Source organism: Neobacillus ginsengisoli (genome assembly GCF_030813055.1).
In genome coordinates this window covers 1-57356 of record NZ_JAUSTW010000016.1, presented here as the reverse complement: position 1 = coordinate 57356, position 57356 = coordinate 1, and the positions used below count along the sequence as shown (strand labels likewise).

The window sequence follows — 57356 nt, the reverse complement described above, 5'->3', positions numbered from 1 at the left end:
TCGACTTGCATGTATTAGGCACGCCGCCAGCGTTCGTCCTGAGCCAGGATCAAACTCTCCAAGAAAGTTGATTAGCTCATAAAAGTTACGTTGGCAAAAGTGAACTTTCTTGCGAAAGATTCACTGATAGTTATTGTTTGTTTGCACGATTTTGTTTGTTTAGTTTTCAAAGAACAAATCTATCATTTAAAATAGCGACAAGAAATATCTTATCACGTTGTTTCATAAATATCAACTAAAAATTAATTTCTTTTAAAAGATTTCGTTTTCAATTGATACAATTTTTGAAGCAACCTACTAATCATAACTCTTTTACTGTTCAAGCGCAATATTTTTTTACTATTTTTCTATTTTTACTTTGGCAATTGTTGAAAGGCTAGCTTAATAGCTCTGTCTAACACTGAATATTCATTAGAAAGTGCCAACTGTGTAAAAAAAGAATATCTAGAGATTTTTTTATGAACCCCTCCTATAATTGCTTTTGTTTTGACACAAAAAAACATTCCAATATTAGCTAATGGAATATCTAATTAATACAAAGTAGCAGAACATCATTCCGCTACTTCATATTTAAAAATCCAGATCTATAACTTCTTTAATAGTCCCTGTTACTTGATCACTTTCGAGTAATTGTCCTTCTTTAATATCATTCACTTCTTCCGAATGTTCCAAAGCAGGGGTTGACTTATTTTGATTGGCAGGAACAACCGGGCGGAAGGCAAGTTCATTTTTAAGCAAGTTAATCTCATCTAAAAACTCGCTGCGAAGGGAGTTTAACAACGTTTGGAATTCTTCCTTATCTAATTTTTGCTCACCGAGTTTCGTTACAAAATCTTGCAACTCGTTTGCTTGGCCGTGCTCCATCCTGTTAGGATCAACAACAGGACGGGAGGCGAATTCTTGTTTAAGTAAGTTGATCTCACCTAAAAACTCGTCACGAAGTGTATCAAATAAGGTTCTTGTCTCTTCCTCTTTGTCCAATTTATCTAAATCCCGCTCAACAAGCTTCGTTATATAATCCTCCAGCTCATTTGCTTGTGCTTTTTGCTCAAGAATTGAATACACCTTTGGAGAGATTTTCGAAGTTCCTAAAGTAAACATTTCCCGTTCGTTTTTACTTCCTGATTCCTTATTCATTAATCTGACCACATCCGTTTGGAGATTACCAGCTGTTAGAAAAAAGTTCGATAGAACGTAAAATGGTGCAGCCATCTGAGCACCTAGATGCGAATACATATCGTTTAATCCGAAAGCGAACTTTTTACCAAGAAGATGATCTTGGTTGCTCATACGTTCTCCTCCTCTTCTTAGGCAAAAACTACGTTTGTTTCATGCCTGCTTATAATTTCTAGACCATATAAATTTAACTTTCTTGTATCTGGTAGGAATAGATGATTTTCCTCTCTAATTTCGACTCCATACCTTGTATCGATCAATTCTTGGATGAAGCGTTTAAGGATTCTGGCTATTCCACCGATATAAACATATTTATAGATCTTATCTTTAGGTGATGGAAATGTGTTTTCAATTTTCGTTATTAAAATTTGCGTGTACTCCCTCAATGACTCATGGATTTGCTCTGTGAGATCAACCTTTTTACCGCTATTTCCATCCCTTTGCTCCATTTTTGTTTTTTCAATGTTATTGATAATGAATTCCTCTAGGGAACGAACATCGTCAAAGTACTCGAGTAACTTTTCACTTCTTAGTTTTTCAATGTGTTTTAAGTACGAAATGTCTGCGAAACAGTTCAATGATTCTCTACTCTTAGGAGCTTGAAGTCCTGCTTGAAGCAATGCAAGATCAACGGTCCCTCCCCCTAAATCAACAATTAGGGTTTCAAAGTTTTGAAATGAATTTGCTTCCTCACGATCTTGTAAATCAAAATCTTTTTTAATTGCCCAACGAGCAACTTCACTTTCAATCCGGCATTTACTTGTTTCGACGTAAATGGTTACAACTCTTTCTAATCCTGGAGTTAAAATTGTTACTTGATGTTCCCCTTCAAATCGGCTGGCCATTTTATTTTGCATTTCACTGAACTTGTTCGTTTTCTTAAGCAACCAAATTGGAAGCATAGTTGAAAAATAATTAATGTTTACTCGTCTATCTTCTTTGCCGTTTCCTTTTAATACATTGTAATAAGCAACTGACGTCAGGAACATCACATAGGGAATCTCAGATTCCGTTTTATCATGAAGCTTGTTGATATGAATGTTTCCTAACACCTGTTTTTCTGCTGAATCGCCCACTAGATAATATTTCTCTACACCGTCTATCGTAGTTGAAATGAGCAAACTTTGAAGAAGGAATTGGGGATCATGTAAAGAAGACGGAAAGTGGCCGTCTGCCTTATCCTTTGTTATTTCTACTACATTTGTAGGAATCTCAAAATAATAACCGTCCACAAGTGTTTGAAAGATTGAATTACCAAAATCGACATTCTGACATTTTATATCCATTATTTCTCCTCTTTTCATGCTTTTTCCTGATAATAAGTATATATTCTTCTCCCCTATTTGTCTAAAAATGTTAATAATTAAGATTATTTTAAATTATTATTCTACATTATTTTTCCGATAAATATGATATTCTCTGCTCCTTTTCTATATGTTCCAGGTATAACATCGTTAAAAGTGAAATGGTGTTACAAAATGCCATCTTATATTCCACTAAAGCACTCGTGTTGCTTTAAAATAAAGTTGATCATTTAAGTGATCCTTATTCCATTAGAGAGCCCAATACACGAAAAAGACGCGTTCTTAAATAAACGCGCCCTTTAGTGGAATAGCATAAGTTTTACAACATTGGCAAATGAAAGAAAAAAAGTCCCGTAACGATTTTGATCAAACTGGATTCAATAACCACAAAATTGTAAGATGACAATAAAGTTATTAGATTTACTTTAACTGCTAATACTTCATACTTAGCCAGATTTAAGTTTATTTCTCTTAAAATGATCACATAGGGTTTTCCCTTGGACAAATGATTAATTCGATGCAAAAAATCATCTTTACAAAGCTATCGATTTGTAACACAAATGGTAAATGAGGAACTCAGGTTTAAGATAGAAGATATAGTAGGTGAAGGAGCATACTATTCTCCTAAACTCTAATATAATCTGTATAAATAGGCTGCAAGCCTTTGCTAAGAATCACCTGATGAACTTCATTTACAGTTCGTTCATCTGAAATTTCAAACTGTTGATCTCCCTTTTGTTCTTCATTGTGGCCTCCAACACCCACATTAACACCAGCTGACATTTTCGTAGCTGCCATTCCGATCACATGATCACGAAATCCTGCTCTTTCTCTTGTAGAAATAGTAACTCCGGCATATGGCATAAACAAGCGATAAGCAAGCATTACCTGCAAAAGCTGTTTTTCATGCACATCTTTTGGATTATTATCCGCATTGTTAATATAAGGGCGTAAACGGGGTACAGAGAAACCAATCTCTGCATGCGGATATTTTTGCTGGATCAAAAGTGCATGTATGCCTGCCGCAAATGCATCCTTTCGAAAATCATCTAATCCAAGCAGTGCGCCAAAAGAAACTCCACGCATTCCCCCTAATAAAGCACGCTCTTGAGCATGAAAACGATATGGGAAAATTCGTTTTGACCCCCATAAATGAACCTGTTCATACTTATCGGTATTATAGGTTTCTTGGTAAACTGACACAAAATCTGCACCACAAGTATGTAAAAATGCATATTCTTCCGTGTTTAATGGATAGATTTCAATCCCGATTGTCGAAAAATATTTCGCCGCAACTTTAATTGTTTCTCCAATATACTCAACTCCGGATTTATGACGAGATTCTCCAGTGAGTAATAAAATCTCTTTCAAACCAGTGGCAGCAATTGCTTTAAGTTCATCTTCCACTTCTTGTAAAGAAAGAGTTGCCCGATGAATTTTATTTGTAGCACTAAATCCACAATAAACACATTCGTTTTCACAATAATTAGCAATATATAAGGGCGTAAAGAGAGAAATAGAATTCCCAAAATGCTTCCTAGTCTCTGCCATTGCTTTTCTTGCCATGTCTTCTAAGTAAGGCATTGCTGCAGGTGATAATATCGCTGCATAGTCCTCAATGGAAAGCTGTATTTTATTTAAGGCATCTTCTACATCTTTACTCGTATATTGATCATAATCATATTCTTTTACTAATGTTAAGACTTTTTCCATAAGATCAGACTCAATAACTTCCATCCCATCATTATATTGCATATGATCTACTTTTTTTAATTTCATCATTAATCCTCCAAAAATCCAGTCAAAGGACTAGAGGCCTCTGCCTTATAGTTTAATATTCTTCCTAAACCGGCAAGATATGCTGTACGACCTGCCTCAATAGCTTGTTTGAAAGCTTTTGCCATTAAAGCCACTTCCTTTGCCGTCGCAATTGCCGTATTGCACATAACAGCATCAACACCCAACTCCATTGCTTCACATGCCTGTGAAGGACGGCCAATACCGGCATCTACAATAATAGGTAATTCTATTTCGTCTACTAAGATTTGGATGAAATCCTTTGTACAAAGCCCCTTGTTGCTTCCAATTGGTGCACCTAAAGGCATGACGGCTGCTGCACCGGCATTAACTAATGATCTTGCCGCATATAAATCAGGATACATATAGGGCATGACAATAAATCCTTCCTTGGCAAGCATTTCAGTTGCTTTGATTGTTTCATAGTTATCAGGCAGTAAATATTTAGAATCATGAATGACCTCGAGTTTTACAAAATCACCGCAGCCAAGTTCCCTTGATAGACGGGCGATTCTCACTGCTTCCTCTGCATTTCTTGCCCCTGAAGTGTTTGGCAGCAATGTAATGTGCTTCGGAATATAATCCATTATATTTTCTTCTCCGCCTGTGTTTGCCCTCCTTAGAGCAAGGGTTACAATTTCTGCTTCACCTTGTTCAATAACTGCTTTCATTATTTTTAATGAAAATTTTCCGGAACCTAATATAAATCTTGATTGAAACTCATGCCCGCCAATTGTTAACTTATCATTCATTTTCAAAATCCCCTCTCTTATTCAAAATAACAATGTCCGTTTGATTTCCGATTTGTTCTCGTACTTCAAACGTCTAGTTCCATTTATTTCCCGTTTATTGTTATTTTCACAGATCAACCACCTCCCACAAATCTAACAATTTCCAAATTGTCTTCATTCTCGAGTAAAACATCCTTATATGCAGCTTTTGGAATAATATCTCCATTTCGTTCTACGGCAATTGTTGCCATATCAAATTTTTGCATGGTTAAAAAATCAAATAAAGTTTGCCTTTTCTCTAATACAACAGTGGTGCCATTTACTTTCATTTTTTCCCATCCTTTCTAAATTTTCACAAAAAAAAGCACAAAATGAGACTAACACCCTTTCGGTGGTGTACCCCATTTTGTGCTTCATTTTATTTAATCGAATTATATAAAAGTTGAGCATTAGAGTCAAGATAAGGATAGACTATTTGTAGGGATAGAACAGAAAATATGGGTGCCAGCTGAAAGAACCAAAGTTAGAAGGTAAGTATATTTTTGTGTTACTATTTTCATAATATGCTCTGAGTCATTTACCCATCTTTTAAAAGAGAATAGATTATTCTTCACTCTTTCTAGCCATATGATAAATAAGGCCATATCTTATTCAACAATCTGGCCCTTTACATAAAGAAAGAGCACATTTCTTATTCTGGAATTGCGCCCGATTGCTGAAGATCAATAAATAAAATTGTGTTTCCGAAAAGGACGTTCTTATTTAAGAAAGCACTCCGTTAGCCATCCATGAAGCAGAGCTGCACTACAGTTAATGGAATCTAAAATCGTTCTTGTATGGTAGTTGAATAAGTATTATTCCGAAATTTTATCAATCAAAGTAATTTTGATATTGAATACAGAACTAGTGTTCGTGTATATTATTATTAATATCATTGGTGCTAGTACCTAGCAGGTTAAGAGGCATTTGAAATAGAAGCATCAAGGGTAACCTATATTATTTGACGAAGGAGACTGTAAAATGATTAAACCCTATTTAATGTTTAACAGAGAATGCAAGGAGGCTTTTAATTTGTATCAAAAAGCTTTTGATGGAGAAATGATTGCTATTCAAAAATATGGTGATATGCCGCCAAATCCTGAATTTCCTGTTGTTGAAAGCGATAAAGACCTTGTTTTACATGCAGAATTGAAATTAACAGAATCAGGATATATTATGGGTTCGGATGGGAAAAAAGATTTTCAAGATGCTGAGAAAGTGTGCATCAGTGTGGAGCTTGACTCTGAGGAGCGTGCTAAAAACGCATGGAACGTACTTCAAGAAGGTGGAACCATTCATATGGATCTTCAACCAACATTCTTTTCTAAGCTTCATGGTTCTGTGAAGGACAAATATGGAGTTACTTGGATGTTTACAGTTATGTAGATACAGCTAATCCTATTTCAAAAATCCCTTTGCAAGGCTCTACCTTTTACATGTTTTAAAGATGACTTTCTTTATAAATTTCTTGGGGCTTTGTACGTGTCATCATCGGTGCTAAAATACCCAATATCAGCGGTATACCTAAGCACAAAGGTGTGTTTAAGTATAATATCTTTATCCGTGTAAATTTAAAGCCACTTCTTAAACGGAGTGGCTTTAAATCAAACTTCTCTTTTATATAATGTCTGTTTATAAATGGAGGATATCACAATTATTACGTGTGAGTTCCAAAAATCGTTCGTATTAAATCTGACAACATCTGATCATATACTACTCTCGCCGATTCATCATTCTTAAGATGGCCGCCTAAATAAAGGTGAATCACTCCATGTAGAGAAGCCCAGATCTTGAAGATGACAAGAGTCAGGTCCTTTACATCAATAAGTTCTTGCTGAACTGCTTCCTCTAGGACATTCATCACTTGCTGTAAAGCGGTTACGGTACCCTGTAAGCTTTCTTCATCCTGCTTGAAACTAATAGCTCCTCCGAACATCATCTTATAATAACTTGAGTAGTTCAATCCGAAACTCCAATAAGCATTGCCGAGTTCCCGTAAGTATTGTTGGGGATTCTCTTGCTTCGGAACCGCCTCAAAGGTTTGTGCTAGCAGCTTACAACCATCTAAATAAAGTTGTTTTGCCAATTCGTCCTTGCTTCCGAACAAGCTGTAGATAATTTTGGTGGAGCAGGCCATTTTGTCCGCGACCCGACGAACGGTCACTGCTTCCGGCCCACCTTCTTGTAAAAGAATGGCTGCGGCGTCGACAACGTTTTGTCTTAAATTTTCGGTATTTTGAAGTCTTGCTTCTTGATAAGTTTTTACAGTTCGAATTTCTTTAGAATGCAGTTCGGAATTATTACTCATTTTCACTTTCCTGTCATGTTTTCTCACAGAAACAACGTTTCCATTCCTGCCTGATTATTGTACTACTTGCATTGGTAAGAGTCAATTTGAGTAATATAGATCAAAATTATTGACATAAAATAAAGTTAATAATACTATGAGTCTCATAGGTAACGGTGTTACCTGATAAAAACATTAATTCTGAGAGGGTTGAAAAAATGATGCAATTGCGAAACAAATGGATACTTATTACAGGTGCTTCTTCAGGTATTGGTGAGGTATTTGCGTGGGAGCTTGCTAAACGGGGGAACCATTTGATTCTAGTCGCCCGATCGGAAAATAAGCTCGCAGATCTGGCTAAGAAGCTAAAGAAAGAGCACGGCGGTCAAGTCGAGGTTATCGTCAACGACTTATCCAAGGAAGGCGCCCCCGTTAAACTATATCAAGAATGTCAAGAACGCCAATTGGATGTTGATATGATCATCAATAATGCAGGTTTCGCTACTCACGGTTTTTTTGAGCAAGTTTCCGGTGAGCGGCAGCATGAAGAAGTGATGTTAAATGTAATGTCAATTGTTGATATCACACATCTGTTTTTGCCTGGTTTGTTGAAAAAAGGGAGTGGGGCGGTCATCAACGTTTCTTCCACAGCGGGTTTCCAACCGGATCCTTACATGGCCGTATATGGGGCTACGAAGGCTTTCGTATTGTCGTTTACACAGGCGCTTTGGGAAGAAAACAGAACACGCGGTGTACAATTCCTCGCGCTATGTCCCGGTGCAACGCAAACCAACTTTTTCAACGTCGTCGGCACAGATGACGCTTCTGTCGGAAAGCGGGATACTCCGGAACGTGTCGTGAAAGTGTCACTGCGGGCATTGGAGAGGGGACAATCATATGTCGTTCCCGGCTTTCAAAACTATATGAACGCACAAATATCTCGTCTGCTGTCGCGCAAACAAGTACTTCGTCTTGTGGGTGGATTGCTCCGCCCACGTAATAAATAGAAAGTTTCAGTGTAGGATCCTGAAATTCCTGTACATAAACAAATGTAGCTTTGAAATAAAGTTTAATTAAAAATATCACGCAAATCCCCGATTAACGGCAAATAAAAAGAATCCATTTTGAAAAAAATTGATCAAAATGGATTCCACATTTGAGATTAATTATTTAATTTTCATAAAAAAGTTTGATCATTTTCTCAATCAGTGAATGCACACGATCCATAGAGAAAGACACTTTCCTTACTCTGGAAAAGCTCCCTTTCGTATTATAAGGTCAACCAGTAATTTTTTACTGGCTAACCTTATAATACGATCGCACCCATTAGCTCAATAGCTACTTACAGTATTTGGTATTACTTCTTAATATACTGGGTCCCAATTTTTCAGTCTTTGAATTAGAAAGACGCACCTGTACTTCTACATTTTCCATTTTCGCTGTAATTTCATCAAATCTTCCAGCCCAAGTTGTTCATAATGTTTAATCCATTGGTGGAGTAAACTAGGATGTACACCGATAGAATTAGCAATGGTTTTTCCTCCATCATTACCATTTATATATTCTTTTACTGCTTGTATTTTTTCTTCTGGAGATTGGTTGAATTGTTCTGTCTGTTTTTTCATCTTTACTAGTTGCTCCTGAGTAAAGTATTTTTCTACGTTCATATTAATCACCTCAATTAAATTAATAAACTGTTCTACCTTCACTTGTTGTTGAGAATTAACCAGCGTATACAAATTTTCTAATTGACTGCGCAGTTCTTCCTGTATTCGAATGTGCTCATTTAATCGTTCTAAATATAACCGTATGACTTCACTTGGATTAAAACTCTGATTTTCGATTAGTTCTTTTATCTCCTCCAAAGAGAAACCTAAATGCTTAAATGACATAATTTGTTGTAGCTTGGCGATATCCTCTTCAGTATAGAGCCTATGGCCTGTATCTGTATGACGTGAAGGAGAAAATAATCCGATCTTATCGTAATGATGGAGAGTCCGTACTGTAAGTCCAGTCTGATTGGCTAATTCTCCTACTTTCCAATACTTATTTTGTATAATCATCCCCTCATTTCGCGCGAATTGTTTTTACCGGTAACTTTACTTTACAACCTGACGTAGCGTAGGGTTCAAGTACTCTTTTAAAACTTTTTTGGTTGTTTATATAAATAACAATTTTCATAAAAAAAAGACGCCTTCTAATTTAAGAATAGCGCCCGATTCTTGAATAATTAACAAATCTTCTATTAGCTGATATTGAGGAATAAGAAAAGCACAGTTATTTGTATGCCTATTTCACATAATCAAGTGTTAGAGGAAGTATATTATTTTCACATTCCTATGCTATTGTTTGATTAAAAGTTTGTAATTCTTTTAATTTAACTAGTTCGACATTTTTTGAGTCCTGGTTTACAATTTCACAGTAACCTGAGCTATATATGTATATTATTCTATATAGTTCTCCTTCATATAACACGACGGATCCATTTTCTAATTTCTCTAACAAGCAGATACTCCCCCTTTTAAATCCTCTCTCTTTAAACAATTATAGGAATATCTTTTTATATATGTAAACCTTATTTTTTAGTGGTTAACAAAATACTTTATTGTATACCATATACAAATCTAGTTTACATAATCGTAAAAGGAACCTACCTAAATGAAACCCCTTGGGGCCAAAGAGTTTCATTTTATCGACATTTATCATTTATGCTGGATTTTATACATCGTTGATAAATCAACTATTACGCTCTCTCAATTGTGCTTGATGCTGCATAAAAAAGTGGGGGTTAATGAACCTCTTACTCAATTAAATGGACCTAAACATAAAGAAAAAGCACAATTCTTGCTGCAGAATTGCGCCCTTTAATGGAATAACTAGATATGTCTCAATCCTAAATCCACTGAATTGTTCTTCCACTAACGCCACCTTTACTTTAAGTGTATCTAATCACAAAAAAGGCGATGCCCTCTTGTGGCATCGCCAACGTTTATTCAAATTGTTTATTTCTTGGTACATAGTTGAATAATTTCTGCTGTTTTCAAAACACATTGTACTGTGTAATTGAATTAAATATCCAGTTTACGGGTACCGATTGATTTCACCATTTCAGGATCCCTATGAGAAAAGAATAGGCTCTCTTTCGTGTCTAACGTAGCAATTCTTTCCATATCCTCTTGATTTAATTCAAAATCAAAGATATTGAAGTTCTCAATCATTCTTTCTTTGCGAACAGACTTTGGAATCACAACGACTCCTCTTTGCGTTAACCAACGTAAAACCACCTGGGCAACAGATTTATTATGCTTTTCGGCTATTGACACCAAAATTTCGTTATGGAACATGTTGTTTCTTCCTTCAGCAAAAGGTCCCCAGGATTCTATCTGAACATTGTGCTCTTTCATAAATTTAGCACTTTCGATTTGCTGGTTGAAAGGATGTGTTTCAACCTGGTTTACGGCAGGAGTTACTTCATTATGAATAATTAAATCAATCAGACGATCGTTCTGGAAGTTACTCACTCCGATTGCCCTGATTCTTCCCTCGCGGTACAATTCCTCCATCGCGCGCCAAGAACCATATACATCGCCAAATGGCTGATGAATTAAATACAAATCCAAATAATCCAGTTGCAGTCTTTCCAGCGATTTTTCAAATGCTTTCTTAGTACGTTCATATCCTGTATCCTGAACCCATAATTTCGTAGTAATAAACAATTCCTCTCTTGGCACACCGCTCCGTTTAATGGCTCTTCCGACCGCTTCTTCATTTAGATAAGAGGCGGCAGTATCAATCATTCGATAGCCTGACATAATCGCGTCGTAAACAGCTTGTTCACATTCATTTTCATCTCGGATTTGAAAAACTCCAAAGCCGAGTATCGGCATTTCAACACCATTGTTCAAAATAACTTTTTGCATAAAAAATTCCTCCTAATTTTTGAAAATAAAGTGTATGTTAATTTGCTCACTCTTTTTGCGTAATCAGAACCTGCAGGATATCGATCTCCCAAACTTTTATTTTCGAGAGCGCATTGTTCAAATCACTCAGTTCCTCAGTAGTCAGTTCAAAGTCTACTGCACCAATATTTTCTTCCAGTCTCTCCAATTTACGAGTACCAGGAATGCCGGTTATATCTTTCCCTACTGCAATCTTCTTTATCAGTTCTACCAAGACCTGATTTGCTTCGAGATTCTCCGGTTGGAAGCGAGGAATAAAACTATCTTAATAAAATGATGGCTTCGCCCAATCTGTATCTGGTTCGCCTACCCCAAGACTGGCTTGAAGATATTTAGCACTTTTTTCTTCGATAATATCCATTATTAATTGAGTTACTGCTTGACGAGTAACTTGTGCACCTTTAAAAAGTTCTCCTTTTTGGGTAATCAAATATTTAGTATTACCAGCTTGGTTGTAAAGCCATGTTAATCTTAATAATGTATAATCCAGATTAGAATTCTCAAGCATCCGTGCAGATTCAATCTGGGAATACATTCTGGGGCTTCCACCGATCATACGTTTATTCCATTCACCGAAAACTCCCGGCACTTCATCATAAATTCCAAGAACGGATGCCGCGATTACTCTTCTCACTCCTGCATCATGCATTGCATCAATTATTGTTTTTGTTGATTCTTCATCACCCATGTCATTGATATACACAAGATCTACATCTTTCATAGCATCGACCAGTTTATTTTTGTCTTTAAAATCACAGTCAAAAATAACTTCCCGGCTATCATCAATGATAGTTAATCGCTTATGACCGTTTCTTGCATAAAGAACGATAGTATGGTCAGTTTTATTGAGCAATTCATTTGTCAGCATACGGGCTATTTGACCTGCAGCACCTAAAATTAAAATTTTCATAATACGTACTCCTCGTAGAATAAATTTTTTCCCATAGTTGATGTCAACCTTGCGCCACGCTATGACTCAGTAACCCAAGACTTTTTATTTTAAAAATCATCCCCGTGCGCTTGATAACGAACGGGCAAGGCCGAATGAGAAGACTGCGACCACAGCTGCAATTACGGCCGAGACGGCACTGATCCATGTGATCTCCATTATCGACCAGCCTCCCACGACGATTCCTCCGATTCCGGCGCCGGCGGCAAATCCGAGCTGCACGAACGAACTGTTCAGACTAAGAACGATACCGGAGGCTTCCGGAGCAAGCGAGACTAGGTTGAAGTTTTGAGTCGGCCCAAACGTCCAGCAAGCGATCTCCCAGAGCATGAGCAACATGACGGTAATGAGTACCGATGATGCAGAGACGGTAGACACCAACGCTAGGGTAAGAGCTTGGACGGCCATGGAGCCTAAAAGCGTGCGGACTTTGCCGATCCGATCCGCCAAAAAGCCACCAAGCCTGGAGCCGATTAAGCTCCCTATACCCAAGGTCATGAGAATGATGCTTATTTCCCGTTCCATCGTCGGCATGACGGCTTTCAGAAAGGGGGTAATATACGTATCGACAATCGAAAAGCCGATAAACACGAAGAATGTTACACCAAGGGTAACCATGATTCTCGGCTGCTTCAAGAGAGCAAAACGCTTGCCTAGAGGAACTGCCCCTTCGCCTTCCATGGCCGGAATCGCCCGTGCGACGGCAAAGGTTGCTAGCAAGCTTAAAAGGCCGATGGCCCAAAAGATCATCTTCCACCCAAATGCCGCTGCCACCATACGGCCCAAAGGAACGCCAAATACTAGGGAGGAGCTAAAGCCCATTGCGACGTTGGACATCGCGCCGCCCTGACGTCCGGGAGGAGCCAACTTTGCAGCTATTCCATAAGCGGTGACGACGAAGACGCCTGTTCCGACCCCAAGTATAACGCGAGAGGCCATAAGGAAGCCGAAGCCTGGAAGGGCGAGCATCGTAACGATGCCGACTAATATGATTGCGAGAGCCATTAGTAATTGCTTGCGCTGATTCATCTTAGCCGTCGCCACCATTACAAGGGGCGTGCCGACTGCGTTACCGAGCGCAAATACGGTAACAAGCTGTCCCGCTGATGATACCGATACACCTGCGGAAGCTGCGACTTTATCCAGCATGCCCACGATGCTGAATTGTGATGTGCCAACAATGAAGCTGATAAGAGTCAGCATGTATATTTTCCATGTGTTATTCATGGTGATCTATCTACTCCCTTATCTATAATTTGATATTTTTTTGATGAAAATAAAGATGCGCAACAACTTGAGCATCCTTATTATGCAACAGATGAAATCACGACTGGTATCACAATCGTATCAAATGATTGCCTAATACTATCACAGCCATTTACGCAACAGGAGAATAAGAATTATAATTGGACCATCAATGATGAAGAAATAAAAGGAGAATTTTATGTTTGAACAATTATACAAACAAAGAGTTGAGCTCGCCAAAATCATAGAGGGTCATACAGGACTGGACGGTTCTCACATGACTGATATTCCGTCTTTATTTTTCTCCCGTTACTCCAATGATACTGGACCAAGTTACGGACTTCACAAGCCTTCCTTATGCATTGTCGTTCAAGGAATGAAAGAGGTATTGCTGTCACAGGAACGCTTTAGGTACGGCCCTGCCGATTATCTTGTTGCATCCGTCAACTTGCCTATTACCGGACAAGTCACGGAATCATCTTCCCAAGTTCCGTATTTGGCTCTCAAACTTGAATTTACGCCGACCCAAATCTTAGACGTTTTACGTGAATTTCAAATGGGAGTTGACAAGAAGGAAAATGCTAAGCGAGGAATGTATGTCAGCAAAATAGAGACATCTCTACTGGACGCGGTAACCAGATTAGCTCGTCTGTTAGATAATCCTAAGGACATCCCGGTACTTGCTCCTCTAATTATGAAAGAAATCATCTATAGGGTTCTGCAAGGAGAACATGGGGGGATGCTGAAACAAATAGCAATAGAAGGAAGTTCTACCCATCAAATCAGTGACGTGATTGAACATATCATGAATCACTATGAGAAGTCTTTTAAGATTGAGGAACTTGCGGAAATAGCAAATATGAGTGTTTCTTCACTTCATCGGCACTTTAAAGAGGTAACCGCGATGAGCCCTATTCAATTCCAAAAACAACTGAGACTTCAAGAAGCCCGGAGCCTATTATTATCCGAATCAGCGGATGCAGCAGATGTTGCATTCCGTGTTGGCTATGAAAGTCCATCACAATTCAGCCGTGAATATTCGCGCATGTTTGGTGAAACACTTCACAAACAATCTTTTTATCAGTATTCTTAATCTTTCTGTTTCCTCCACAATCTGGCCCGATTGTTGAATACTAAATAGCCTATGCTCCAGATGGTCTAGGCTATTTTTTACGAGTTTCTTCCATTATATCTAGAGTACGACGTAATTCCATTCGAATAACAAACCGTCCTAATTTATCTACTCCCCTGAAAATACCTGTAGATTTCATTCATGCACACTTGTGGCACCATAGAATCTTTTTTCTATCTACAATATTTGCACCAAAATTTGTCAAATAGACTCACTTTTTTGAAATTTTAAAATTATTTCAGTAGATTTTTGTAGTTTTTCGAATGATTATGTAGTTCCTATTATATTATAAATTAAAACTACGTTTTTGTTAGAGAGAAGAAATATGAAAACGCTTAACAATATTTGTAAGTTTCTAATTTCGAAACCTGCCTGTGATGGGGTTATCAGTAGAAGTGATTACAGTCTCGTTTCATTAACCATTGAAGGTGTTCATTAAGGCCCTTTCAAGAATTGCTTTCTGATGAAATTTATTCATCTACTGCTTTAACAAATACGTATGCGGCCATGAAAGGAGTGGTACAAGATCAATATAGCATAATAAAATTACATTTTTATGGTTTCTTACCAGAGCGACAAAGAAAGCATTATCTTCCGCTGTATTAGCATCCATGTCTATACGGATGATTAGCTAACTCTTCGAATGAAGCTGATATATTAAACCCTATTAACAAATGATCTTACATTAAAATCCCAGCAGCAGGCGGCACCAACGCCGGCACTGACTCTACTTCGACTCCAACCATCGTCTATCAAACTGATGTCCTAACTGCTTCAATATAAACTACTAAATTTTAATAAGAGGTGGTAAAATGCAACAATTACTACAAAATATAGTTGGCGTAACAAATGATTTCCTTTGGTCAAAATTATTAATTATTATGCTTGTTTCTTGCGGAATTTATTTCACATTTAAATCGAAATTTGTACAATTCCGCATGTTAAAGGAAATGGTCCGTGTTTTAATGGAAGGGAAAACTGGTTCTAAAGACAACATTTCCCCATTTCAAGCGTTCTGTATCGGTATGGCCGCTCGCGTTGGAACAGGTAATATCACAGGAATTGCGATTGCGATTGCATTAGGCGGTCCTGGAGCAGTATTCTGGATGTGGATTATTGCTATTATTAGCTCAGCATCCAGCTTTATCGAAAGTACGTTAGCGCAAGTATATAAAGTAAAAGATAAAAATGGTTTCCGCGGCGGTCCATCCTATTATATGGAAAAAGGATTAAACAAACGTTGGATGGGAGTATTATTCTCCATTTTAATTACGCTTGCTTTCGGTCTTGTATTCAATTCTGTACAATCAAATACCGTTACAATTGCTTTTGAGAACTCATTCGGTACAGATCGTTTAACTGTAGGGATTATCATGGCACTTGCTTTCGCTGCGATTATCTTTGGCGGTGTGACGCGTATTGCAAAAATGGCTGAATACAAGGTAATGATTCTAGCTGTGTTATACATCGGTGTTGCATTATTTGTTGTAGCTACGAACATAACAAAAATGCCGGAAATTCTTTCTCTTATTGTTCAAAACGCATTTGGCTTTAAACAAATAGCAGGCGGTTCAATCGGCGCAGCGCTCATGAATGGAGTTAAACGTGGTTTATTCTCGAATGAAGCTGGTATGGGGAGTGCGCCAAACGTTGCCGCAACAGCAACAACAAGCCATCCGGTGAAACAAGGACTTATTCAAGCATTTGGCGTATTAACGGATACACTGGTCGTCTGTACAAGCACAGCATTTATTATTTTGCTTTCTAATGCTTACAAACAACCAGGGCTAAGTGGTATTGCCCTTACACAAGCAGCATTAAGTGAACACATCGGTTCCTGGGCATCAGGCTGTCTTGCTATCTTTGTTTTCCTATTTGGATTCGGTGCGTTAATTGGTAACTATTATTATGGGGAAACAAATATTAGATTTTTACACACAAGTAAAGTATGGGTGATACTATACCGAATAAGCGTGTTAGCCATGATTATATTCGGTGCGGTTGCAAAGATCCAGCTTGTATGGGATTTAGCGGATTTATTTATGGGCCTTATGGTTATCGTAAACTTGATTGCTATTGCATTACTATCAAAAATAGCCTTTGCTGCGTTACATGATTACATGCAACAGAAAAAAGCTGGCAAAGATCCTGTTTTTTATAAAGACAGCATTAAAGGTCTTGAAAACATTGAAGGTTGGGAGCATTCTCAGGATGCTTCAACTTCAAAAAAGGAAAAAGCTATGTAAATAATACAAAAAGATGTTCAGATACAGTACGCAGTCTGAACATCTTTTTATTGGTTCTGGTATAAAAACATCTATGATTGTTCAATATCAGTAATATTAGATCCCAAAATTAAAATGATTTCAATCAAAAATAAAATCAAAATAACAGGTAAAATGATTTCTGCAAGCCGAGCTATAACCTCCATTCCACTATATAAAGCGTATGAAATGGCAATCATAAATACGCGAAGTATGATCCAAGTAGGGGTACCCGGTAAAAATGGAGCCGATGGTCCACCCATTTCTTAGCCTACCCATCCCAGATCGACTGCGTTTATTTTAATATACCCTTGATGAGCTCTTAAAGAATGTTGAATTTATTCCTTATCTAGAAAGTTGTTTTGTAGGACTATGCATGTAGTTTCTTAGTAAAATAAATACCACCCCTAATACTAACGATAATAATCCCACTAATACGACGTATTGTGTACCTAATTCTGAAATAAATAATCCACCTACAGCTGTACCAATTGTTGTTCCTAAGTTAACAGATGATAAAAATAATCCATTCGCGAAATCAGGAGCTTCTGGAGCTGCAGACGTAATCCAATATTGATTAATATTAGTTCCTATACCAGCCAATATTCCCCAAACTAAAGTTATGATTGCCATAGGTAAAGTAAATTGTCCTAATAAGAATAAAACAATGTAAACGGCTCCCAATGCAAAAGGAAAAGATACTACAGATTTGATGGCATCTTTAGTAAGTAACTTCCCTGCCACAATGTTTCCAATAATATTTGCCCCCCCGAATATGACTAACATTAAACTAATTGATTTACCAGAGGTATTCGTAACGGTTTTAAGATACTCAGCAAAATAACTATACACCCCAAATATGGCTGAATTTAGTAAAATGACAGCAACAATGGAAACCCAAGTAATTGGTTTTTTTAATACGCTTACCTGTGCTCCGTAAGAAAGTCTTTCTTTAACAGGCATAGAAGGGAAAAATACTAATGTAGCAATAAATACTATAGCGTTCACGATGGCGAAAAATGCCATTGATATTTGAAACGAAACTGTACTAGCAAGAAAACTTGCGATTGGTACACCAACTACCATACCCGCAGATACTCCAATAAAAACTTTTGAAACAGCTTTTGGAGCTTCTTCCTTGCGAACTGAGTTAGCAGCCATTGTAAAAGCTGCTGAAAAATAGATTGGATGAAAAATGGCTGGAATCACACGCGCAATTATTGCAATGGCATAGTTAGATGTAAATATAGAGACAATGTTACCTAGAACGAAAATACCAAGTACAAGTAACATTGCCTTCTTACGATTTATTCCCGAAAATAATAACGGCATAGTTGGGCCAGATATTGAAACAGTAAGTGCGAAGAGACTCACCAGCCACCCGGCCTTAGATACACTGATATGAAAGTGATCAGCAATGTAGGGTAATATCCCTATAACCCCCATTTCAGTATTTATGATGCCGAAAGCCCCTATGGTCAATATAAATATAAGTAAATTATTTCGTTTAGACAAAAAAGCAACTCCATCTTCAATTATTTACAATTAGGCAGGAACGTTTCTCCACATTCTTATGCAGGTTCAGACATTTGTATCAAAGCAAACTACTGAGACCTGAATTTCACCATATTCTACCTTCCGATAATTCAATATGATTCTCTTTTTCAATCATTTTTTTCAATTGTAACTTTATAATAGACATTTATACTTTTAAGTTTTTCTACCCCAGATAAGATCTTACCTAATTTGATCAATCCATTTGAAAACCCATGATCCAGATAAAATATAGCCAAATTTCCCTATGTGGAATAATAAGTGAAATCTCCAACTAATGGTATACAGCCTAATGGTACATCTTATTTTGATAATCTTTTAGGTAGATAACTAATTTTTTGTTTATCAATCACTGATGGCAAACGTAACCTGTACATTCCCCAACAAGCTACGGGGCAATTTTTTCATTAGGAGATTTTATAGAAGTCGACCTGTAGGACGAATATTATTTCCTAATCGCAACATCCATTAGATAACTTGTTTTGTTGGACGAATCAAGATTTCACTTACCGCAACAGTTTCAGGTGTGCTAATCGCATAAGCTACTGCATCTGCGATATCGCTTGGTTTCAAAGAAAGACCTTCTCCTGCAGCCATAAGATTTTTTACCCATTCCCGATCTTCAGGAGTATTAATAGTTGTATAAAGTTCAGTACTTACAGCACCTGGTGAAATGATCGTTGAACGAATATTGTTTTCTCTTTCTTCCTGCCGCAATCCCTCCATAATCGCTCTAACTGCAAACTTAGTCCCACAGTATACAGCAGACCCTGGATAAACAACATGTCCAGCTACGGAATCAGTTGAAATAATGTGACCGGACTGTTGTTGCTTCATAATAGGTAGTACAGCAGCAATTCCATTTAAAACACCCATAATGTTAATATCTAACATTTGACGCCATTCATCAAAGCGAGTTTCTGAAAGTGGCGCTGTCGGCATGACTCCAGCGTTGTTGTAGAGTACATCTACACGACCATATTTTTCGATTGCCAAATTTACAACTGCTTGAACTTCCTCTTTATTCGATACGTCGGCAACCGCGTATGAGATTTCAGTGTTTGGTAATGATTCAATAAGAGCTTTCAATCGATCTTCACGACGAGCAGCAATCACTAATTTTGCTCCTTCTTGTGCCAGTTTCTTGGTAGTTGCTTCACCAATCCCACTTGATGCACCCATAATAATAACAACTTTATCTTGAATATTAGACATAATTAATAACGCCCTTTCTTAATATTGTTTTGAAAATAAAAAAATCATCATTGATTGCTTAAACAACATACGTTTATTATTATAAAGAGAAACAGGATGCATACAATGGTTAAATTAACGCAATTCGTTGTTTATCCAACAAATGAATCAAAATTGTTGATTATCTATAAGAAAGTTTGGTGACCTACTATGTCCAAAGTGGATAGAAGAATAACCAGAAGCCAAGATTCTATTAAAAAAGCTCTAATCGGACTGATGTCCGAAAAAAGTTTTGATGACATTACCATTCAGGATATTTCTGACAGGGCAAATGTTAACCGAAGTACCGTCTATCTTCATTACTTGGATAAATTTGATCTATTAGATAAAGTCATGGAAGAACATATAAACAATATGGGTAATTTTTGTGAGTCGGCAACTGAAATGGATTTTATAGAGTCAACTGTACACTGTATGGAATACTTTGAGAGTAATTATTTATTTTTTTCGACGATGTTAGCGAGTGAAGGAGCTCCATATTTTCGTAGTCGGTTCCTTAAGTTTAATATCGAAGAGTTCAAGAAAGATGTGGACATAACTAAAGGAAAAGATTACGGACAAAGTGAAGATGTAGTTGTTCAATTTGTTGCAAATGCTTACGTAGGGGTAGTTGAATGGTGGTTAAAGAATGGAATGCCTTATCCACCTCGTGTAATGGCAGAAAAGGTGGGGGATTTGTTAGAGAGGATTGTATAGGTTCAAGAAAAAAGAAGAATATATCTAGTTAGAACCTTTACGGCGGTGTTTCAAATGTAGCAGGAAACTTCCAAGGTTTCCAAAACTTGCTCATCAAATTTTCGTTAGATTCCAAGCAAACCGATAAGTAATAGAGTGCTTACATTACAGTAAAAAGGCTATCTGAAATTCAGATAGCCTTTTATTTCTATTTTCTTGAACCAAACAACCTGAGAATATACAGAAACATATTGATAAAGTCGAGATATAAAATAAATGCACCAAGCACTGGATAAGTTGCATATTCTCTGTTTGTTGTTATTTTTTGCGTATCATATGCTGTTAGCCCAATGAATAAAACAACGCCGATGATACTAATGACAAAATCCATCGGACCGCTTCCGATAAAGAAATTTACAACAGATGAAAGGATAAGCCCGATCAACCCCATGAACAGATAACCACCCCAGCTGTTCAAGTTCCTTTTCGTTGTTACTGCATAAAAACTTGATAACCCAAACACTCCAGCAGTAGTTACAAATGCTGAGGTAACACTTGATTGAGTGTAAGCGAGCAAAATTAGACTAAGAACAACGCCAGTGGAGATTGAATATAAGATAAACAAACCGGTTGCCATGACTGGGTGAATTCTTGTAATGAAAAAGCTTAATACAACAACCAACCCTAATTGAAACAGGACAATAAGGAAAAATGAGTTTCTTGTTAATTCAAGTGCTGCCATGTTTTGTGATACTTCGTATGAAGTTAACGCAGTTATCAAAAGCCCAATGAACATGTAGGCATATACTTTCGCTAAAACACTTTGTTGCTTTTCTTTCGATAAAGAAATAGTACTCATTTCTTTCACCCCTTATCTAAAATTATTATCATTATATACCCTTTATATTGTATGTCAATTTCTTTTTGTCTCCTTTTTTATAAAAAGATGCCACCCAAATTGGGTAGCTTCCAGCGCGCTAAAAAATTAGGATATTCTTGCCCTTCTTTCTTTAATTCCGCCATTTAGTTAAATAAAATCATTCACAATCCTACATCAGAGGTTAATTATATTGTGACATTCCAAGCTATTGATACGAATGTAGGACAGGGATCGCGATTGATAGATTCAAACAGATCTTAGACTTTTAATAATCGTAAGGAATCCTATACTCCTTATTGTTGAGGGGTATAGTTTTTTTAAGTCTCTTAATCTATTGGATAATTGAAACATAAAATTGTTCTATCCTTATTCAACCTACTTCGTTAAGTGTAACTTTTCAGAAAGTATTCTTTCCCCTCCTGCTTCCTCCACAATCTAGCCCGCTTGTTAAATAAAACAAAAACTTAACCAACTAATCTTCACAAAACTAGCTTCAGTTCATTAAATAAATTTTTATCCTATTGATAAATAGTCTTTGCTCCCGATGCTTAAAGGCTACTTTTGACGAGTTTCTTCTATAATATACGCCATTTAACTAAATAAAGACCAAGAAAAATGGACTGCTGAAACAGTCCATCATTGTTCAATTCTTGCGCCCTTTAATGGAAGATTGATAATGAGAGTGTTGGGGATTATGATTTTCAGCTATCGTACCCGTTAGTTTAGTTTTCTTGTGGTCTTCTATCCATGAACCGTTCGGTATTTTTTTTAAAACAAACCAAATTTTTCGTAATGGCAATGATAATCTAATGGTCCAATTTAGCCTATAATATATACACTTTATCTTAGAAGTCCTTATAACTTTAATCCTTCATACCGACTGCATATCGCGCTGCGATGGTGTAAAATACTTCCTTGGGCTCCCAAGGCAGGTCGGGGTAAGTCGTGCCGTGGCTTTCTTGCAGCACTCGCACGATCCCGTAAGACGCTCGATCAAAATCGTAATTGGGGTCTTCGTCGTACGGCAGGTTGTGGGAAGCAAAGGTACACCAGAATGCTGTGTCGACTCCAGCTTCTTCGAAAACGTTGACGCTATCGATGAAGTATTGGCTCTGTTCGGACTCATCACGCTCGTAGCTGCCTGTCAGCCGAACTGCACGCGCACCGTCCCACTCGACGATGAACATTCCGCGTGCGCCCAGATTGAATGCACCCTTGAAGGTCGTGCATCCGAACTCGGAGATCACCAGAGGCTTATTTGAGCTGGCCAGCTTCTTGATTGAATCAGCATAGAGATGAGCAACCTCAACAGAGTTGTAGGCGTCGACGGCGATGAAGTCGAAAGGTTCCCAGTTCACAGGTTCGATAGGCAGGGACGCGTATGTAACACGACCCCCGAATCGGGCTCGCACGACGTCTACAGCACGTACTAGGAAGCCGTTGAGCAGAGTCGGTATTTTGGCGAACGCGGCACGGCTAACCGTCGGTTCGGACAAAGCAGCGAGGCGATCCGGCAGAGTCTCGCCGGGAAAGAAGCCGCGGGTAAAGAGCATGAGTTCGGCACCCGTTACCATGACCACCTCCGCCCCCGTAACCCGGAGGCGTTCGGCGCGTTCTGCACAGTCCGCGAGCAAGTCAAGCAACTCTTCTTGGTCAAGATCGTTTGTGAACGGTGAGAACCATACCTCGAGGCCTACTGCTGCTGCCGCTTGTGCAGCGATCTCCAGGCGAACGGGCTCGCCGCCTGTCACTCGTACGGCAGTGCAATGCAGGTCCCGCCGTATAATTTCCATCTCCCTGTACACTCTCGCCGCATCGAAATTGGGGTGTGTGCTTGTTCCTTCACTTAGGAATCCCGTGTCATAGGTCACTCCACGCATGCGCATAATGGACTAACTCCTTTCGTTTTCAAAAAACATAGAATGCCTAAAAGTTTGGTTACTAATTAAATAGGTATCCTAAGTATATGCAAATAAAAGTAGATATTTAACTAAATTGTTACTTGATACACTGCCTTAAACTGACAGTTAGTTTAAGTACATGTCTTCACAATCCCTCACCAATATTAATATAAATATCCAATTTAGTTTGGAAGCTTTATTCCATTAAATGGCCCGTTTGTTGAAGAAACTAATGACTTAAGCAACTAATCTTCACAAAGTTAGCTTCAAAGTACATAAAAAAATTATTATTCACATTGAAATAGTCTTTTCTCAAGTTGAGTAAAGGCTATTTTGACGAGCTTCTTCTATAATGAGTTCGTAAAAGTGTGTTAAAAATAGAGAACGTTCATAAATTAATTTTTAAGTTTTCGTTCGTAAAAGTGTACTTTTTTCGAACGGGTGTACATTCTCTAGGAACAATGTCTCCTTATTTATCTGAGAATTATTAGAACCAATCAGTTCGCCGATCGGTACGACGATCTGTACGGCGACGGTCGGTTCGGCGATCAGTACGACGGTCTGTAGGAGGGTCATCATCTTCAATTAAGTAATTTGATAAAGCATCGTCTTCATCTCGTGCATGACTAGATGGTGTATATACAAATGATCCTCCTGTTCCTCCTAATAAACGGAATAATGCAACAATTAATGCTAAACGGATTAGTAAACGTACAATTCGGCCTCTAATTCTAGTTCGCATAATTAATATACTATTCCAGAACGAAGCCATTCCACTAGTGGAGGATTGGACTTCCTAAATAACACTAATGCTTTAGTCAAAGGTTAAATAATCGTCTTTTATATGAACATAAATGAATAGGACATCATAATCACTATCTTTCGATGGGAACTGCCAAGTTCTGCTACCTGATTCTCAAGCATAGAGAATCTTAATGTTAAAGTCTTCCTCGACTTTTTTCAATGATTTTAAAATGGGATCTCTCAATTTTATTACCTCAATTCGGCTTCCTTACAAATTTTAAAAACATTAAAGCCACATTATCATTCAGCGTACGTACTAACCTTAATTAAATTCAATAAAAAAGGGTATTCCTTATTCAAGTAACGGACAGGTTTATAAATTTGGGATCTCCTGATTTTTTAATACTGTCAGGTTGATAGCAAGTGATTGTACCCCTAATTTTTGTTTATTCATTCATGTTCCAACAATTTTTTCTCCTCTTGGAGTTACGCTATTTTGGTCTGGTTCTAACGTAATTCCAATCTTATCAAAGGCTTCATTTTTTTGAAGTTCATATGTCAAAATACCTGAACCATCGATATTGGGTTTAAATATCCCAGCATTTTTCCGTTCTCCTTTGTTGATTAACCAAACTTGATAAACCATTTTGCCCTTTGCTTTTTGAAAGTTGTTTACTTGTACAACTAGCTTTTTTTCGTCTCCTTGCTGCACAATAAAAGCATGTCCATTAGCTTCAAATCTATTTTGATCGACGGATGATAAAGTAAGTGTAGATAATATTTCAACTGGCCGATTGCTTAGTTCTTTAACAGATAACGTTTGATTTCTAATTTGAATATTTTCAATAGTGAATACCATTGTTGTAATGAATAATGTTAAAACTAATACAGTGGTCAATGGTGTAAATTGCTGTTTGTAAAAAGTAAACCACTTTTTTAGGGTACTTACGAATGAATCTGATTCCTTCTGCTGTGATTCAAATACAAAATCAAGCACTTCAGATTTTAATGATTCCGGTACTTCCGCTTCCTCAAAATCAAATTGGAGTGCTTCCCATGCTTCTTTAATCTGAATATAGTCTTTATCACAATTTGGACAGCTTTTTAAATGGTTTTTAAAATCTTTTTGTTCATCAACACTGAGCTCGTTTGCAATATAAGAAAGTAAATGATTACATTTCCTCTCCATTAATACGCCCTCCTGGAGTCAAATATTTTCTTAATTTTTTAAGAGATTGATGGAGTCTATTCTTAACGGTACCTAATGGCTCATCTTCCATTTGGGCAATTTCATTAAGCGAATATCCTCTCCAGTAAAACAAATCAATCAATCTCTTTTGTGATTGAGATAATTTATTCTTTGCTTCTTGGATTTCAGTATTATTAATTTTATCTTCAATTTCATTTCTTGGATCTTCTAATTCAAACTGGTGGCCAGAATTCATAGGTTCCGCCCACATCCTATTAAGATTTTCTTTACTATCTTTACGAATATAATCTATACAAATATTTCGAGTGATAGTAAGTAACCAATTTACAAATTCACCCTTAGAGGTATCATATGCGCTTTTTGTCATCCAAAGCCTCAAAAATACTAGTTGAATAATTTCTTTCGTCTTTTCTTCATTCCCCTGAGTAAATTTAAAAACGAAACTATATATTAATCTAACATAACGGTCATATATTTCTTCTAATGCAGGACGATGCTTTTTGTTCACTAACTTCATTAATTCATAATCGCTCTTATCTTTCACTCTCTCCTGCTCCTCCCCATGATGTATTTTTAAAAAGGTTTTTGATTAAATTATATTATTTGAGAATAAAAAAGGAACAAATCAATTTTACTGATTGTTCCTTTTTAAGGGATGTTTATTTTAATGAAAGGTAGTTTCTGTGTTTACAATATACCATATATCCTTAACTCCTTGCCCATTCACTTCTCCCTTTACTTTATCATTAACGAAATAGTAAAGTGGGTAACCCTTATAGGTTACTTGCTTTTCTCCTGTATCTTTTCTTGCAATGGTTCCAAAATCAGATTTATTGAAGCCCGATGGGACTTTAAAGTTTTCAGCAGTAAATGGTGGCCAATTTTTCAAACATTCTCCACTACAATTACTTTTTTTAGATTCATCTTTCTTAAAATAATAAAGAGTCATTCCTTTTGAATCAGCTAAGTATTTTCCGACTTTTTCGTTTTCTAATAATTGTAATGTTAATGGATCCTGACTTTTAACGTTTTCATTACTAGAAGATTTCGCACTTGTTTGAGTACTTTTGGTACTTTCTCTAATACCATTGTTACAAGCAGCTAACATCAAAATTGTGGCGAATGTTAATACGATAAATAACCATTTTTTCATCCTAGTTCCTCCTCAAAAATTATTTACATTATTGTTAACGCTTCTAGTTTTCAAAAGGTTTGAAAAAATTAATATTTTTTTGATTTCTCAAACCCTTATTTATATTTCACAGATGAGCAATTGTCTTTTAAATAATTTTGTCCAATTACTAATGCATTTTCATAATCCGAATAATACTTTCAAAATAATGGTCAAACTTAGCATATACACTAGATGTAATTAGTAAGAAAAGATCATTGAATTCAGCAGAAGCAGGAAATATTTACTTTAATTTAGCCAAGACCCGTTTGGCAAATGGAGTTTCTCTTGAATTTAGTCAAGTCACTAAAAATAAAGAACTTCGAAAATACCTTGAAACGAACATAGGTAATATAAATAAAAACTTTGGCATTTTTTCTTCATTGTTACTAGAAGACAATCTTCACGTTCCACAGTTATTGAATACACTTGTAACAAATTCAACAGTTGCACCTATCTAGTACAATTCTTCACAATACAATTTACTTTTAAAGAGTTATTCCATAAAATGGCCAGTTTGTTGAAGAAAAGACTTAAGCAACTAATCTTCACAAAGTTAGCTTCAATGTACATAAAAAAATTATTATTCACATTGAAATAGTCTTTTCTCAAGATGAGTAAAGGCTATTTTTGACGAGCTTCTTTTATAATGAGTTCGGAAAAGTGTACTTTTTCGAACGATGTATTAAGACAAATGAAAATATTAACTTTCCTGAGTGATGAACACGTTTCATATAAATGTACCTTATTGAGATAAGAATAGACTGAACGGTAAAAACTGATCAGTCAATAAATAATTACCTTACTCCACTATAGCGCCCGATTGTTGATTATCAAAATAAAGTCTTATTGAAGAAAGCAACCAGTTAATTAACAAACAAGCTTAGCCAGACAAGGTATATTCATATTCTAGTCATTAATTAGTTACTTTTATTGGTTCAAGATTCGCAGATAAGCCTTCCAAGGTCCAACATCTTCTTGATATCGTTTCGCCAGCACTCTTGTAATTTGAGATATGTGATTGAGATCATGTGCAACCCATGTTGATATTTGTTCTCTAAGTTTTACAATTCCGAATTCGGGGTGAACACCTGTTTGTTCTAAATTAGTATGAGAATTAATTAAATTTCTTAAATTTTCTAGGTTTTTCCGACGGATTTTCGTAAACTCACTAAGTAATTGCTCAATTGTTTTCTCTGCGTTTTGATGAATCTGACTAAACCGGTCAAATGGAGGGAATGTTTCAGTTTTTCCTTTTAATATAATCATTTCTATACGTGGGATCCAATTATTCTTTTCACCTTCGATAAGATGTCCTACTACATTAAAGGCATTCCAAGTTGCTTCACCTTCATTACAAACAATCCATGAGTTCGATAATCCAATTAGCAAATTACTAAGTGTTTTTGGCGTACGTTCTAGAATTTCTATTGCTTCCTCGAACTGAAAGTTCACTTTCATAACCTCCTTAAACAATTAAAAATGTCAATTATCTTGTGGTTTTACCGTTTTTACCCTCTACTTTATAGAAAACTTGAACTATATGATCGAAGTTCTATTAGACTAAACAAAGTCAGTAGCAGAATCCCCGATTAGTTATCAGACTGACAACGGTACAACGTTACTAAGTAAACGCGCCCTTTAATTATATAAAGCTTCTTTTAAAGCTCTATAAGTTTCTTTTGTTGCTAATTGACTAATAGAAGCTTTAGGTTCTATTGCTTCAAACTCATGGAAACAACCAGGATATAAATGAAATTCTACAGGAACGCCTGCATTAGTTAAATTCATGACATATTTGATTGTTTCATCTCTAAATGGATCAAGTTCTCCCACAGCTGAATACGTTGGTGGTAAGTTTGAATAATCTTTTACTCTAGCTGGTGCAGCGTACATCGGAATATCACCAGTTACGTTTTTCAAATACATTTTCCAAGCAAACATATTAAATTCCTTACACCATACACGCTTATCTGTAATTTCATTACACGATTCTGAATTACAACGATCATCAATCATTGGAAATAAAGGCATTTGAAATTTAATTTTCGGCCCTTTTCTATCTCTTGCCATTAATGAAAGTGCTGCCGTTAATCCGCCACCTGTACTACCACCAACTACAGCAATTCTATCAACATCAACATTTAAAGATGACGCATTTTGTGAAAACCAAGTTAAAGCAGCATAGCAATCTTCTATAGCAGCAGGATAAGGATGTTCAGGTGCTAAACGATAGTCTACTGAAACAACAACACAATTTACAGCCTCTATGATTTCTCCGCATTTCGCATCATTCCCTTCTACTGATCCAAAAATATAGCCGCCACCATGAATATATAAAACCCCGGGTAACATAGTTTCTTGTTTCTTTGGACGATAAATCTTGACACTTACTTTTGGAGTATCTTTTAATCCTGGAATCCATTGTTCTTCTAAAAGAAGATATTCATTTTTATAAGAAACTATAGCTTGTTTTCCTTTATTTCGAATATCATTTAAAGTTTCTTCTGAAAGTATCATGTCTGTTAAAGATGAAAATACATCTTTCAAATCTGGGTGTACTCGCTGTTCCATTATTTCATCTCCTACTTTATTAACTATTTTTCAAATATTCCAAAATATTCATGAACGTTCGCTCATTTTCAGGTGAAATCATTGTATTTAAAATAGACTCCGCTGTTTGTTTATAAATACTTCCTTTTATATAGTCTTTGTCTACTTCAACAAGCTGAGCTAATGATTGTGTAGTTGTTTCTAAATGAAATTGTAATCCAACTACATTTTTATTATATATAAAAGCTTGATTTACACAGGCCTCCGTTGAATACAGCAATATGGCTCCTTTTGGTAATGTAAACGTATCTCCATGCCAATGAAGAACATGTAAGGTATCTGGAAAAAACGTAAAATCTTTGGAAACTTTTTGAATTTCACCAAACCCCACTTCTCGACCATTAGGATTAACTATACACTTCAGCACCTAGCACAGATGCAATTAATTGTGCACCTAAACAAATACCCAGAACAGGCTTACTAGCGTCCATTACTTCCTTTAAAAACTGTTTTTCTTGTTCTAGCCAATGAATTGAGTCATGTACGCTCATCGGTCCGCCTAAAATGATTAACATACTTACTTCATCCACTGAAGGAAGAGGCATCCCTTCATATAATTTAATGAGTGTATATGAATCTAAACTTTCTAAAATACCAGGCGTCTCAAATGGTACATGTTGTAGAATAAATGTTGTCATACTATGAACTCCTTTTTCAAATGAAACAATGCTAAATTTTTTCTTTTATAATCGAATTTGAGTTAGTAACTTATTAAATTATCAAGAATGATTGATTTTTTCTTTCTAATGATAGGGTATAATAATACTGTCATTATAGAAAGTGGCAGTTTGAAAAGAATTTTATAGGACAGTTTTGGAGGAAAATATATGTTTTTTTATTTTAATCAAGATAAAGGAACCCCCCCGCTTAGGTTTACCTGGAGAAGGACATGAAAGAATTAGAGTCTTGCGAATTAAGTGGTTAAAGAGGCGTTTTTTCAATAAGTCTTATTCCATTAAATAGCCCGTTTGTTGAAAAAGAAAATGAGTTACACTCTTTATGTGAAACCTAAATTTTTAATAATAGATGTACATAAATTTATAAAACTTATGATAATGATAAAGTATTCCCTATTGATAGAAGCCTTTGCTCTTGTTGAGCAAAGGCTATTTTTTTACGAGTTCTTTCTATTATATATAGGTACTTTTCAATTTTATTTCGTACTTCTTAACTAACTTATAAAAAGTTGAATTTTTAATCCCTATTTCTTAGTCAAAATCAATTTCATATCGCGTTTGTAAACTTCTTCAAGTAACTCGTCAAAATCTGCCATCGTACCGAATTCATCCATAATATCATGATAGTCAGAAATATCATAACCATTATCATCATTGGGCGATTTGTACATAGGGTATAACCATATCACATCAATACCTAAATCCTTAAGATAAGATTTGACCATCAACCTATTAGAAGAAAAATTAACGCATTTTGATCGATCATGTACGGTATTAATCTATCTAAATTGACCTTTTTTAGTTAAATGACAAGATAACAAGATCAAATGGGAGGATTACAACATCTAGTTCGACTTTTTCGGGAATAAAATAATCACCGGTCAGTAAATTTAATACTCTTTTTCCCTTTAGGTTGAACGGTATATCAACCCTGATCCTCGTATTGGAATTATTGTATACAAATACGATCGTTTGCCCCTGGTATGTTTTTGTATACATCACATGATTTGTCTCATTGTTAGCTGAAAGAATTTGAAACGTTCCTTTATTTCCAAATGCCTGGTTTTCTTTACGTAACTTGATTAACTTGGAAACAAATTCAAGTAAGTCTTGATCTTGCTTGTCTTCTTCCCAAATCATACATTTACGGCATCCCGGATCCATATCGCCCGTCATTCCGATTTCGTCTCCATAATAAATACATGGAGATCCTGACGAGGAAAGCAGAAACGTAAACAGCTGTTTTACTTTCATTGTATTTTCGTTGCAGACTGAGGCAATCCTGGGAGTATCATGACTTCCAAGTAAATTGAATGCGACTTCTGTTACATTTTCCGGATACATTAAAAGAGCTTCTGTTGTTTTACTTACAAATTCTTCTGCGTTTATCTTCCCTTGAGCAAAAAATTGAATAGCAGCGTTTGTATATGGATAATTCATTACTGCATCGAATTGGTCCCCTTGTAACCAAGGCATAGAGTCGTGCCAAATTTCGCCTAAAATATATAGATCCGGCTTGACTGCTTTCACTTCTTTCCTAAATTCCCTCCAAAAATCATGGGACACTTCGTTTGCCACATCTAACCGCCAACCATCAATATCAAATTCCCTTACCCAATAACGTCCTACTTCTAGTAAATATGCTCTTACTTCTGGATGACCTGTATTTAACTTTGGCATTGCGTAAGTGAAGGCAAATGTATCATAATTTGGTATAGGCTTCGTTTGGACAGGGAAATCGTGAATATAAAACCAATCTTTATACTTTGATTTTTCCCCGTTCTCAAGAACATCTTGAAATTGGGGGAAGTAGAAACCACTATGATTAAACACAGCATCAAGCATCACCTTGATTCCCTTTTCATGACATACCTGTACAAGACGTTTAAATGTTTCTTTATCACCAAACTGAGGGTCAATCTCCATATAATCAATGGTATCGTATTTATGATTGGAATAGGCTTTAAAAATGGGAGTGAAATAGATACCTGTTATCCCTAATTGAACTAAATAATCAATATGTTGGATAACTCCTTCAAAGTCTCCCCCGAAGAAATTTGTTGGAGTTGGCTCTAAACTGCCCCAAGTTAATGTTCCTTCGGGATCATTTAGTCTATTACCATTTGCAAAACGTTCAGGGAAAATTTGGTACCATACAGTATCCTTTACCCATGCAGGAATCTGAAATACATCCTCTTCATTAAGAAATGGGAATGTGAAGTAGGTGGAGTTATCATCTAATGGCGCATTATCCCAAAACCCCTTTTCTGTGTAGACAAGCTTATTTTCACCGCATAACAATTCAAATCCATATTTTAAACGTCTAAATTTGGGTTCAATTGCAGCCTCCCAGTAATCAAATAGATCTGTCCTTCCTTTTTTGGTCATCTCTATCTTCTCCCATGGTTTCCAACATGCGACACCTTCTTTTGTTTGCCCCCATGAATATGGATCACCAGAAATTAGATACACTTTTTCCACATCGTTCCTTTTTGTCCGTAAACGTAAATGTAATGTTTCTTTATTGTAAGCATAAGCAAAATTATTTTTGGGCCTATGATATATAGCTTCTTTCAACATGATTAAGTTCTCCTAATATTCATTTTGGCAACGCTTTCCTAACTGACTTTAGGTTATTTAAAACTTAAAAAGAGACAAATTACATTGTGCTAATAGCCTTGGGCACATTTATAAATGAAATAACAACAAAGTAGCTACGTCTCCATAATTATTTGATTAAACCTACCATAGAGATCTAAGTCACTTGAATATTCCTTTCGAATTTGCCTTTTACCTTTCACCTCTTTAACACTTGATACGGATAAACAAAATATCCATTTACACAGACCTCGTGTAAATGGACCTTAATTGTTTTACAAATCGTTTCTTTAAGTGATACTAATTTTAATCGTTAACATTTTTCGTTGTTCATTGTTTAAGAATAATCGTACTAATAGCCGGTACCTGAACTTTACCTGTTACATGCCCTAGTGAGTTCTCACCAACTTGGTCTCCTAATCCTACAATTGTCCAATTTCCACTTGGTAGAGTAAGAGTTTGTGAAGTTTTATTTGGATTATACATAACAATAATGTTTTTCCATTTATCATGATTTGCATAATCTTTTAATTGGAATGCCACGGTGTTCGTCGGACTATCCAAGAAAGTGAGATGTTGTTTGATCTGATCTGCTGTAGTCATTCGGAATGCTGGGTGCTTATCACGTAGATGAATCAAACCGGAATAATAGTCAAATACATTTTCAAATTGTGCTTTTCTTGACCAATCAAACTGATTCACTTGGTCACCAGCGTTGTAGCTATTATCATTCCCGCCTTTAGTCCGGAGCATTTCTTCTCCACCCTGCATAAATGGAACACCTTGTGAAGTAAATACAACAGCTTGAGCCAATTCATCCATCTTAATTCGATCAGCTTGTGAGTCGTTTGGATTACTTGTCATAATTTTATCCAACAATGTCATATTATCATGGCTTGTTACATAGTTAATGGTTTCGCTAGGTGCTGAGGTGAAATCCTGAATACTGCCTATAACACCATTTTTAATGATATCAACTTGATTTGGATCCCCTGTTGCAAATCCTTGTGCCGATTTCTCAAAAACATTACCGTCGAGCCCGTTTCGAATATTATCATTGAATACACCAATTCCTAAGCCCTTTTGCTGGCCCTTCGTCAACAATTGGTCACTTGGTAATCCTGATGTACCGCCAGTCCATGGTTCTCCATACAAAACAATGCCAGGGTTGATTGCATGCAGCTCTTTTGAAATTTTAGCCATGGTGTCTGTTCCTAGAAGGGCCATAAGATCGAAACGAAAGCCGTCGATATGGTATTCGGTTACCCAATACTTAACTGAATCCAGAACAAACTTCTGGGCCATTGGATGTTCAATCGCAACCTCATTACCACAGCCTGAGCCATTCGTATAATTCCCTGCGCTATCTGTACGATAATAATATTGCGGAACAATTTTATCAAAATCAGATACCAGGGTACTAAAGGTATGGTTGTAGACCACATCCATATTGATACCGATTCGGTCTTGATGAAGGCTTTGAATCAATTGTTTTAATTGGGTAATGCGAGCCGTTCCTTCCGGTGTGGTTGCATACGCCCCTTCAGGAACGTTGTAATTTCTTGGATCATAGCCCCAGTTATACATATTCGGTTGGGTTTCGTCAATGCTGTTAAACTCCTCAACCGGCTGCAATTGAACGGTAGTGATTCCTAATTTCTTCAAACTATCAATACCCGTTTTCACATTATTCGGGCCCTTCGTACCATGCTCTGTAAAGGCTAAATATCTGCCTTTATAGTTCATGCCGGAATTAGCATCAATCGAAAAATCACGTACGTGGGCTTCATAAATTACTTCATCTACTGGATTTGCAGGTGTCTGTTGATGATCTTCTTTCCATCCTGCAGGATTAGTATCTTCTAAATCCACAATCATGCCCCGTGTAGCATTGACAGAAACAGCACGTACATAAGGGTCAACGGCCGTTTGTGTCTTCCCATTCACTGTGACTTGATAGAGGTAAAACCAGTTTTTCAGATTACCAGGAACCTGAAGTTTCCATGTGCCGTTATCACTCTTTTGCATTTCAAGCTGTTGGGTTATAGGTCCTGTTTCACTATTATATAAAAGCACTTGGACATCCGAAGCAGTTGGAGCCCATACATGGAAGGCAGTTGCCTTATTCGAATATACATTCCCCAAATCACTTCCACTATAATAATAACGAGGCAGATTTAGTACATTCCGCGGGATAATATTTACCGATTTATAACCAGCAGCATCTACCTGTAATGTATGCGAGACATCCGGTGCACTTGCTAACGTCAATTGAACAAGATCCGTCTGCCCAGACGAGGAAGCTGGGTTCGCATTTATTGCAGAGGTAACTAGAATTTGTTCCCCTGTCGTTTTATCTGTAACCGTAAAGCCGCTTGAACCAGCGGTTAGCGTCATCGGGTTACTTAGCTTTGTTAATACCGTTTTTTCATCATCAAGATACGCATTCGAAACAGACGGTATCGCGGCAGCCTTTGCATCGCTTAGATTGTAATAAATATTGGGATCTCCCTGTACAATCCATACTTCATGGCCTTTTGTAAGATCAATATGAAGATCGCCCGGTGAATTTTTCTGGCTCCAATCATTCTTACGAACAATCAAACCTATCTGTGTATTATCTCCAGGCATTTGAACATCTGCCGTGGCACCAAAATCATCAGTTCCAGAAAACTCATAAGCGGATCCGTTACCATTAACTGGCTGATAAGGCCACATCCACAAATCCCAATTCGTATAGTTAGAATCAAAACGATGATAATGTACCATGACTTCTGTCGAGTTGGAATCTGCTAAAGTTTTATGGGATGAAAAAGAACCGATACAGACTGTTAGGAACATTATGGACACAATGAAAAGAATGACATAATGATTATATTTCGAACGAATGAATGACACTAATAAACACACCTTTTATTGGTTTATTGAAAAAGCATTTTTTATCCTATGAAACAGCTTTAGATGAAAGAATGCTATCGAAACGATAAAGGGTGATCCACAAAGTTAATAAAGGAATTCGTTAATACAAGGTCGTGACTCTCTGAACCCCTTTGCATCCTTTTCATCGATGGTGTCGTTGTACCCCGCTCATTTCTTTTATAAATAACAATTCATACAAACTTCCCAATTATATAAATAGTAAACTTACTTAACCTTTAACAGAACCGGCAACTAACCCTGAAGCAATGTACTTTTGTAACAAACCGAAAACAATTGTTAATGGCAATGCAGAAAGTAACGCGGCAGCCGAAAACTCTCCCCAGCTTTGTGCAAATTTCCCGCTAATCATCGAATACATTCCTACACCCAAGGTATAATTTTGCGGTGATTGAATAATCGTTCCAGCTAATACGTATTCACCAAATGCCCCCATTAATGTGAACAAGAAGATGACGACCAACATAGGCATCGACAAAGGCAGCAAGATCTTTAGAAACCTTTGCCAAGCATTTGCGCCATCAATAATGGCAGATTCATCAAGTTCTTTTGGAACTGTATCGAAATAATTTTTAAGAAGCCAAATATTATAAGCACTTCCACCAAGCATGACAAGAACATAAGCTGCAATACTATCAATCATGCCAAACTTTGCCAAAACCCCATAAATGGCAGCGATTGCCAAAAAATTCGGAAACATCTGCAAAATTAAAAGGGTCATTAATCCATACTTCCGCCCATAAAAGCGCAATCTCGAAAAAGCAAATGCGGAGGTTGCGGTAAAGAAAACTTGACCAATCGCGACGCTTAAACCGACAATCAGGCTATTTTTTACCCAAATAAGGAATTGCCCATCCTGAAAAAGCTTAATATAGTTGTTCAACGAAAAGTGATTCGGTATAAGAGATGAAGAAAAATAGGTATTCGTTGGATTAAATGAAGCAGTTACGACAAAAAGCAAGGGAATGATAGTGATTAAAATAACACACCAAATAATTAAACGAGAAATCCAAAGAACGAGACCTTCACCCGGTTTTAGTTTTTTACGTTTTTCTCTCATTAATTGTCATCCTCCTCAAAGGCACGGGTATACTTCATTTGGACTAATGTAAGGACACCTACGAATATAAATAAGATGATGGAAATCGTCGCCGATAAATCAAACCGGTTAAATGACAAAGTCATCTTATAAGCAGCTGATGCTAAGTTGTCGGTATATCCCACAAATTGATTATCTGAACGTGCAGGGTTACCTTGTGTCAATAAATACACCGCATTAAAATTATTAAAGTTGAAAGCAAAACTTGGAATAATAAGAGGAAGGCTGATCTTCCAAATCACCGGCATCGTAATTAAACGAAATTGCTGTAACCATGATGCTCCATCCATTGCACTTGCCTCATATAATTCAGTTGGAATCGCTTGTAATCCCCCTAAACAAACTGTCATCATGTAAGGAAAACCCGCCCAACAGTTGACCATAATAATGGAAACTTTTGCCCAAGTCGGGTCATTTAGCCATGGGATGCGGGGAAGTCCAATCGAATGCAAAAGTGCATTTATTTGTCCGTACGTATCATTTAAAAGTCCCTGCCATGCAAGCAAACTAATCAGTGCAGGAACCGCCCATGGTATAATTAAAATAGATCTATAAATTGCTGATTCGCGCATATTTTTGTTATTTAAAATAACCGCTAATGTTAATCCTACTAAATAATTAAGCAGGGTAGAGACAACCGCAAAAAATATACTCCACATAAAAGTGGGAATAAAGAGAGTGGATAACGGATTACTTGGGTTTAAAAGTGCTTGAAAGTTTTTCAAACCTACCCATTGATAATCTAGGAAATGAGCAGAGTTGAAATTCGTAAAAGCAATATACATCGTGTATATAATCGGAGCAATGCTTAAGACAGAAATAGATATTATAGCTGGTGATAAAAATCCATATGCTGACCAATCCGTTTTTCGCCGCTTTTTGTTTTTTTGTTTTTGCTTTATGTGGCCGCTTACGTTAACTGTGCTTTCCATGTTAATCCCACCTTTATTTTAAAGAATGGAAAAGGCGACGGATGGCCACCTTCCCCTGCTTGATCGGAATTTTAAGAACCTTGAACTTGGATACCTTTTTTGGTGTTATTGACAAAATCTTCTGCGCCTTTTTCCGGGGAGATTTTACCGCTAATAACATTTTTAATGACACTCATCGCTCCCCAAACGGCTTGCATTTGCGGTATATTCGGCATAGGTACAGCCGTTTTTACTTGATCGGCAAAAGCTTTAATATCTGGATTATTCTGGACAGCCGACTCATTTTGTACTTTCACAAGCGTTGGTATTTGTTGAGTCTCTTTGAATAATTCCTCTTGTTGAGTAGCGTTCGTAATAGCTTGCAGTAAGCTCCATTCAGCTGGGCGTAAGTTTTGCGGACTGCGCGCATTAACAAAAGCTGTTTTTATACCCATGAAAGGTGTTGCCGGTTGACCGTTTGATAACGTTGGAAGTGGTGCAACGGCATAATGGATATTCGCTTTTTTGAAATCAGGAATGTTCCATGGACCGCTAATATACATCCCTATTTTTCCAGAGGAGAACTGAGCTTTTGCAATCGCATCGGTTACATCCGGAGTCATCCAATGATATTTTGCATTCATATCATGCAGAAGACTTAATGCTTGTACTGCCCCATCGTTACCTAAACCAATATCCTTTGGATCAAGAGTTCCCTTATTGTTTTTAAACACATAACCGCCAAGACCGCCAATAAAAGCATAGTTATGGTAAAGATTAGTAAATTCAAAACCAAAACCATTTTGATTGGCATCTTGTACAAACTCGTCCCAAGTTGTTGGAGCTGTTTTTATTTTATCTGTGTTGTAATATAATGCTGTTGTTTCAACACCCACTGGCATTGAGTAAGCTTTTCCATTCACTGTTACAGCATCGGCTTCTGTTTTTGTATAATCGTTCGGATTGAAAATTCCTTTTGGAAGCGGTTCGACTAATCCTTGTTGGACAAACTGACCATTGTTATCATGCGCAATACCATACGCGATATCAGGTCCTTTACCGGTTCTGGCAGACGTTGCATAGAATTGCATACCGTTTGAATTCGCTGACTGATCGACTACTTTTACTGTATCACCATGCTCTTTCGCCCATGAATCGGCAGCCTTTTTTAAGACATCGATTTTCGGTTTTCCATCCCATGACCAAATGGTTAAGGTTTGACCACTCGGAATTTTGTTTGATGCACTACCAGTGGAGTTATTATTCGAGACAGAATAATTACTGCTGGAACTACAGCCTGCCAATAATCCTCCAATCATCCCTACAGATACAACACCAGATATTATTTTTGACCAAATTTTCATACATTTTCCTCCTTTATAAATATAAATTATAAGCAAATGGTCCCTGAGGTAACTCATTAAAAACCTGTTATGAATCTTTGCATTAGAAAGGGGGCATTATCGCGCAATCTCTTGCATAGCTGGAAATAATCGCATTTACTTGCTTTCTATATTAATTTATAGACTCTTGCTTCGTACGGCTTCATTACAAAATCTGTAAAAGTTTCATCATCTATTACTTCGTAGTTACTGATGAGAAGTTTTGAGCTTGTATATTCAATACCTTCCGGTAGCGTAAACTTAGGTGATTCCAATGAAAAATTACATATAACAAGTAATTTTTCCTCATTTAATGACCTAGTGTAAGCATAAATTTGCTCATCATTTTCTAAAATCAGGTCATAACGACCATAGACAATGATTTCATGCTCTTTTCTAAGACGAATAAGCTTTTGATAAAAATAAAAGATTGAGCCTTTATCTTTTATTGACCTTTCAACATTCACTTCTTTATAATTTGGATTGACTTCTATCCATGGTGTACCAGTTGTGAAGCCAGCATTTGAAGTACCATCCCAATGGATCGGTGTTCGAGCATTATCTCTACCTCGATCGTGAATCGCCTTCATCATTTCTTCCTTACTTAAGCGATGTCCAGAGACAAGCTCATTATAAGCATTCAAAGTCTCAATATCTTTATATTGATCGAGTGATTCAAAAGAAACATTTGTCATTCCTATTTCTTCACCTTGGTAAATATAAGGTGTCCCTTGCAACATATGAAGGCATGTTGCGAGCATTTTTGCACTCACCACTCGGTACTCTTGATCATTTCCGAAACGAGAAACCACTCTTGGCTGATCATGATTATTCCAATACAAACTGTTCCACCCATCATCCTCTAATCCTTTCTGCCAGCGTGTCAACGTTTGCTTCAGATCACTCAGTTTCCATGGTTGGTTACTCCATTTTCCTTCAGACCCATCACCTAGTCCCATATGTTCGAATTGAAAGACCATGTTTAATTCATTTCTATTATGACCGGTGTAGAGCTTTGCTTCATCAGGTGTTACCCCAGGTGTTTCACCGACTGTAATAATGTCATACTTAGATAAAACTTCTTTATTCATTTCTTGGAGAAATTCATGGATTCTTGGACCATTCATATAATATTTTGATCCATTGCCATATTTTTTCCCCTCAATGATTTCACCCTCAGGATAACGAGTGTCCTTAGAAATGAAGTTAATGACATCCATTCTGAAGCCATCAATCCCCTTGTCTAGCCACCAAGTCATCATGTTATAAATCTCTCTTCTTAAACTCGGATTCTCCCAATTTAAATCCGGCTGTTTTTTACTAAATAAGTGTAGGTAATATTCTCCCGTCGTTTCATCATATTCCCATGTCGAGCCTTTAAATGACGCTTCCCAATTGGTAGGTTCATTTCCGTTCTTACCTGGTTTCCATATATACCAATCTCTTTTTATATTATCCTTTGACGATTTTGACTCAACAAACCAAGAATGCTCATCTGAAGAGTGGTTCACTACCAAATCCATCATTATTTTTATTCCATTTTGATGCGCTGTCTCAAGGAGCTCATCAAAATCTTTCATCGTTCCAAATTCATCCATAATAGTTTGGTAATCACTAATATCGTAACCGTTATCATCATTCGGTGACTTGTAAATTGGTGATAACCAAATCACATCAATCCCAAGTTTTCTTAGATACTCGATTTTTGACGTAATACCTTTTAAATCGCCAATTCCATCACCATTACTATCCTTAAAACTTCTTGGATAGATTTGATACACAACACTTTCTTTCCACCATGCCATATACATCTAACTCCTCTAACTTTTTGAGTAAACGTTTACGTATTTGTGTTAAAAAAATTATCCAAAAAACTTCTTACTTTTCCCTTCGAACAGTATAACAATTACGGTCCTTAAATCTTCTTGGATAGATTTGATACACAACATTTTCTTTCCACCATGCCTTATTCATCTAACTATACAAACTAATTACGTAAACGTTTTCGTTTTTATGTAAAAAACAATTATCAAAAATAACTTCTTACTATTTCCCTTTCAACAAAATCACAATCGCTTCTTTTAAAAACTCCTGGATAAATTGATACACAGCACTTTCTTTCCACAACCTGATTCATCCAACTAAAAACGTAAACGTTTTCGTTTTTGTGTAAAAGAAGCAATTATGAAAAATAGCTTCTTACTGTTTCCCTTTCAACAATTTCATGACTCATTATACGACTTTGTATAACTTCACCTGTTTCCTTTATCTCAAAAAGCATAGTTGCTGCAACAACTCCCATATCAAATAGAGGTTGAGCAACGGTTGTCAAGGAAGGGATTATCATTTCTGCTAATTTTGTATTGTCATATCCAATTATTGAAAGTTGATCAGGAATTTTGATTCCATTCCTATATGCGACAGACATTGCACCAACTGCTAATTCATCACTACTTGCAAATATCGCAGTAATATCTAATTGTTTTTGAAGAATTTCTTCCATAGCTTTAATTCCATCTTCATGACTAAAAGTCTGACAATCAATAATGTAATCTTCATTTATTTGTAGACCACTAGAAAGAAGAGCTGATTTAAAGCCTTCGATTCTCGGTTTTCCTGCTAGAGGATCCTTTGCATCCCCAGCAATCATTGCAATTTTCGTATGACCTTTTTTTATTAGGTAATTCGTTGCAGTGAATGCCGCATGTCGATCATCGACTTTGACATATGGAATCGGAAACTCTAAAGAAATGGTAGAAACCAATACAACGGGAATATCCATATCATTCAAAATCTTGTGGTAATCATCATAAATAAACTCACTGACAATAATAACACCATCGACGCGCTTCTCTGAAAGGACTTGTAAATAATCTATTGTTCTTTTACCAATACTACCTGTATTACAAACAATAACACTATATCCCAAATCGTTTGCGTGTTTCTCTATGCCACTTAGTATTTCGGAGGCGAACATATTTGAAACGGTTGGTATTAGAACACCTATTGTTTGCGTGTTTTTATTGATAAGTCCACGTGCTAGTGCATTGGGTTGATAACCCAGTTCTTCAATTACTCTTAATACCTTTTTTTTTGTTTTTTCAGAAAATCCCGTTTTGTTATTTAGGATTCTTGAAACGGTCGCAATCGAAACATTTGCTTTTCTCGCTACATCTTTTATTGTAGAATTCATTAAATTTACCGCCTTTACGTAAACGTTTAACATATGTTTACGTTTCCATAATATTATATTTTGAAATTTGTGTCAATATATTATTATAATCGCCAATAATATAAGACTTTTTCGGAAATAAATCAGTTTAATTTTAAGAAAACGTTTAATCTTTATAGAAGTATAACTACTAATTCCACCTGCTCTTTAGAGGTTTTTAACCTCTATTTTCTATTTCATTTTAGTCCTAAAATCTAGAAATCTCTATTACTAACTTAATAATCCTTATCTAGCCATTTGCCTGTTTCCCAGCAAATCGCCCCTTGAAGTATTCTAGCAGGATTTTAAAATTCTTATTAATTTAAAAGCGAAAAACCTCTTTGGACTTTTCGCTTTATTTATTTCATTTGCAGCTAGCAAAATGTCATTTTTCGACCTATTACACGCGAAATGCTTCTTAAACAAACGTTTGATTAAATATGCCGCCAGCCCTTTATTCTAAAGGATTTTACTGTCGTATTAGCTAAAAAGAATGTCAATTAATGTTTTATTTTTAGGCTGTGTTAAAGGCAAATGTTGATTTTTTACAACTGTTGATTGGAGCGGAGGGCGCTCGACTCCTGCGGGATAGAGAGGTCACGGGAGACCCCGCAGGCGCATTTAGCGCCGAGGAGGCTCTCGGACCTCCCCGCGGAAAGCGAGCGCCAGGAGCGGAAATCAACAACCAAGTTTAACAGAGCCTATTTTTAAAGGATCATTTCAAATCTTGCCTTTCATTTAAGTGAAATGACATTTCTCAACCAATTTAGACCTAATTCGTTTTCAATCAAACGTTTGATTAGTTTTGCGTAATTGCCCACTATAAAGGGAATTTTGCTGCTTAACCGGTAAAAAATATGTCAAATCATGCTTCGACAAAAGCCGTGTGGTGACTGGCACCAGGATTGATGAAAGAAAACTTTGGATGATCATTTTTATAAATATAAATCAAACTTTACTTTTCATAGTAAGATATTGAACACCCCATTCAGGAGAATATCCGATAAAATTCAATCCTCCAAAAAAAAATGCTGCAAAGGTTGCAGCATTCAGAGCGTAGAAGAGTCTAATGGACCTTCTCCGCTTTTTTGTCCACTTTCAACATCGATTACGTATAAGAAACAATCAATTCACATTTCCCATCTATTTCAAATTCCCCCAATGATAAGATGAGTGCCTTTCCTTAATCCATACATGAGAGCCACGGCGGCTCTCATTTTTTCCTTTTACCTAACTTATGTTTTTTTAATAAAACCCATATAGTATTAATTTACTATTTTACATTTAAACCCCAATCTCTAAGCTGTTAGTCAAATATATTGTTATAATAGACCTCAGAAGGTAGATGTTCGATACACTATATACAATTTGGCAATAAAAAGATTCCCTATACACATTCAAGAAGCTACCATCGCATGACGTTTTCTATTTCCGTTGGCAAGCATGGCGTATCAGTCGTATCCCCTTGCGAGGTATCACGGCGGCACCTTTTACGTATAAAAAAGACCAGAATCCAATTTGATCCTGGTCATTTCTTTTTATCCATATTGAACTTCTGCCAATACAGGAAAATAGCCAAAACAGGAGACCTACCCTGCCCAGGCTTATATATCCCTGCCGGCTTATACCAGGAAGCAGAATTCACCATAAAAGAGATAGGCAGCAAAGCGACGTTTCCAGGCCCTCGATTCATTGATAACAAAGAATATTGTAAATTAAGGAGAAGATAAATGACCTGGTTAATTATTTCCACTTTACTTGCTGCGTCTGTCGCTTGGTTAGCATATATAGTAAAAAAGGAAAAGGCTATACAAAAAGAAATGAGAAGCAACCATTACCAAGAGTTAGCCGCTTTTAAAGAATTACAAAAAGCTTCTATGGAATCCGCAGCAGCAAATTTCGATGAGCAGGCTATACTTTTGTCCGAATCATACAAACGCGAAATAGAAAAGCTAATGATCGAAAATGAAGATATACGGAAAAATTATAGAAACCAAGGGGAAATCATTACCCATCAGATACTAGAAAATTTTAAATCAGATTTGATTAGTAAAAGAATCGTTTCACCAGATGAAATGATTCTTATGCCGAACATTTATATACCGGAAGAAAACGGTAAAACCAGGCAGATAGATCACCTTGTATTATTACCAACCGGTATATATGTTATAGAAACAAAAAACTGGAAGGGCCACATAGTAATGGGATTGACAAGAAAGGGCAGCCACAGGTTTTCTTTTTTAGCAGATTTATTAGACAGTGAAAAAGAGGACACGCTTATATTTGATAAAGCTGAGTCGGGATCATTAACTGTAAAGACTTATGAAAATCCAATTAGCGAGGTTCAACAGACAGCCGTCATCCTATCAACTTATTTACAAAGTCAAGATATCAAAACGTGGATAAATAACTTGGTATTTTTTAATCACGCTAAAAAAGAGGTACACGATTGGTCGGATAACAGCATAGTAAAACGGTTTACGAATAAAGAGCAATTACAACAGTATTTTATAAATGAGCTTACATCCCAAAAAAGAATTTATGGAGCTTTTCAGCTTAATAATATAAAGCATCTTATCGAAAGCGCCAATTATATTTAATGAGAGGGAGTATATCCTTATGGGGCATCCGGCTTATCAAGACAGATTGGACAGTGACAAAAAAAAGGAGCGGAAATCGCTCCTTTTTCTGTTCATTTTTACATTACCAGTGGTGACTCCACTTGTGGAGAGCAATAAATAATATTGCATTAAAATTACTCTTAATTTTGAATAACTTTCATATCTTTAATCCATAAAATGAAAACCTTGGTTTCCCCTAAAAACCTTGGTATAAACTATTACAAAAAATCCATCAGTAAGTGACTTGAAACCTCCTGAAGATGGATTTTCTCGTATATAAAAAAAGCACTCAAATTATGAGCGCTTCCTCCGGATCTTCTCGATCATCTTTTCCTCTTTAAAACTTACCATATCCCGAAAATTTACTATATTTCTGTTACCGCTTTAACAAATTCTTGGACCATTTCCCTAAAACATAAGAGAATAATTTGGTAAATATGTATCAAAATTCAAAAAAGTGAAACTCTTCATCCCTCAAAGCGTATCTCTAAATGGAAAGAGACAGCAGGAAATTTACAGAGCATCACATAGTTTTGAAGGAGGTTTTTTACAACTATGATTTCTTGTTTCAAAAGTTAATGAAAGAAATAGTAAAGGTTAGAAACATTGTCGCACTGGAAATTAGCTTTATCCTTTTTACTTGTGAAAAACTATTCAAAATAGAAATGGAAGGATGTAATAAATGGTTTCATTTAAAAGGTTTTCTGGATACAACTTACGCTATCTTCAAAAAGATTTGATTGCCGGGTTAGTTGTTGGGATTGTTGCAATTCCTTTAGCAATGGCTTTCGCGATTGCTTCAGGGGTAAGACCAGAGTATGGACTCTATACGTCGGCAATTGCCGGAATCATTGTTTCTCTTTTTGGAGGTTCTAAATTTCAAATTGCAGGCCCGACTGGAGCCTTTGTCCCGGTCTTATTGGGAGCGGTGATCCAGTTTGGTTATGAAAAGCTGTTAATCGCCGGCTTCTTGGCAGGGATTTTAATTCTTCTTATGGGTGTGTTTAAATTAGGAAGGTATATAAAATTCATCCCTCGTCCAGTGGTAATCGGCTTTACTGCTGGAATTGCCGTGATTATCTTTTCTGGCCAGATTGCCAATTTCCTGGGGCTTGAAAACTTAAAAAAAGAAGAAGCCTTTCATTTGAAAATGAAAGAAATTTTAATTAATTTAAATACAATCAATATATATAGTATTTTAACAGCAAGTATATGTTTAGCTATTGTCATATTAGCACCAAAATATTTGCCTAAAATTCCAGGTGCCTTGTTAGGATTAATGGTTTCAACTGTTGTTGCTGCGCTGTTCTTTCCAAATCAGGTAGCAACCATCGGTTCAACTTATGGAGCCATTCCAAATGAATTACCAAAATTCGGGTTCCCTGAGTTAACGATTAACGTAGTGATTGAACTCCTTCCTGCCGCTTTCGTAATTGCCATGCTTGGGGGGATTGAATCATTATTATCTGCATTAGTAGCAGACAACATATCCGGCAGTAAGCATGATAGTAACAAAGAGTTGATTGGACAGGGATTAGCCAATATCGTCACCCCTTTATTTGGAGGAATTCCTGCCACTGGTGCGATTGCGCGAACGGCAACGAATATTAAAAACGGTGCGTTCTCCCCTTTATCGGGTGTCATACATGGTGTTGTCGTAGTACTTGTGTTAGTACTGTTAGCACCCTATGCCTCTTCCATTCCTTTGGCTAGTATGGCTCCCATTCTTATGTATGTCGCTTGGAATATGAGTGAGCGCAAGGAATTTGCTCATATCTTACAATCAAAAACGATGGATTCCCTTGTTTTAGTCTCTACTTTTCTGCTAACCGTTTTTATAGATTTAACTACAGGCGTTGGAGCAGGTCTGCTTTTAGCTCTCCTCGTTTTTGTCATCCGAATAAGCAGTACGTTAAAAGTATCAAAGGTTTTACCTGATCCAAACGATAAAATGGTAAAACCCGAAATGGTGAAACAGGGTTCAAACTGCCCACAAATTCACATTTATACATTAGAAGGCCCATTATTCTTTGGCACTATCGAGCAGTTTGAGGAGGAAATGGAAGAAATTCTGCATTTAAAACCAAGAGTGCTCCTATTAAGAATGAGTAAAGTTTCCATCGTAGATTCGTCCGGGGAGGCGCTTTTCATGAATCTTGTAAAAAAATTCAAGGATAATAACCAACAAGTAATATTTTCTGGTATCCAGCCACAGTTGGAAGATTTTTTTAAGAAAACTGGTTTTTATCAATTGGCAGGTGAGGAAAATTTCTTTGCCCATACAGGTAATGCTATCAATTATGCTCTCTCAAAACTGGATGTTAATCGATGTAAAGGGTGTAAACATTTTTCTTTTACTGAATGTTCAACCCTCTCAAAAGAAAAAGCAAACCCTAAAGCAAAAAGTAAAACAAAACGTGAGCTTGGGTTAACTTAATTGAACATCCCCCTTTTTAGGAGCTTATGTTAATAAAAACATAAAAAAGATAACTATGGATTTTTTTATTAAGAATACTAAATCATTAAATGGAGGAAAAAATTATGTCCACGATTTCTAAAATTCTCGACTACAACAAGGATTTTGTGAATCAAAACCAGTATGAGGAGTTTAAGACGACAAAATTTCCAGATAAAAAACTAGTCATCCTAACTTGTATGGATACTCGTTTGCTGGAATTACTCCCCAAAGCAATGGGTCTAGGAAATGGGGATGTGAAAATGATCAAAAACGCCGGGGCTGTTATCTCTCATCCTTTCGGCAGTATCATGCGCAGCATTCTAGTCGCTATTTATGAACTAAAGGCTGAAGAAGTGTGTGTTATTGGGCATCATGGATGTGGCATGGTAGGTCTAGAAGCATCCTCTATTCTAAAAAAAGCAAAACAGAATGGAATTGACGAGGAGCGGATCGATATTCTCACAAACGCTGGGATTGATTTGTCCAAGTGGCTGACGGGGTTTCAATGTGTAGAAGAAAGTGTCGCCAACAGTGTCCGTTTAATTAAAAGTCACCCATTATTCCCTAAAAATATAACTGTTCATGGGATGGTGATTGATCCTGAAACAGGAAAATTGGATCTGGTAATCGACGGATATAAAGATATAAAGTCAAACAGCACAAACATACCCAGCCTATAAGTGAGGTTTCTAAATGATTCCCCACTAGAAGGTTTCGAGGAAATAACTTAGGGCATTTTCAGAAAGATGCAGTTGCTGGATTGATCGTCGGGATTGTAGCGATTCCTTTAGCGATATCCTTTGCCATTGCTAAAGGAAGGGTACCGCCAACATTTTGACATAAAACCCACGCTAGTACATTTTTTGGAAACAAAAAGCCGTTTTCTCCTACGCTAAGGGAAAAACGGCTTCTTTTTATCTTGTTTTTCTTATTCTTTAACTTTTAATAGTTCGGGTACCGCCACATTTCGGAAATTTTAAACACTAAGAAAATATCAAAATAAAAAAAGTCGATTCATTTTCGTACAGAATTGCTTATTTAACTACGCACCCATTTTTTAAGTAGAATCCTTCACAATCTCTTCTACTACAATCCCTTAAAGTTGTGGCCCCATTTCTATTCAAGTATCGCACCCGTTAGCCACCCATGAAGCAGAGCTTCACCACAGAAAATGTAAGAAAACTACGTTCTTTCATAGTAGTATAAGTGAATTTTTTCACAATCTAAGCTATTTTAAAAGTATTCGTTTAGTTATCACAAAGGATCAAATGATTTAGCCTTACTAATTCGATAAGCAATTAAATAGATAATAATATAAATTGGAAAGGAATAAAAAATACTCCATTTTATAGTAGTATAAAATCCGATCCATTCAAATAAAGGTTCACCTATAAAGGATGTCAGTGCGGAATAAATAACAGCTTTAAAAAAGGGATTTAGAGTTGGTTTAAATTGTAGCCAAAGCATAAGAGTTACAGGTATTAAAGTAAAATCCCAAGGTAAAAACGTTGGAATGGTAGGCAATACTCTCCCAGAATAATGCCAGAGCCCAAAAACAAGTCCCAAAAAATCAAACCAAAACGCTACACTTAACCCAAAACTTCCAGCCAAAAGCAATCTTGCTTCACTTCCACGCTTTCGCAGTATTATCCATACAAACCAAGGAATGATTGATAAGGCTACTGATAGCCAAAATTCCCAGTGCCACAACGTATGTTCTTTCCAATAGTTTACATAGTCCACTTCTACTTTATGAATTCTTTGAAAAAACTTATCAGAGCTTATAATTTCTTCTTTACTAATCAATGGTGTCATTTTTAAATTCACCTTTAAAAATAATATAACACCAGTATTCCCAATCCTTGTTCAACTATTCTGCCACTTTAGTTAATTAACGATAATGAAAAAAGAACTGCCGAAACAGCCCATTTGTTGTGTAACTAAAGCACCCACTAGTTAAAGAAGAACCTTTTCTTATATTCTCAATAATCTTCTTACGGTTCCATTTTTATTTGTTTAATGTAATGCCCATTTTTAGATAAGAAATGCTCATTTCTAAACCATCTGACATATGTCTAAAGTGTAATAAAAATAAATGGAAAGTAGGTGTTTAAATGCCCCCTTACTTTGGTCCATACGGTTATCCGATGATGGGATATGGCTATCATCCATATGGTTACGGCTTTCATCATCACCATTACCCTTTCTATGGTGATTACGGATTTCATCATCCTTGGCATCATTACGGACACTGTTGTTAAAAGAAAAGTATTTGAATATTTGAGGAGGATTTGGGATGTCCCGATCCTCTATTACATACTTTAAATTTATGCCTGTTACAGTAATGTTCTTACCGAACAACTTTATTCAAGGAATGGTGCTCCTTTAGTTGAAGAAGAAAAAAAAAGAGTTCCAGTTATTTGTTCTTACACGACATCCAGCCTTTCACGACCGGTATACACATTTAATGTCTCATTTCTGACAAAGCCAATTGTTGTAATGCCCAATTGTTCCGCTAGCTGTAGTGCAAGTTCAGTTGGGGCTGATTTTGACAAGACCATTTCACAGCCAATTTTCGCTACTTTTAATATGATTTCGGATGAAATGCGTCCACTAAACACGAGTAACTTGTTTTGAAGTGAAATATTATTTTTTAAACAGTGCCCGTAAATTTTATCCAATGCATTGTGACGTCCGATATCAATCCTGTTTATAATCATTTTATCAACCTTACATAAGGAAGCATTATGTACACCCCCCGTGCTTTTGAAAATAATGGATGATTGTTGCATCTCATTCATTAGCTTAAAACATTCATCAGAGGATATTCTCAAGCTGACAGAATCGATTTTCTTGGCATTTATGGCATCATTAACAAAAACAAATCCCTGTCGGCCCATGCCACAGCATGAGGTTACATAGCGTTTATTATGGAAGTTTTGATAATAAGGATTGATATTATTTGTTTTCACATGGACAAATCCGTTGTTTTCTTCCATCCACATATCTTCAATATCATCATATCTTCGGATGATTCCTTCTGAAGCCAAAAATCCTACAACTAAATCTTCAATATACTCAGGTGTACATACGAGTGTGACAAATTCTTCCCCATTAATTTTAATCGTTACTGGATATTCAGTTACGACACTGTCTTCAATATGTTCGGTAATTCCCTTTCCAAGCCGAAGAATCTGCCGTTTAACCTCAATTAGTTTCAATGTTATCTCACCTGCTGTAAAACAGATTGGATGATCTTAGGAACATATTTTACTCGTACAATAAACTGTTTCAAGTTCAAATCAAAATGATCAAAGCACGTTAAATAAAGCACAACCTGATTTTCCAACAAAATACTCAGTTTTCAATAATGTGCCATTTGCGGTCTTCCATACAGCTTTCACAAACATGGAGGATGATCGATACAATTGTTTCCTCACCATTATTCTCCATTTCTTCTTTTGTTCCACATACTTCGCAAATTTTCATTGCAGCACCTCCAATTAATGAGCAATTTCAAATCCAGTTTCAATAATCGCTTGTTCAAAATCTTGTGAAGACGCCATCCGTTCATCATAAGTAAAGATTGCTTGGCTCTTGGAGAATATGACTTCGGCTCTATTCAGACCCCATACATGTTCTATGGCTTGTAAAACTTTATCTGCATCCTGTTGATTCACCATATTTTTCACTGTAACAACACCTGTTTCCAAGGTGATCATCCTTCCCTTATGGATTTTCCCGCCTGTTACGCAAAAATACTTCGCCCATTCCATCCATAAAATCAACCATGGTTGTCATGGCTGCTCGTATTTCCGGGCTCCACAGTCTTTTTCTTAATTTCCAAAGGCTTTGCTTTTCGCCTTTTTGGCCGGTATTAGAAAGACGTTTTAAACCCTGCCCAAGTCCATCCAGTATCGTTGTCAGCTGGCCGGGCTGTAAGGAGCCTAAAAACGAAAAGGCACTCATTCCATTTTTAATAACATTGTGCATGGTTGGCTGATTAACTTGCTGAATAGCAATGGCCCCAATCTCAGTCCGCTGTTCGACCATGGCATGTACGGCATCCAAGACCTTCGTCTCGTGGAGCCCCTTAATGATGCTAATAGCTTCTAAAATGGCTTCCTTATTAGCAGCCAACTCCTGAATGATCTCAGAAACTGCTTGTGATTGTTCCATTTCTTGATTAGGTAACTCTTTCCTAATTTGCTTGATTGCCTTGGCCATATTCGTCCCCCTTTAATTGAATGAGCTCCGGGATAGGAGTGTAATCTGAACGTTTCCACTTATCTTCCACCTTCACACTTAACTGTGGAACCCTATTTCCATATCGATGATTATGTCTAGGTAATGGAGATTCTCCTTTTGTTTCCAACAACTCCATTTTCACACCAGCTTCCTTATAAGCCGGAGTATGGGTAACCGTATCGTGGTAACTGCTTGTTAGTCGGTTGACTGCCTCGATTTCTTCTCTGGTATTCATCGTTAAATAAAGTTCTTTTCCTTTTACTCGGTCCGTAACAATGACTCTTACTTCAACATGTCCATATGGAGAAGTAAGCCCAACCAAAGAACCGTCCTCCAGGTTCCTTTCATGTGCAAGTTCAGGTGATACTTCTAGCCATGGATGAGGAACCTTGTGAATTAACCCTTCAGATTGATACGTCATGTTTCCTTCATGGAAATGCTCTAATAAACGACCATTATTTAAATGCAAATCATATTCTTCGCCTGCGACAAACGGCGGTGTCCAATCAACTGGCACCAATCTAGCTTTGCCTTGAGGTAACGAGAATCGTTCTGTATATAAAAGCGGCGTATCTTTACCATTTTTCGATACTGGCCATAACTGACTATTCCATCTTTCCAGACGTTCATAGCTTACCCCGGCAAATAATGGTGCAAGACTTGCCGCCTCATCCATAATTTCGCTCGGATGTTTATAATTCCAATTGGCTCCAAGGCGATTGGCCACTTCCTTAATAATTTCCCAATCAGGCTTAGATTCACCCAGCGGCTCAAACACTTTATGGAAGCGCTGAATCCTTCGTTCGGTATTGGTAAACGTGCCATCCTTTTCAAGACTTGGTGCAGCGGGCAGAACTACATCAGCAAACTGGGCTGTCCTGCTAAAGAAAATATCCTGAACGACAAAAAACTCCAACCTTTCAAATCCCGCTTCCACATGGTTTGAATTTGCATCGACAAGCGCCATATCTTCACCAAACAGATATAGTGCCTTCAATTTTCCTTTGTCCATTCCTTCAACCATATGGTGGTTGTCCATACCAGGCTCTTCCGGTAGCTTCACGCCCCATGCTTCTTCATAGCGCTCTCGCACTTGTGGATCCTGGACTGGTTCATAGCCAGGCATCCAGGCTGGCATTGTTCCAAAATCACATGCTCCTTGAACATTGTTATGGCCTCTGAGTGGATAGGCGCCGGTACCAGACCGGCCAAAATTACCCGTAATTAAAAGGAGATTACAAATAGCCGTACTAGTTTCTGTTGCCCCCATATGTTGAGTGATCCCCATTGCCCATAAAGCACAAACAGATTTGGCGGAATGAATCATCGTCGCAAGCCTTACCAATTCTTCCTCTGTAAGACCTGTTTTTTCTACTGCGTAACCTAAAGTGAATTTTTCGAGAGATGCTACGTATTTTTCAAAATCATTCACACGATTCTTCAAAAAATCTTTGTCTTCCCACCCTTGGTCAAGAATGTATTTCGTAACAGCAGACAGCCATATTAAATCCGTGCTGGGTTTTGGATGAATAAAAAAATCAGCCCGCTGTGCCATTTCGTTTTCTCTAATGTCTGCTACAATTAATTTTTGTCCATGTAGTTTACGGGCTCGTTTGATACGGGTTGCTAATACAGGATGCGATTCTGCAGGGTTAGCCCCAATTATGATAATTAGTTCAGATGACATGATGTCCTTAATCGTTCCAGAGTCCCCTCCTAAACCAACCGTTCTCATCAAACCTGCTGTAGCGGGGGATTGACAATATCTCGAGCAATTATCAACATTGTTGGTGCCCATTACAGCTCGGGCTAATTTTTGGAACAAATAGTTTTCCTCATTGGAGCATTTAGATGAAGCAATATATCCAATTGAGTCTGGCCCATATTTTCTTTTGATATGTCCAAGCTTTTCACCAATGAGATCAAGTGCTTCTTCCCAAGTGGATTCGACAAACTCATTCCCTTTTCGAATTAATGGCTTTGTCAATCGCTCTTCGCTATTGACGAAATCCCAACCCCACTTCCCTTTGACACAGGTGGAAACTCCATTAACCGGTGCTTCTGTATCTGTTTGAATTTTCAATATTTCACGGCCCTTTGTCCAAACCTCGAAGCTACAGCCGACACCGCAATAGGTACAAACGGTTTTCGTACGTTTAATCCTGGCTTTTCTCATAGATGCTTCTACTTCGGATATAGCAAAAATCTCTTTATAACCTGGCTCAACCTCTTTCGTTAAATCAATCATCGGCCCTAAAATTTTAGGAGGAATCCCTGTTAAAAAGCCTGCGTTCCCTAACATCGATTTTTCCATGAGAGCATTACATGGACATACACTGACACAATGTCCGCACGAAACACAGGATGATTGATCAATTGGTACATCATTATCCCAAATAACACGCGGTGCCTCTCTACTCCAATCAATGGTTAGAGTTTCATTTACTTGCAAGTCCTGACAAGCTTCCACACATCTACCACACAATATGCATTGATCTGGCTCATATCGGTAAAATGGATGTGAATTATCAGGCGGGTACGGTTTTGCTTCGAACGGGTATTGTTGATGTTCGACGCCCATGAGTTCCACTGTATTATGGATTGTGCAGTTCCCGTTATTATTATCACAAACCGTACAATAAAGTTCATGGTTCTTTAAAATGCGGTCCATGGCCTCATTTTGTGCATTTTTGACTGGTTGTGAAAGGCTATCAATTTTCATTCCTTCCACCACTCTTGTAGCACAGGATCGAACTATTTCACCGCCCACATTCACATAGCAAGTGTCACATGTTTGAATAGTTCCTAAGTTCGAGTGATAGCAAATGCCAGGAATAAAAACATCTTTTTCCCTGGCGACATCTAAAATGGTTTGACCCAGTTTAGCTTCGTACTCTTTTCCATTAATCTCCACTAAAAAGGTTGACTCTTCCACGACGTTTCCTCCTATTTTCCTGGTATTTAGCTACAGTTCCTGACTTTTACTTCCCGATTCATCCTATATGCAGTCCTTATATGTTGTGGGTTTGAAAATATCATATTTCCATTAATTCAAATTGGGTTCATGTCATAATGTTTACTATAATGGGAATTTTATTAATGACTTAAATATTTTTGGAATTTAATTGGGGCGGAAAAGAAAGAGAGGGATATTTTTGGAAAAAGAAAACTTATATCAATATGTCCATACCATGATTACTTCATCAACACACCGACCAAAATACATGTCTATTTCTTCCGTAAAAGTGGCTGATTTATTAGGAATTGCTGTTTCAGAAGTTGAAAACGGTTTACACGAACTCGTCATGGAAGGTCGTTTGCAGACTTCAAAACTAGGCCAACCCCCAAACTGTGAAATTTATTTATTGCCATAAAAATCAACAATTGAGGAACCATTTTAATAATGGTAAAATCACAAAAAGGCGCCTTACCCCCGACGTATTAACGCTCTGGGGGAAAGTCACCTTTATTTTGGCGATACTATTTGTAGCATTATCATGATCTTTTTTTCACTAATCGGTCTGCAATACTATTCTTATGGTCTTGGCATCGATGTTTACCGGCGTTGGAGGGGGGATGATTCGAGACATCTTAGCTGCTCGAAAACCGCTTGCTTTAAAAGAAGAAATTCATGCTACTTTAACGATTTTATGCACTATATGTATTTGGCTGGGTTGGAGCCCCCCTTTCAGTTAACTCTCATTGTCAACTCTCATTGTCATTGTTGTAATGGCCTTACGCATGTCTGCCATTCACTATCAGTGGCGGCTGTATCTTCCCTGCACTCTTAAAAGGAGCGGACTCTGGCATGAAAGAAGGACATATAATTAAAAAATTCAATTATAAAATAGAAAAAAAGCCGATTCTTACTCCTAATGAAGGAAGAACGGTTTTTTTAATGCAGGAATTTATATGATTACAAGGGATAAAAAACCTCATTTACTTATGATACGGTTCACCGTGCTTAATATTAAACTTATAGAAAACATAATTTGACCAACCTCTTCTCCAACAATCTTCCCATTTGTTGAAAAACACTACACTTAATAAACTGCCTTTTAAGCGCTCAAAATAAAACGAATATTAGCGCGAAAGAACAAAATATCGACCACTAAGCCGGTATATTGCAAAATTCTCTCCTTTATTGTCAGAGTTGCTCCTACTGTTTTTTAGCCCGTATAAGCGTCCTTTTGCTTATCCCTGTTGTTCCTCAACCTGTTTGTATGATTGTTTTTCCAGCAGCTCCAAAGCATGTTCCATTTGCTTTTTACTGTACTTTTTCGGTCTGTCCTCTCTAAAATGGTCACGTTATTTAGCAATGGCCTTTCCTTCTTGTGTCCGTTCTACAATCATGTCCCTTTCAGACTCGGAAAAAGCTAACATCACACTTAATATTAGATACTCTTAAGATATAACACCCCCAAAAAATAAAAAAGCCGATTTCCAAGTGGAAACGACTTCAATAATCTTCTTCAACAAAAGCACCCGATAGCCGTCCATGCAGCAGAGCTGCACCACAGAGGATGGGATTTTAACTCGTTCTCCCATGGTAGTTTAAGTACCATTCTTCACAATCTGTCTCTTTCCTTTTTGAGTCTTACAATTACCTATTACAATGCCACAAAATATTAAAATAACACCTAACCATTGGTATATGGTTATATGTTCGCCTAATATAAATGCAGATAGGGTAACTGCAACCGGAAGCTCTGATGAGGTTAAAATCGTACCAAGTCCTGGTCCGATAAATGGCATCCCAATTGAAAATAAAAGAGGAGGTAATGCTACCCCAAACAAACCAAGAAATAATCCATACGGTGACAACCCAATTAAAACAGGTAACTTAAATATATAAAATGGTGGAAAGATGGACATGACAACAAATAAACCACCGGTCGAAAGAAGCGCACTTTTTAATATTGGTGGGGTATCTTTTTCGACTGAACTACTTAAAAAAATGAAAATTGTATATGACAATGCCGAAATTATTCCCCAAATTGTTCCTTGCCAGGGTGGGAGTTTTTCTCCTTTTAAAATAAGACCAGCTGCAAGAATGGAGCCTATGATTAATATCACAATCGTAACAACCTTACCTTTACTAGGCTTGTTTTTATAAATAATCCACTCCAAAAAAGTGCCCATCCAAACAAATTGAAACAAAAAAACAATTGCCAGTGATGCATGGAGTGTTTGCAGAGAATAATAATAAAAAACACCTGTTAAACCAAGCGGAATCCCTGATAATAGTATCTTAAAAGTTTTATTTACCGTTAACCTTTGCTTTTTTGTTACTAATGCGACAGACCAGATTAGTATTGAACCAAATATAAATTGTACGCCTGTAACTTCTGCGGTCGTGAAGCCAGCTGAATAAGCAAGCTTCACAAAAGTCGACAATACTCCATAACAACATCCACCTAAAAATACAAGAAATATATGTTGCCAAAATTTCATCCTTTTAGCTCCCTTCAGTAAAAATAAAAAAGCCACACAACTGTCGAAAGACAACTGTGTGGCGAAAATAGAGTAATCTCTAGAAAAATCCACTTACAAACGAATTTTAGTATTCAATTAACATTTAGACTAAAATAGATAATGAATATTGTCAACATGAACCGTTACTTGAAGAAGAAAATGGCATTAACTAATTGTTGAAGTAATGCACCCCAATAGTTTAAGTACAATATTTCACAATCTGTCTTCCATATCCTGTACTATTTTTTCTGCTTGTACAGGTGTGCATAGTAGGTAATCACCTAATTTGAATAAAGAAAAGCTCTTTCCTAGTTATAGGTCATATCATGAAATAGGCTAGACATTCTCCCTCAAATAAGTAGGTGAAAACATGAATTTAGATATGAGAGCCTATATGCCTTATCATTATGGAACAGGCTATATGCCATATCCTTACTACGGAATCCATATGGGATACGGATACCTTTCTTATGGAATTGGATACCATCATCATCACCATCCTCATTATCATCATACGCAAGACGCAACTTTTGCCGTTCCTTTAAGATACCCAACCTCTTTTTTGTTACCATAACTGGGATTTTAGGAAGTACGAATACTAAAAACCCCTTGGACGTGAACTGCACTGCACCCCAATTGTTTGACACAAATAACCATTGGAGGTGTAGTTTTTTATGGGGAAGTTTTCATTTGAAGTTAAACTGAAGGCGGTTCATGACTAGACAAATTATTGGTACCACTAAAATTTCTCTTATTAAACTCCCTCAGTTTGATACGATTATCTCTCGAATGCTCACTTATTCGCAGGATTTCATAACCCTTGTATTTGGATTTACGTGTAATTGATATGAGTT

Annotated in this window: 52 protein-coding genes, 1 rRNA gene and 7 pseudogenes; 15 read left to right on the top strand and 45 right to left on the bottom strand. The window is 36.9% G+C overall.

All coding sequences use genetic code 11. The features are described from left to right. The 6 genes from J2S10_RS26310 to thiS form a co-directional block, all read right to left on the bottom strand. A 16S ribosomal RNA gene (locus J2S10_RS26310) occupies positions 1-65 on the bottom strand; the annotation flags it as partial. A gap of 505 nt (positions 66-570) precedes the next feature. Continuing rightward, a complete protein-coding gene (locus J2S10_RS26305; protein ID WP_307413985.1) occupies positions 571-1290 on the bottom strand; it encodes a hypothetical protein in 720 nt (239 codons plus the stop codon). Positions 1291-1307: 17 nt separating this feature from the next. Continuing rightward, a complete protein-coding gene (locus J2S10_RS26300; RefSeq protein WP_307413983.1) occupies positions 1308-2462 on the bottom strand; it encodes a ParM/StbA family protein in 1155 nt (384 codons plus the stop codon). 642 nt (positions 2463-3104) lie between these two features. Next, positions 3105-4259: a 2-iminoacetate synthase ThiH gene (gene thiH / locus J2S10_RS26295; protein ID WP_307413980.1), complete on the bottom strand. Its 1155-nt coding sequence runs from the start codon at positions 4257-4259 to the stop codon at positions 3105-3107. A gap of 2 nt (positions 4260-4261) precedes the next feature. Next, on the bottom strand, positions 4262-5029 hold the full coding sequence (locus J2S10_RS26290) for a thiazole synthase (protein ID WP_307413978.1): 768 nt from the start codon (positions 5027-5029) through the stop codon (positions 4262-4264). Between the two features lie 113 nt (positions 5030-5142). Continuing rightward, positions 5143-5337 carry a sulfur carrier protein ThiS gene (gene thiS / locus J2S10_RS26285; RefSeq protein ID WP_307413974.1) on the bottom strand — a complete coding sequence of 65 codons (195 nt, stop codon included), beginning with the start codon at positions 5335-5337 and terminating at the stop codon, positions 5143-5145. 691 nt (positions 5338-6028) lie between these two features. On the opposite strand from thiS, the gene J2S10_RS26280 reads away from it, so the two are divergent. Then, positions 6029-6433, top strand: coding sequence for a VOC family protein (locus J2S10_RS26280; protein WP_307413973.1), 405 nt, complete (start codon positions 6029-6031; stop codon positions 6431-6433). A 271-nt stretch (positions 6434-6704) separates the two neighbouring features. Here J2S10_RS26280 and J2S10_RS26275 read toward each other — a convergent pair whose 3' ends face one another. Further along, the gene (locus tag J2S10_RS26275) at positions 6705-7355 is read right to left on the bottom strand and encodes a TetR/AcrR family transcriptional regulator (RefSeq protein WP_307413970.1); all 651 of its coding nucleotides are present in this window, start codon (positions 7353-7355) and stop codon (positions 6705-6707) included. 197 nt (positions 7356-7552) lie between these two features. Here J2S10_RS26275 and J2S10_RS26270 point away from each other — a divergent pair, with 197 nt between their 5' ends. After that, positions 7553-8341, top strand: coding sequence for an SDR family NAD(P)-dependent oxidoreductase (locus J2S10_RS26270; protein ID WP_307413968.1), 789 nt, complete (start codon positions 7553-7555; stop codon positions 8339-8341). Positions 8342-8672: 331 nt separating this feature from the next. Here the strand turns inward: J2S10_RS26270 and J2S10_RS26265 are convergent. The 3 pseudogenes from J2S10_RS26265 to J2S10_RS26255 form a co-directional block, all read right to left on the bottom strand. Beyond that, a pseudogene (locus J2S10_RS26265) lies at positions 8673-8804 on the bottom strand (hypothetical protein); the annotation flags it as partial. Then, a pseudogene (locus tag J2S10_RS26260) lies at positions 8798-8959 on the bottom strand (transposase); the annotation flags it as partial. The pseudogenes J2S10_RS26260 and J2S10_RS26265, both read right to left, overlap by 7 nt. Positions 8960-9133: 174 nt before the next feature. Next, positions 9134-9397 (bottom strand): annotated as a pseudogene (locus J2S10_RS26255) (MerR family transcriptional regulator); the annotation flags it as partial. Positions 9398-9992: 595 nt separating this feature from the next. Between J2S10_RS26255 and J2S10_RS26250 the strand changes: the two are divergent. Beyond that, positions 9993-10202: a hypothetical protein gene (locus J2S10_RS26250; RefSeq protein WP_307413966.1), complete on the top strand. Its 210-nt coding sequence runs from the start codon at positions 9993-9995 to the stop codon at positions 10200-10202. Between the two features lie 200 nt (positions 10203-10402). Here the strand turns inward: J2S10_RS26250 and J2S10_RS26245 are convergent, their stop codons facing one another. From J2S10_RS26245 to J2S10_RS26230, 4 genes are all read right to left on the bottom strand, one after another. Then, on the bottom strand, positions 10403-11254 hold the full coding sequence (locus J2S10_RS26245; RefSeq protein ID WP_307413965.1) for an aldo/keto reductase: 852 nt from the start codon (positions 11252-11254) through the stop codon (positions 10403-10405). Between the two features lie 46 nt (positions 11255-11300). Continuing rightward, a complete protein-coding gene (locus J2S10_RS26240) occupies positions 11301-11507 on the bottom strand; it encodes a hypothetical protein (RefSeq protein ID WP_307413964.1) in 207 nt (68 codons plus the stop codon). Positions 11508-11558: 51 nt separating this feature from the next. After that, positions 11559-12203: an NAD(P)H-binding protein gene (locus tag J2S10_RS26235; RefSeq protein ID WP_307413962.1), complete on the bottom strand. Its 645-nt coding sequence runs from the start codon at positions 12201-12203 to the stop codon at positions 11559-11561. A gap of 96 nt (positions 12204-12299) precedes the next feature. Further along, positions 12300-13469 (bottom strand): MFS transporter, encoded by a 1170-nt coding sequence (locus J2S10_RS26230; RefSeq protein ID WP_307413959.1) that lies wholly within the window; start codon positions 13467-13469, stop codon positions 12300-12302. A gap of 217 nt (positions 13470-13686) precedes the next feature. On the opposite strand from J2S10_RS26230, the gene J2S10_RS26225 reads away from it, so the two are divergent. Both J2S10_RS26225 and J2S10_RS26220 read left to right on the top strand, forming a co-directional pair. After that, a complete protein-coding gene (locus tag J2S10_RS26225; protein ID WP_307413956.1) occupies positions 13687-14580 on the top strand; it encodes an AraC family transcriptional regulator in 894 nt (297 codons plus the stop codon). Between the two features lie 851 nt (positions 14581-15431). Further along, the gene (locus J2S10_RS26220; protein ID WP_307413954.1) at positions 15432-16865 is read left to right on the top strand and encodes an alanine/glycine:cation symporter family protein; all 1434 of its coding nucleotides are present in this window, start codon (positions 15432-15434) and stop codon (positions 16863-16865) included. Between the two features lie 71 nt (positions 16866-16936). On the opposite strand, the gene J2S10_RS26215 is transcribed toward J2S10_RS26220, so the two are convergent. The 4 genes from J2S10_RS26215 to J2S10_RS26205 all read right to left on the bottom strand — a co-directional run bounded on the left by J2S10_RS26215 (position 16937) and on the right by J2S10_RS26205 (position 19652). Continuing rightward, positions 16937-17146: a GerAB/ArcD/ProY family transporter gene (locus tag J2S10_RS26215; RefSeq protein ID WP_307413953.1), complete on the bottom strand. Its 210-nt coding sequence runs from the start codon at positions 17144-17146 to the stop codon at positions 16937-16939. 82 nt (positions 17147-17228) lie between these two features. After that, a complete protein-coding gene (locus tag J2S10_RS26210) occupies positions 17229-18398 on the bottom strand; it encodes an MFS transporter (RefSeq protein WP_307413951.1) in 1170 nt (389 codons plus the stop codon). 149 nt (positions 18399-18547) lie between these two features. Further along, positions 18548-18676 carry a hypothetical protein gene (locus J2S10_RS27590; RefSeq protein ID WP_370876296.1) on the bottom strand — a complete coding sequence of 43 codons (129 nt, stop codon included), beginning with the start codon at positions 18674-18676 and terminating at the stop codon, positions 18548-18550. Between the two features lie 229 nt (positions 18677-18905). After that, the gene (locus J2S10_RS26205; protein ID WP_307413949.1) at positions 18906-19652 is read right to left on the bottom strand and encodes an SDR family oxidoreductase; all 747 of its coding nucleotides are present in this window, start codon (positions 19650-19652) and stop codon (positions 18906-18908) included. Between the two features lie 189 nt (positions 19653-19841). Between J2S10_RS26205 and J2S10_RS26200 the strand changes: the two genes are divergently transcribed. Beyond that, entirely contained in the window at positions 19842-20387 is a 546-nt protein-coding gene (locus tag J2S10_RS26200) for a TetR/AcrR family transcriptional regulator (RefSeq protein ID WP_307413947.1), read from the top strand. Between the two features lie 187 nt (positions 20388-20574). On the opposite strand, the gene J2S10_RS26195 is transcribed toward J2S10_RS26200, so the two are convergent. From J2S10_RS26195 to J2S10_RS26165, 7 genes and pseudogenes are all read right to left on the bottom strand, one after another. After that, the gene (locus tag J2S10_RS26195; protein WP_307413946.1) at positions 20575-21225 is read right to left on the bottom strand and encodes a Bax inhibitor-1/YccA family protein; all 651 of its coding nucleotides are present in this window, start codon (positions 21223-21225) and stop codon (positions 20575-20577) included. Positions 21226-22109: 884 nt separating this feature from the next. Next, positions 22110-23132 carry a hypothetical protein gene (locus J2S10_RS26190; protein WP_307413944.1) on the bottom strand — a complete coding sequence of 341 codons (1023 nt, stop codon included), beginning with the start codon at positions 23130-23132 and terminating at the stop codon, positions 22110-22112. Positions 23133-23634: 502 nt separating this feature from the next. Next, positions 23635-23889 carry a hypothetical protein gene (locus J2S10_RS26185; protein WP_307413942.1) on the bottom strand — a complete coding sequence of 85 codons (255 nt, stop codon included), beginning with the start codon at positions 23887-23889 and terminating at the stop codon, positions 23635-23637. Between the two features lie 5 nt (positions 23890-23894). Beyond that, positions 23895-24135: pseudogene (locus J2S10_RS26180) on the bottom strand (DNA polymerase beta superfamily protein); the annotation flags it as partial. Positions 24136-24345: 210 nt separating this feature from the next. Next, on the bottom strand, positions 24346-25080 hold the full coding sequence (locus J2S10_RS26175) for an anti-sigma factor (protein WP_307413940.1): 735 nt from the start codon (positions 25078-25080) through the stop codon (positions 24346-24348). Next, a complete protein-coding gene (locus J2S10_RS26170; protein ID WP_307413939.1) occupies positions 25064-25645 on the bottom strand; it encodes an RNA polymerase sigma factor in 582 nt (193 codons plus the stop codon). Before J2S10_RS26170 ends, J2S10_RS26175 begins: the two co-directional genes overlap by 17 nt. A gap of 120 nt (positions 25646-25765) precedes the next feature. Next, a complete protein-coding gene (locus J2S10_RS26165) occupies positions 25766-26254 on the bottom strand; it encodes a hypothetical protein (RefSeq protein WP_307413936.1) in 489 nt (162 codons plus the stop codon). A 218-nt stretch (positions 26255-26472) separates the two neighbouring features. Here J2S10_RS26165 and J2S10_RS26160 point away from each other — a divergent pair, with 218 nt between their 5' ends. Beyond that, positions 26473-26733, top strand: a complete 261-nt coding sequence (locus J2S10_RS26160) for a DUF3231 family protein (RefSeq protein ID WP_307413989.1) — start codon at positions 26473-26475, stop codon at positions 26731-26733. Between the two features lie 469 nt (positions 26734-27202). Here J2S10_RS26160 and J2S10_RS26155 read toward each other — a convergent pair whose 3' ends face one another. The 12 genes and pseudogenes from J2S10_RS26155 to J2S10_RS26095 all read right to left on the bottom strand — a co-directional run bounded on the left by J2S10_RS26155 (position 27203) and on the right by J2S10_RS26095 (position 41682). Then, complete coding sequence (locus J2S10_RS26155) at positions 27203-27727, bottom strand: DinB family protein (protein ID WP_307413933.1); 525 nt, start codon at positions 27725-27727, stop codon at positions 27203-27205. A 186-nt stretch (positions 27728-27913) separates the two neighbouring features. Continuing rightward, the gene (locus tag J2S10_RS26150) at positions 27914-28846 is read right to left on the bottom strand and encodes an alpha/beta hydrolase (RefSeq protein ID WP_307413930.1); all 933 of its coding nucleotides are present in this window, start codon (positions 28844-28846) and stop codon (positions 27914-27916) included. A gap of 19 nt (positions 28847-28865) precedes the next feature. Then, entirely contained in the window at positions 28866-29216 is a 351-nt protein-coding gene (locus J2S10_RS26145) for a type 1 glutamine amidotransferase (RefSeq protein WP_307413927.1), read from the bottom strand. Positions 29217-29232: 16 nt separating this feature from the next. Next, positions 29233-29523 (bottom strand): type 1 glutamine amidotransferase, encoded by a 291-nt coding sequence (locus J2S10_RS26140; RefSeq protein ID WP_307413925.1) that lies wholly within the window; start codon positions 29521-29523, stop codon positions 29233-29235. Between the two features lie 575 nt (positions 29524-30098). Next, positions 30099-30275 (bottom strand): annotated as a pseudogene (locus tag J2S10_RS26135) (alpha-amylase family glycosyl hydrolase); the annotation flags it as partial. 85 nt (positions 30276-30360) lie between these two features. Beyond that, positions 30361-32142 carry an alpha-glycosidase gene (locus J2S10_RS26125; protein WP_370876295.1) on the bottom strand — a complete coding sequence of 594 codons (1782 nt, stop codon included), beginning with the start codon at positions 32140-32142 and terminating at the stop codon, positions 30361-30363. Positions 32143-32490: 348 nt separating this feature from the next. After that, the gene (pulA, locus tag J2S10_RS26120; RefSeq protein ID WP_307413922.1) at positions 32491-35058 is read right to left on the bottom strand and encodes a type I pullulanase; all 2568 of its coding nucleotides are present in this window, start codon (positions 35056-35058) and stop codon (positions 32491-32493) included. A 250-nt stretch (positions 35059-35308) separates the two neighbouring features. Further along, positions 35309-36157, bottom strand: coding sequence for a sugar ABC transporter permease (locus tag J2S10_RS26115; protein ID WP_307413918.1), 849 nt, complete (start codon positions 36155-36157; stop codon positions 35309-35311). Next, entirely contained in the window at positions 36157-37128 is a 972-nt protein-coding gene (locus tag J2S10_RS26110; RefSeq protein WP_307413916.1) for a carbohydrate ABC transporter permease, read from the bottom strand. Before J2S10_RS26110 ends, J2S10_RS26115 begins: the two co-directional genes overlap by 1 nt. Positions 37129-37199: 71 nt before the next feature. After that, complete coding sequence (locus J2S10_RS26105; RefSeq protein ID WP_307413914.1) at positions 37200-38471, bottom strand: sugar ABC transporter substrate-binding protein; 1272 nt, start codon at positions 38469-38471, stop codon at positions 37200-37202. Positions 38472-38617: 146 nt separating this feature from the next. Then, positions 38618-40300, bottom strand: coding sequence for a glycoside hydrolase family 13 protein (locus J2S10_RS26100; protein WP_307413912.1), 1683 nt, complete (start codon positions 40298-40300; stop codon positions 38618-38620). 371 nt (positions 40301-40671) lie between these two features. Then, a complete protein-coding gene (locus tag J2S10_RS26095) occupies positions 40672-41682 on the bottom strand; it encodes a LacI family DNA-binding transcriptional regulator (protein WP_307413911.1) in 1011 nt (336 codons plus the stop codon). A gap of 1748 nt (positions 41683-43430) precedes the next feature. On the opposite strand from J2S10_RS26095, the gene J2S10_RS26090 reads away from it, so the two are divergent. The 4 genes and pseudogenes from J2S10_RS26090 to J2S10_RS26075 all read left to right on the top strand — a co-directional run. Further along, positions 43431-44300, top strand: a complete 870-nt coding sequence (locus J2S10_RS26090) for a nuclease-related domain-containing protein (protein WP_307413909.1) — start codon at positions 43431-43433, stop codon at positions 44298-44300. Positions 44301-45003: 703 nt separating this feature from the next. Further along, positions 45004-46758, top strand: a complete 1755-nt coding sequence (locus J2S10_RS26085; protein WP_307413907.1) for a SulP family inorganic anion transporter — start codon at positions 45004-45006, stop codon at positions 46756-46758. A 104-nt stretch (positions 46759-46862) separates the two neighbouring features. Further along, complete coding sequence (locus tag J2S10_RS26080) at positions 46863-47459, top strand: beta-class carbonic anhydrase (RefSeq protein WP_307413905.1); 597 nt, start codon at positions 46863-46865, stop codon at positions 47457-47459. A gap of 23 nt (positions 47460-47482) precedes the next feature. Then, a pseudogene (locus J2S10_RS26075) lies at positions 47483-47605 on the top strand (SulP family inorganic anion transporter); the annotation flags it as partial. Between the two features lie 428 nt (positions 47606-48033). Here the strand turns inward: J2S10_RS26075 and J2S10_RS26070 are convergent. Further along, the gene (locus tag J2S10_RS26070) at positions 48034-48594 is read right to left on the bottom strand and encodes a CBO0543 family protein (RefSeq protein ID WP_307413904.1); all 561 of its coding nucleotides are present in this window, start codon (positions 48592-48594) and stop codon (positions 48034-48036) included. Between the two features lie 299 nt (positions 48595-48893). Here J2S10_RS26070 and J2S10_RS26065 point away from each other — a divergent pair, with 299 nt between their 5' ends. Further along, positions 48894-49040, top strand: coding sequence for a hypothetical protein (locus J2S10_RS26065; protein ID WP_307413902.1), 147 nt, complete (start codon positions 48894-48896; stop codon positions 49038-49040). Between the two features lie 165 nt (positions 49041-49205). On the opposite strand, the gene fdhD is transcribed toward J2S10_RS26065, so the two are convergent. The 5 genes from fdhD to fdhF form a co-directional block, all read right to left on the bottom strand. Then, positions 49206-50000 carry a formate dehydrogenase accessory sulfurtransferase FdhD gene (fdhD, locus tag J2S10_RS26060; RefSeq protein ID WP_307413900.1) on the bottom strand — a complete coding sequence of 265 codons (795 nt, stop codon included), beginning with the start codon at positions 49998-50000 and terminating at the stop codon, positions 49206-49208. Positions 50001-50136: 136 nt separating this feature from the next. Beyond that, complete coding sequence (locus tag J2S10_RS26055) at positions 50137-50268, bottom strand: hypothetical protein (RefSeq protein ID WP_307413898.1); 132 nt, start codon at positions 50266-50268, stop codon at positions 50137-50139. A gap of 14 nt (positions 50269-50282) precedes the next feature. Further along, on the bottom strand, positions 50283-50501 hold the full coding sequence (locus J2S10_RS26050) for a copper chaperone (RefSeq protein ID WP_307413896.1): 219 nt from the start codon (positions 50499-50501) through the stop codon (positions 50283-50285). A gap of 7 nt (positions 50502-50508) precedes the next feature. Next, a complete protein-coding gene (locus J2S10_RS26045; RefSeq protein WP_307413893.1) occupies positions 50509-51006 on the bottom strand; it encodes a helical membrane plugin domain-containing protein in 498 nt (165 codons plus the stop codon). Continuing rightward, positions 50981-53962 (bottom strand): formate dehydrogenase subunit alpha, encoded by a 2982-nt coding sequence (gene fdhF, locus J2S10_RS26040; protein WP_307413890.1) that lies wholly within the window; start codon positions 53960-53962, stop codon positions 50981-50983. Before fdhF ends, J2S10_RS26045 begins: the two co-directional genes overlap by 26 nt. Before the next feature lie 220 nt (positions 53963-54182). Between fdhF and J2S10_RS26035 the strand changes: the two genes are divergently transcribed. Together J2S10_RS26035 and J2S10_RS27585 are read left to right on the top strand one after the other, a co-directional pair. After that, on the top strand, positions 54183-54401 hold the full coding sequence (locus J2S10_RS26035; protein ID WP_307413889.1) for a hypothetical protein: 219 nt from the start codon (positions 54183-54185) through the stop codon (positions 54399-54401). Positions 54402-54564: 163 nt separating this feature from the next. Further along, entirely contained in the window at positions 54565-54723 is a 159-nt protein-coding gene (locus tag J2S10_RS27585; RefSeq protein ID WP_370876294.1) for a TRIC cation channel family protein, read from the top strand. Positions 54724-55186: 463 nt separating this feature from the next. On the opposite strand, the pseudogene J2S10_RS26030 reads toward J2S10_RS27585, so the two are convergent. After that, positions 55187-55425: pseudogene (locus J2S10_RS26030) on the bottom strand (recombinase family protein); the annotation flags it as partial. Positions 55426-55581: 156 nt separating this feature from the next. Beyond that, positions 55582-56481 carry an EamA family transporter gene (locus J2S10_RS26025; protein ID WP_307413887.1) on the bottom strand — a complete coding sequence of 300 codons (900 nt, stop codon included), beginning with the start codon at positions 56479-56481 and terminating at the stop codon, positions 55582-55584. A gap of 391 nt (positions 56482-56872) precedes the next feature. Between J2S10_RS26025 and J2S10_RS26020 the strand changes: the two genes are divergently transcribed. Next, positions 56873-57076, top strand: a complete 204-nt coding sequence (locus tag J2S10_RS26020) for a hypothetical protein (RefSeq protein WP_307413886.1) — start codon at positions 56873-56875, stop codon at positions 57074-57076. Positions 57077-57356 lie beyond the last annotated feature (280 nt).

What these genes read in the sequence shown, in the direction of transcription:
- J2S10_RS26305 (WP_307413985.1), bottom strand. Translation starts at nt 1,290, where the DNA reads ATGAGCAACCAAGATCATCTTCTTGGTAAAAAGTTCGCTTTCGGATTA.
- J2S10_RS26300 (WP_307413983.1), bottom strand. Translation starts at nt 2,462, where the DNA reads ATGGATATAAAATGTCAGAATGTCGATTTTGGTAATTCAATCTTTCAA.
- thiH (WP_307413980.1), bottom strand. Translation starts at nt 4,259, where the DNA reads ATGAAATTAAAAAAAGTAGATCATATGCAATATAATGATGGGATGGAA.
- J2S10_RS26290 (WP_307413978.1), bottom strand. Translation starts at nt 5,029, where the DNA reads ATGAATGATAAGTTAACAATTGGCGGGCATGAGTTTCAATCAAGATTT.
- thiS (WP_307413974.1), bottom strand. Translation starts at nt 5,337, where the DNA reads ATGAAAGTAAATGGCACCACTGTTGTATTAGAGAAAAGGCAAACTTTA.
- J2S10_RS26280 (WP_307413973.1), top strand. Translation starts at nt 6,029, where the DNA reads ATGATTAAACCCTATTTAATGTTTAACAGAGAATGCAAGGAGGCTTTT.
- J2S10_RS26275 (WP_307413970.1), bottom strand. Translation starts at nt 7,355, where the DNA reads ATGAGTAATAATTCCGAACTGCATTCTAAAGAAATTCGAACTGTAAAA.
- J2S10_RS26270 (WP_307413968.1), top strand. Translation starts at nt 7,553, where the DNA reads ATGATGCAATTGCGAAACAAATGGATACTTATTACAGGTGCTTCTTCA.
- J2S10_RS26250 (WP_307413966.1), top strand. Translation starts at nt 9,993, where the DNA reads ATGAAACCCCTTGGGGCCAAAGAGTTTCATTTTATCGACATTTATCAT.
- J2S10_RS26245 (WP_307413965.1), bottom strand. Translation starts at nt 11,254, where the DNA reads ATGCAAAAAGTTATTTTGAACAATGGTGTTGAAATGCCGATACTCGGC.
- J2S10_RS26235 (WP_307413962.1), bottom strand. Translation starts at nt 12,203, where the DNA reads ATGAAAATTTTAATTTTAGGTGCTGCAGGTCAAATAGCCCGTATGCTG.
- J2S10_RS26230 (WP_307413959.1), bottom strand. Translation starts at nt 13,469, where the DNA reads ATGAATAACACATGGAAAATATACATGCTGACTCTTATCAGCTTCATT.
- J2S10_RS26225 (WP_307413956.1), top strand. Translation starts at nt 13,687, where the DNA reads ATGTTTGAACAATTATACAAACAAAGAGTTGAGCTCGCCAAAATCATA.
- J2S10_RS26220 (WP_307413954.1), top strand. Translation starts at nt 15,432, where the DNA reads ATGCAACAATTACTACAAAATATAGTTGGCGTAACAAATGATTTCCTT.
- J2S10_RS26215 (WP_307413953.1), bottom strand. Translation starts at nt 17,146, where the DNA reads ATGGGTGGACCATCGGCTCCATTTTTACCGGGTACCCCTACTTGGATC.
- J2S10_RS26205 (WP_307413949.1), bottom strand. Translation starts at nt 19,652, where the DNA reads ATGTCTAATATTCAAGATAAAGTTGTTATTATTATGGGTGCATCAAGT.
- J2S10_RS26200 (WP_307413947.1), top strand. Translation starts at nt 19,842, where the DNA reads ATGTCCAAAGTGGATAGAAGAATAACCAGAAGCCAAGATTCTATTAAA.
- J2S10_RS26195 (WP_307413946.1), bottom strand. Translation starts at nt 21,225, where the DNA reads ATGAGTACTATTTCTTTATCGAAAGAAAAGCAACAAAGTGTTTTAGCG.
- J2S10_RS26190 (WP_307413944.1), bottom strand. Translation starts at nt 23,132, where the DNA reads ATGCGCATGCGTGGAGTGACCTATGACACGGGATTCCTAAGTGAAGGA.
- J2S10_RS26185 (WP_307413942.1), bottom strand. Translation starts at nt 23,889, where the DNA reads ATGCGAACTAGAATTAGAGGCCGAATTGTACGTTTACTAATCCGTTTA.
- J2S10_RS26175 (WP_307413940.1), bottom strand. Translation starts at nt 25,080, where the DNA reads ATGGAGAGGAAATGTAATCATTTACTTTCTTATATTGCAAACGAGCTC.
- J2S10_RS26165 (WP_307413936.1), bottom strand. Translation starts at nt 26,254, where the DNA reads ATGAAAAAATGGTTATTTATCGTATTAACATTCGCCACAATTTTGATG.
- J2S10_RS26150 (WP_307413930.1), bottom strand. Translation starts at nt 28,846, where the DNA reads ATGGAACAGCGAGTACACCCAGATTTGAAAGATGTATTTTCATCTTTA.
- J2S10_RS26140 (WP_307413925.1), bottom strand. Translation starts at nt 29,523, where the DNA reads ATGACAACATTTATTCTACAACATGTACCATTTGAGACGCCTGGTATT.
- J2S10_RS26125 (WP_370876295.1), bottom strand. Translation starts at nt 32,142, where the DNA reads ATGTTGAAAGAAGCTATATATCATAGGCCCAAAAATAATTTTGCTTAT.
- J2S10_RS26115 (WP_307413918.1), bottom strand. Translation starts at nt 36,157, where the DNA reads ATGAGAGAAAAACGTAAAAAACTAAAACCGGGTGAAGGTCTCGTTCTT.
- J2S10_RS26110 (WP_307413916.1), bottom strand. Translation starts at nt 37,128, where the DNA reads ATGGAAAGCACAGTTAACGTAAGCGGCCACATAAAGCAAAAACAAAAA.
- J2S10_RS26105 (WP_307413914.1), bottom strand. Translation starts at nt 38,471, where the DNA reads ATGAAAATTTGGTCAAAAATAATATCTGGTGTTGTATCTGTAGGGATG.
- J2S10_RS26100 (WP_307413912.1), bottom strand. Translation starts at nt 40,300, where the DNA reads ATGTATATGGCATGGTGGAAAGAAAGTGTTGTGTATCAAATCTATCCA.
- J2S10_RS26095 (WP_307413911.1), bottom strand. Translation starts at nt 41,682, where the DNA reads ATGAATTCTACAATAAAAGATGTAGCGAGAAAAGCAAATGTTTCGATT.
- J2S10_RS26090 (WP_307413909.1), top strand. Translation starts at nt 43,431, where the DNA reads ATGACCTGGTTAATTATTTCCACTTTACTTGCTGCGTCTGTCGCTTGG.
- J2S10_RS26085 (WP_307413907.1), top strand. Translation starts at nt 45,004, where the DNA reads ATGGTTTCATTTAAAAGGTTTTCTGGATACAACTTACGCTATCTTCAA.
- J2S10_RS26080 (WP_307413905.1), top strand. Translation starts at nt 46,863, where the DNA reads ATGTCCACGATTTCTAAAATTCTCGACTACAACAAGGATTTTGTGAAT.
- J2S10_RS26070 (WP_307413904.1), bottom strand. Translation starts at nt 48,594, where the DNA reads ATGACACCATTGATTAGTAAAGAAGAAATTATAAGCTCTGATAAGTTT.
- J2S10_RS26065 (WP_307413902.1), top strand. Translation starts at nt 48,894, where the DNA reads ATGCCCCCTTACTTTGGTCCATACGGTTATCCGATGATGGGATATGGC.
- J2S10_RS26055 (WP_307413898.1), bottom strand. Translation starts at nt 50,268, where the DNA reads ATGAAAATTTGCGAAGTATGTGGAACAAAAGAAGAAATGGAGAATAAT.
- J2S10_RS26050 (WP_307413896.1), bottom strand. Translation starts at nt 50,501, where the DNA reads ATGATCACCTTGGAAACAGGTGTTGTTACAGTGAAAAATATGGTGAAT.
- J2S10_RS26045 (WP_307413893.1), bottom strand. Translation starts at nt 51,006, where the DNA reads ATGGCCAAGGCAATCAAGCAAATTAGGAAAGAGTTACCTAATCAAGAA.
- J2S10_RS27585 (WP_370876294.1), top strand. Translation starts at nt 54,565, where the DNA reads ATGGTCTTGGCATCGATGTTTACCGGCGTTGGAGGGGGGATGATTCGA.
- J2S10_RS26025 (WP_307413887.1), bottom strand. Translation starts at nt 56,481, where the DNA reads ATGAAATTTTGGCAACATATATTTCTTGTATTTTTAGGTGGATGTTGT.
- J2S10_RS26020 (WP_307413886.1), top strand. Translation starts at nt 56,873, where the DNA reads ATGAATTTAGATATGAGAGCCTATATGCCTTATCATTATGGAACAGGC.